This is a genomic window from Maribacter luteus, from assembly GCF_009674825.1.
Lineage (GTDB): Bacteria > Bacteroidota > Bacteroidia > Flavobacteriales > Flavobacteriaceae > Maribacter_A > Maribacter_A luteus.
Map to the genome: position 1 here is coordinate 58,103 of NZ_WKJH01000028.1, position 57,671 is coordinate 115,773.

Below are 57,671 nucleotides of genomic sequence, written 5' to 3' on the forward strand. Positions count from 1 at the left end.
TATAGAATTTGTATGTCATATCACTACCAAAAACAAGAGTATATTCATAATCGTTATCGGAAGCTAATCTTTCGGTTCTAACGTCATCGGTGCCACAATAGTAATCATTTTCTGAAACAAATAACCACTCACCGATAATTGATTCTGTTGCTTCTTGATCATCAGAATCATCATCAGAACAAGAGATAAAGCTAAACGTAAAGACTAAAGCGATTAAATAAAATAAGGATTTGTAGGTTTTCATTTTAAAAGATTTTAATTATATATAATTCAACGAATGGGTCATTAAATTATTACACAAAAAGAAATAGAATTATATACCTAATAAAGTAATTCTTGAAACATTATTGGAAAGATGAATACTAATAAAGTATTAAAGTGAGGAGCACTTATTAAACAAAATTTTTAAGAGCTACACAAATCGCGAAATAGATTAGCTTAGAACAATTTGGCCCTTAGTCCCTTCTTCTTAAATTTAAAACTAAACAGCCAACTTTAAATCAGTGATAAAAAGTGACACAAAAAGTGACACATCTTTGAGAATAAAAAAAGCAACTAACTGATTATCAATTAGTTGCCTTACTATTTAAGTGACCCCGGAGGGATTCAAACCCCCAACCCTCAGAGCCGAAATCTGATGCGCTATTCAGTTGCGCCACGGAGCCAGTAATTATTTAGTACTCGGTTAAGAGCGCGCTAAGATAGTTTATTTTTTACAATAGTAGAAATGGTTTTTCCATCTGCTTGTCCCGCCAATTCCTTTGACACCATTCCCATGACTTTACCCATATCCTTCATACCTTGTGCGCCAATGGAATCAATGGTTTGTACAACCACTTTTTCTATTTCCTCTTCGGTCAATTGCTCAGGTAAAAATTGTTCTATTATCGCAGCTTGCGCCAATTCCGGTTCAGCAAGGTCTTCACGACCTTGTTCCGTAAAGATAGCCGCGCTGTCCTTTCTTTGTTTAACCAATTTTTGAACCAACTTGGTTTCTTCAACTTCAGAAAGTTCACCTCCAGAACCTCCACTGGTCTGTTCTAAAAGTATCGCGGATTTAATAGCCCGTAATGATTCCAAAGCTACCGTATCTTTCGCTTTCATAGCAGCTTTCATCTTTTCCATTACCTGTGTTTGCAAACTCATAATCTAAAGTTTTTTAAGAGTACGAAGATAAAAAATAAACCCGAAAATATGAGCTATTTTCGGGTTTAAAGCAGGTTATTCAATTGGTGGGTTAATCCACATTATCATGTAAAAAAGAGTTATTGGAACGCAATTGTATCTCGTCATTGCTGTCCTCGCTCAAAGTAGTCCTGGATACTTTTTTCTGTACCGGATTTTCATTAAGGTTAACCCCATGTCGCTTATACGCTGGTTCCTTTTCGATTTCATCGATATTGCTCAAATTATTTTGAAACTTATAATTGAAATCTTTCAACTTTCTTCTACGCTCATCAGCACGTTGTTTTAATAATTCTTCTATCGGGCTATCCATCGGATCAACTTCCTCTGTTTGTTGTTCTGCCCTTTTTACCGGCTGCTGCACTGTTTTCTTTTCAAAGACCAATTCATCCTCAACGATCTTAGGCTCAAATTCCTCTGCTTTTGATTTGGCTCCTGTAAGTTGGTTTTCCAACTCCATATAATCGTCTAAACTGTAACGGGTCTCACCTTCCTTATTATATTCCAAGACTGGGATTACTTCTACATGCTCGTTCACATCCATATCCTTAACCTCATCTTCAAGGTTAAAAGTAATGACGTTATCCTTATCCTCTTTTTTATTGTTCAAAGGCATGTCAAAACTAAATGCGAATTGATCTTCATCTGCTTGAGTTGGCGAAACCACTTCTTGGTCTACAACCTCAATATCCTTTATCCTATCCTTGGTCTCGAAAATGACGAAATCATCTTCGGAAACGTTTTCTGCAACGACTTCGTCATAGAAAACATTGAAATTCCTGATATAATTCGTTGTTGGAATCAAATCCAAACCATCAATTTCTTCCAATTTCGATTTTACGACCAACTCGGCAATTTCTTCCTCATCTTCCACTAATTGATGTACAACATTCTGGGGAGTTAAATCCTGAACTGCTTTTTGTTCATCTTCGAGTGTATGGATTATCTTTTTTGATTCCGTATTTACGATATCATCTTGTTGATCAATATTAAAACCCGTGGCAATAACGGTTACGGCAATAGCTTCACCTAAAGATTCATCCTCACCAACTCCCATAATGATGTTGGCACCGTATCCAGCTTCAGTCTGAATATGGTCATTGATCTCACCAATTTCATCAATGGTGATTTCCTGTGATCCAGAAACGATCAACAACAATACATTTTTAGCCCCTGCAATCTTATTATCGTTCAACAATGGCGAATCCAAAGCTTTCATTATAGCTTCATTGGCCCTTGATGAACCAGATGCCATGGCTGACCCCATAATAGCGGTACCACTATTGGAAAGAACGGTTTTAGCGTCACGTAAATCTATATTCTGTGTGTAATGATGGGTAATAACTTCCGCAATTCCACGAGCAGCGGTCGCCAACACTTCATCTGCTTTGGAAAAACCTGCCTTAAAACCTAGATTACCATAAACCTCCCTTAACTTATTATTATTGATGACTATGAGCGAGTCAACATTGGCACGTAGTTTCTCTATACCCTGTTGGGCTTGATCACAACGCATTTTTCCTTCAAATTGAAAAGGCATGGTTACGATACCGACGGTAAGAACATCCATTTCTTTTGCTTGCTTGGCAATAACAGGGGCAGCACCAGTACCTGTTCCCCCGCCCATACCAGCAGTAATGAATATCATTTTCGTGGTGGTATCCAACATAGATTTTATGTCTTCCATACTCTCAATGGCCGCCTGTTCACCAACTTCGGGATTCGCCCCCGCACCCAAACCTTCGGTCAGGGATACACCAAGTTGTATTTTATTGGGAACCGGACTATTGTCCAAAGCTTGCGAATCGGTATTGCAGATAACGAAATCAACTCCATTTATTCCTGCCTGGAACATATGGTTTATTGCGTTGCTTCCCCCTCCTCCAACACCAATGACTTTTATGACATTGCTTTGGTTCTTCGGTAAGTCAAAAGAGATACTTTCCATTTCAGTGTTCTTGCTCATACTGTTTTTATTACTGGTTTTTATAAGTGTTCATATTTTACGCGCCGATTATTCAGCGTTGTCCAAGAAATCTTTCAATTTTTCGGACCATTTATCAAATACTGATTTCCGTTCCCCTTTATGGGTCGGTGTACTGGCTGTTTGATCATGATCGACCATTACCATTTCTTCCTGTTCTTCTACTTGTTTATGGGAAACCAAATCCTTACGATCATTTTTGACGGCATTCATCAACAAACCTACGGCTGTAGCGTATAACGGACTAGCAACCTCATCATCGGAATCACCCGCCAGATGCTCGTTGGGATATCCGATCCTAGTATCCATTCCGGTTATATACTCGACCAATTGTTTCAAATGTTTTAATTGACTTCCGCCACCTGTAAGCACTATACCCGCGATCAATTTTTTCTTTTGCTCGTCATGGCCGTAGTTCTTTATTTCAACATAAACCTGCTCAATGATCTCAACAACCCTGGCATGTATGATCTTTGAAAGGTTCTTCAATGTAATTTCCTTGGGCTCACGGCCTCTTAATCCAGGTATGGAGACGATCTCATTATCTTTATTTTCACCCGGCCACGCAGAACCGAACTTGATCTTCAACAATTCTGCCTGCTTTTCGATAATCGAACAACCCTCTTTTATATCTTCGGTAATTACCCCGCCACCAAACGGAATTACGGCTGTATGCCTGATTATTCCATCTTTGAAAATGGCCAAATCGGTAGTACCACCTCCTATATCTATTAATGCGACTCCCGCCTCTTTTTCTTCCTGACTTAAAACCGCATCTGAGGAAGCCAATGGTTCCAAAGTGATTTTACCCAAATCAAGACCGGCACTTTTTATACATCTTCCGACATTCTTTATAGAAGATACCTGCCCAACGACAACATGAAAGTTCGCTTCGAGCCTTCCACCGTACATACCTATGGGTTCTTTAATTTCCGCTTGTCCGTCTACTTTGTACTCTTGGGGCAGAACATGAATGATCTCCTCTCCGGGAAGCATCACCAATTTATACACCTGATTACAAAGCCTATCCAAATCATCTTCATTGATCACTTCTTCAGAATCGGCCCTAGTGATATAATCACTATGTTGAAGGCTACGTATATGTTGACCCGCGATACCAACCACCACAGATCCGATTTTTAAACCTGAATTGATCTCGGCCTCTTCTACGGCTTGTTGAATGGATTTTATGGTTTGTGTAATATTATTGACCACACCACGGTGTACACCTAAACTTTTTGACCTTCCGATACCCAAAATTTCAATTTTACCATATTCGTTTTCCTTACCGATTATGGCGACAATTTTGGTAGTTCCGATATCTAACCCAACTGAATAATTACCCTGTTCCATTTCCATACTTATATTTTGGTGCACACTACTTGATTGTTAAACTCTAGACTTACAACATTATAATCTTCCAAGGTTTCATCCTTGTTCGCTTTTGTATAAAATGCCTTGAAGTTGTTGAATTTTTCATCTAAACCATCTACACCCCCCAAGTTCACTACAAACTGTTCCATACGAAACTTTAATTGGTATTTCCCTTCATCTGCAATATGGATACCAATTACGTTCTTACGTAAAAAGTCATCATTGTTTATGTATTTTAAAATCTCATAAACATCTTCAAGACTTTTTCCCGTCACCTTTCCTGTAATTATAGGTACCCTAGCAGAATGACTCACGGAAAACGGCATACGTCTCCCATCTTCATCCAGATAAAACTTAGAATCCCCTTCTATTCTTCCGATTGGCCTACGCTGCTCGATTTTTGTCGTAAGCTCCCCATTTACAGTAAGATACACTTGGGCACTTTTCACCATTTCATTGGCCTCAATGACCTTCTCTATAGTATTCAAAACTAATTTTTCTTTAGGCTCATTTGTAAGGGGGCCATATTTTTGTATTAACAATTTATTAACCATGCCCTGAGTGATATACAAATTGTTATCACCAACGAATTCTATATTCAACCCATTGACCGATCTTTGCTTACTTCTTACGTTTGAAAACGCATAAAGTCCTGTTACAATAAACAGTAGAGCTATCAGTTTTATGTAGTCCCAATTAATGCGCATTTTCCAGTTCTTTTTTGATTTTCGACACTTCTAACCCAATATCCCCGGCTCCCATAGTCACCAGTACATCAGGACTTTGTGATTTTATCTCAGTTATAAGCTCTTCTTTACTTACTAATTTTTTCTTCGGATTTGTTATTTTCCCCAACAACCAAGAAGAATTGACACCTGCCAATGGCTCTTCCCTTGCCGGATAGATATCCAACAAAAGGATACTATCGAATTTTGACAAACTTTCGGCAAAAGCGTCTACGAAATCCCTGGTCCTAGAGAATAAGTGGGGTTGAAAAACAGCCAATACTTTTTTATTCGGATGCATCTCGGAAATCGCTTGATAAACAGCATTTATTTCTGTAGGATGATGTGCATAATCATCAATAAAAACAAAGCCTCCTTCTTTTATCTTATAAGAAAACCTTCGCTGCACACCTTTAAAAGTTTCCAATCCCTTTGCCAATATAGTTGGCGAAGAACCTGATTCTATCGCCATAGCAAAAGCCACAAGTCCGTTCAATAGATTATGTTCCCCAGGTTTATTGAACTTAACACCCATCAACGTTGTTTCCGGGGTCTTCAAATCAAAAATATAGGTCCCATGCTCTATTTTAAGGTTCTCGATACAATAATCGGATCCATCCTCAATACCGTATGTCAACCCACCAATCGGCAATCCTTTACGCACGAACAACTTACCATTAGGCTTTGTTTTATCAGCAAATTCTTCGAAAGATCTTACCATTTCATCATTGGTTCCGTAAATATCCAAATGATCGGCATCCATAGAGGTAATGCAAGCTACATCGGGAAACAACCTTAGAAACGAACGGTCATATTCATCAGCTTCAACAACAGAATACTCAGAACCTTTAAATAAAAAGTTACTGTTGAAATCTTCTGAAACCCCTCCTAGAAATGCGGTAAACGGAGTTCCCGACTCATTAAGCAAATGTGCCAAAATACTCGAAGTGGTTGTTTTACCATGCGTACCGGCAACTGCGAAACAAAATGTATCTTTTGTAATAATACCCAATACCTCAGAACGTTTTTTTACGGTAAAACCATTTTGAAAAAAGTACTGATATTCCGAATGACTATCGGGTACAGCCGGCGTATAAACCACCAAGGTCTTACGGGAATCCATAAAGCGCCCATCAATAGCCTTGACGTCATCGCTATAATGAATATGTATACCCAATTGAGAAAGCTCTTCTGTTAACGGGGTCTTAGTTTTATCATAGCCTGCCACATTCTTCTTAATATATACAAAATAACGCGCCAGGGCAGACATACCAATGCCCCCTATCCCTATAAAATAAACGTTATGTATTTGTTTAAGATCCATCTATTCAGCTACCAATTTTTCAATTTCATCAACAATAGAAGCCGTCGCATTTGGCATGGCCAACTTCTTTATATTAAGCCCTAATTTTTCTTGTTTTTCTTTTGAACCGAACATCCCGGAGAAAACGCCCTCGAAACGTTCGTCCAAATCTTTTTCTTTTACCATTATCGCGGCATCCTCATTCACCAAAGCCATGGCATTCTTGGTTTGATGATCCTCAGCGACATTGGGCGAAGGGATAAACAATACCGGTTTACCTACTATACACAGTTCGGATACTGAACTTGCACCAGCCCTGGATATGATAAAATCACTTGCAGTGTATGCATGGTCCATCCTATTCAGAAAATCGAGCACTTTTACATTTTCAGAGTTGAACTTTTTATATTCTTCGAAATAAAGTTTTCCGCATTGCCAGATCAATTGAATTCCCAAATCTTTAAAGTAATCTAGTTTTTGAGCGATCAATTGGTTAACTCTTCTTGCCCCAAGGCTTCCGCCCAATACCAACAATGTGGGTTGGTCTGCTTGCAATCCGAAAAAGTCCAAAGCCTCTTTTTTATCTTTTCCTTTGGTAACCAAATCACCTCTTACGGGATTTCCCGTTTTCACGATTTTATCGGATGGAAAAAATGCCTCCATTCCGTCATAAGCCACACAGATCTTAGCCACCTTATCCTTCAACAATTTATTGGTTATGCCCGCATAAGAATTCTGTTCCTGTAAAACACACGGTATTCCCCTGCCGGAAGCAACCTTTAACAAAGGGCCACTTGCAAATCCGCCCGTACCAACTACGGCATGTGGCTTGAATTTCGATACTATTTTACCTGCTTTGAACAAACTACTTATCAATTTAATCGGAAACATTAAATTTTTAAGGGTCAGTTTCCTTTGCAACCCTGATATCCATAACCCTTCGATCTTGTACCCAGCCTGTGGTACTTTCTCCATCTCCATCCTATCCTTTGCCCCTACGAACAGGAACTCAGCATTCGGATGTCTTTTTTTCAATTCATTGGCGATAGCTATTGCCGGATAAATATGTCCGCCAGTACCTCCACCGGAAAGGATAAACCGAAGAACTTGATCAGGGTTCTTCCCATCTGTCATAGATTGTTCTTTTGAGTTCATATCCTTTTTATAATTGTCCGCTTAATATCTCTAAGGGATTGGTGTCATCCATTTCAATATGATTCTCCTCTATCTCTTCACTCTTTCTACTTGCACTTAGTATTATCCCGATGGCCAAACATGTCATCCAACTGGAAGTACCACCGCTACTTATTAATGGCAAGGTTTGCCCCGTTACCGGGAACAGTTCTACCGCCACTGCCATATTGATCATGGCCTGGAACACGATGGGCAAGCCCACACCTAATACCAACAACTTGCCAAATATGGTACGATTGGCATTGGCGACCACCACGATACGGAACAACAACAACATATAGAAAAACATAAGCACAAAGCCTCCAAGTAATCCGTATTCCTCAACAATTATCGCATAGATGAAATCCGAAGAACTTTGTGGTAAAAAATTCTTTTGAACACTTTTTCCGGCCCCCTTACCAAAAACACCACCTGATGCTACGGCAATTTTGGCCCTTTCAATCTGATAATCGGCTTCCGTATCCTCAGGATTAGCAAAATTCTCAACCCTACTTATCCAAGTATCCACGCGGTTAGGAAACAAGTCAGGAGCCGCTTTCGCCGTTAAAACAAAGAGGGTTAGACATAATATGCCCGTACCGATTATGCCTATTAAATATTTTATGGGATACCCACCTAAGAAACACAACAACAATACCATGGAAAACATGATTGCGGCCGTAGAAAAGTTAGCAGGTAAAATCAATATTATGACAAGAAAAACCGGAAACCATAGTGGAAGGATACTCTCTTGAAAAGTAATTTCACTGTCCTTGATCTTGGTTAAGTAACGAGCGACATATATCATTAAAACCACTGCCGCCAGATTAGAGGTCTGAAAAGTAAAACCCACTAAGGGAATCCGAATCCATCTACTTGCATTGGCACCATCTATCGTAGTACCCTGAGCCATGGTGAATATCAGCAAAACCAAAACGATAGGCATGGCAATCAAAGAAAGACCCTTAAAGAAATGCACCGGTATTTTATGCACCCCGTAAATAATACCGAAACCTAAAAACAACAGAAAGGCATGTTTTACCAAATGCCCTCCAGTAGTACCGTTACCAACTACATAGACCAAATTACTACTGGCACTATAGACCGGCAAAAACGAAAACAAGGCCAACAGTGCCACAACGGCCCAAATGGCTTTATCCCCTTCGATATTTTTTAAAAATTTAAGCACTTCTATAAATTTTTAATGGCTTCTTTAAATTGATTACCCCTGTCTTCATAATTCTTGAACAGGTCAAAACTTGCACAGGCCGGTGACAACAATACGGTATCCCCGCGTTCTGCGATTTTATAGGCAACTTTTACTGCCTCTTCCATAGCATATGTTTCTACCAAAAGATCTACAACATTACCAAAAGCATCCACGATTTTGGAATTATCGCTACCTAGGCAGATAATAGCCTTTACCTTTTCACGGACCAAAGGCATCAACTCTTTATAATTGTTCCCTTTATCAACCCCACCTACGATCCAAACCGTTGGCGCGCTCATGCTGTCCAAGGCAAAATAGGTAGCATTGACATTCGTTGCCTTTGAGTCATTGATATACTGAACGTGTTGTATTTTCAACACCTTCTCCAATCTGTGTTCGGCGCCTTGGAAATTGGCGACACACTCACGAATGGTCTGCTTTCGGATTCCGACAAGTTTGGCCGCCAATGATGAAGCCATTGTATTCTTTACATTGTGTTTTCCTTCCAGTGCCAGTGTGCTCTCTTTCATTTTTATTGTCTCGTTATTAATCTTTAATACTATTTCCCCATTCTTTAAAAATGCCCCTTGCCCCATTTCCTTTTCAATAGAAAATGGCATTAATATGGATTTAACCGGGTGTTTTGCCAACCAATTCACGATTACTTCGTCATCGGCGTCATAAATAAGATAATCGTCCGACTCTTGGTTCTCCGTTATCCTGAACTTAGATGCTACATAGTTTTCGAATTTATAATCGTAGCGATCCAAATGGTCTGGTGTAATATTCGTTATAATGGCCACATGTGGTTTAAAATCCACTATACCGTCCAGCTGAAAACTACTTATCTCCAATACATAATTTCCATACTCCTTTTCAGCCACCATCTTTGCGAAACTATCCCCAATATTGCCCGCCATACCAACGCTCAGCCCACCTTCTTTCAAAATATGGTTGGTAAGCATGGTCGTAGTGGTTTTACCGTTACTCCCCGTAATCCCAATGATTCGTGCATCGGTAAACCGCGCCGCAAATTCAATCTCGGAGATTACAGGAATCCCCTTCTCCTTCAATAAAAGAACCAAAGGAACCGTGTCAGGTATCCCTGGACTTTTCATGACCACATCCGCATTTAAGATCTTTGCTTCGGTATGTGCTTTTTCTTCCCAATCAATCCCATAATGTTCAAGAACTTTTTTATACTTTTCCTTTATTTCCCCTTTATCGGAAACAAAGATCCCATATCCTTTTTTCAACCCTAAAATGGCAGTACCTACTCCACTTTCACCTCCTCCAAGGATAACCAAGCGTGCCATTTATCTTACTTTAAGGGTAACAATCGTTATAATTGCCAGCATAATACCTACAATCCAGAAACGGGTTACTATTTTGCTTTCATGATATCCCCTTTTCTGATAATGATGATGTAATGGTGCCATTAAGAACACCCTTTTGCCTTCCCCTAACTTTTTCTTGGTGTATTTGAAATACCCGACTTGCAACATTACCGAGATCGATTCGGCAAAGAAGATTCCACATAAAACGGGTATCAATAATTCTTTTCGTATAATAATGGCAATTACCGCAATTACACCCCCGATGGTCAAACTTCCCGTATCCCCCATAAAAACGGTTGCCGGGAAAGCGTTATACCATAAAAAGCCTACCAAGGCCCCTACAAATGCCGTTACGAATACCAGCAACTCGCCAACCCCAGTGATATACATGATATCGAGATAATCGGAAAAAATAATATTACCCGAGACCCAAGTGAAAATACCCAAGGTAAAAACGATTATTGCCGAGGTACCTGCCGCCAAACCATCTATGCCATCGGTTAGATTTGCGCCGTTCGATACTGCCGTAACGATCAAAATGATCATAGGAATGAAAATCAACCACACATAATCCTTGGCGCCTTCACCTGCCCAAGCTATGAGGTTACCATAATCGAATTCATTGTTCTTTATAAAAGGAACCGTTGTCCTAGTGGATTTAATATCCGCTCCCTTCACCTGTTCAACCTGATACTCTTTAGTGATAACGGTCTTATCATGGTCGCGCATCGTTACCTGGGGATGAAAGTATAAGGTAGCCCCAACGATGAGCCCCAAAACCACTTGACCTAGGATCTTAAACCTTCCTTTTAAACCTTCTTTATCCTTTTTAAAGGTCTTGATATAGTCATCAATAAAACCGATAACCCCCATCCAGACAGTCGTTACGATCAAAAGAATGATATAAATATTCAATATATCGGCAAATAACAACACCGGAATCAAAGTAGCCATGATGATGATAAGGCCACCCATCGTAGGCGTACCTGCTTTTTGCTCTTGTCCTTGCAAGCCCAAATCCCTAATGCTTTCACCGATTTGCTTTCGCTGTAACAATAAAATCACCTTTTTACCGTAAACAGTGGCAATAATCAAAGAAAACAGAATGGCCATAGCCGCCCGAAAGGTGGTGAAACCAAATAGGCTTGCCCCTGGCAACTGATATTCTTTTTCTAAAAATTCAAACAGATAATATAGCATTCCTATTGGTCGTTATATCTTTTATTTATCCAGTGTTTTTAATACTTCCCTTACTATTTTGAAATCGTCAAAATCCACACGCTCGCCATTAGTTTCCTGATACGTTTCGTGCCCTTTACCGGCAATAAGGATAATATCATTGGGCATGGCCAATTGACAAGCTGTCTTAATCGCCTGTTTACGATTTTCTATAGACAATACTTTTTTCACATTTTGGGGTTCTACCCCAACTTCCATTTCCTCAATGATCACAGCAGGTGACTCCGACCTTGGATTATCCGAAGTGAAAATGACCTTGCTACTCATTTGGGTAGCGATTTTACCCATTACCGGACGCTTAGACTTGTCTCTATCGCCACCACACCCCACAACGGTGATGACGTTTTCATTTCCAGTCCTCAATGTTCCGATTGTCTCGAGTACATTTTGTAAAGCATCCGGCGTATGGGCATAATCTACTATTGCCGTTATTTTTTCTTTTGATATATGGTATTGGAACCTTCCGTCAACGTTATCCAATTCACTGAGCAAACGAAGGGTCTCCAATTTTTCTAGCCCCAAAATATCTGCCGTAGCATAAATGGCCAAAACGTTGTAAGCATTGAAACTACCGATCAATTTGGTCCATAATTGATCGTCATCAATCCTTAATAATTGTCCGTCAAATTGATTCTCAAGAATCTGCCCCCTGTAATCCGCATATGATTTCAAGGCATAGGTAAACTTTCTTGCCTTTGTATTCTGTAACATCACCAAACCATTCTTGTCATCGATATTCGTTAACGCAAAAGCGTTTTTCGGTAAATTATCGAACAGCGTTTTTTTGGTATCCCTGTAATCCGCGAAGGTTTTATGATAATCTAAATGATCATGGGTGAGATTCGTGAAAATCGCCCCTTCGAACAACAGGCCCTCCGTTCTTTTTTGATGAATGCCATGGGAACTCACCTCCATAAAGCAATACTCTACCCCTTCTTCACTCATCAATGCCAAGTGCCTATTAATGGTCAAAGCATCTGGTGTGGTATGTGTTGTTTGGTATTCTTTATCATCGACCATGATTTTTATGGTGGATATCAACCCTACCTTAAAACCGGCTTTTTTGAACAATTGAAACAAAAGACTACTAATAGTGGTCTTACCATTGGTGCCTGTAATACCTACCAACTTCAGGTTTCGTGATGGATTACCGTAATAATTGGAAGCCATGATAGCCAAGGCTTTATTTCCATTATCAACTTCAACATAAGTTACCCCGTCTACCAATTGTCCGGGCATGGTTTCACAAACAATGCAGACCGCCCCCGAATCTATGGCTTTTTCAATATATTTATGACCATCTGTCAATGTTCCCTTTATTGCAACAAAGACATCATCAAAACCCACTTTTCGCGAATCGAAAGTAATGGTATTGACCATAATAGTGGTAGAACCACTAACCGCGGATAGGCTAACCCCGAATAATATGTCTTTTAATAAATTCACGAAAGTTCCAATATTATCTTTTCAACTTTATTTATGTCCGTTCCTTGGGAAATGGATTGTTTTTTAACCTTGCCGTTACCCTTAACCTCTACCTTTATCCCAAGGTTTTCAAGAATGGAAACGGCATCCATTCCGCTCATTCCTTTTACATTGGGCACTTTGTTGTATTTTTTTTGTGCTTCGGCAAAGTACTTTTGATACGATTGCTCCAATCGACCATCATTACCCCCCATCATTTCCACCTCATCGATCAAAGGATTGGTAGCATATACTTTTTGGGCAACTGATTTAAATACAGGTCCAGAAACATCTGCCCCATAATACCCAACACTTTTATCAGGCTCGTGTATGACTACAATACAGGAGTACTTAGGCTGTTCAGCCGGAAAATATCCTGCAAAGGTTGAAATATACCTTAGTTTATCAGGGTCCTTTGAAACGTAATTCTTTTGTGCCGTACCGGTTTTACCTGCCATGGAAAAATTCGGCGAATACAATCGATGTCCTGTCCCATGTTTTTTCTCTACCACATCTTTCAACAACTGCTGCACTTTTTCAACCGTTTCCTTAGAGCATATTGACGGATTGATCACCTCTTTCTCAAATTTCAGAACCGTCCTATCCCATTCTTTTACCTCTTTGATCAACCTAGGCTTCACCATTTCCCCATCATTTGCAATGGCATTGTAAAAGGTTAGCACCTGTAAAGGAGTCATGGATACCTCATAGCCATAAGCCATCTGTGCCAAGGAAAGACCCGACCAACCCTTATCTCCTGGAGAACGCAATACCGGTTTCCCTTCACCTTTGATAGGAAGGCCGATTTCATTGCCAATCCCCATACGTAACAAACGATTTACATATTTCGAAGGCTCATCTTTATAACCATTGTGAATGGTCTTTGCAAATGCTGTATTCGAGGAAACCTCAAAAGCTTTTGCCATTGAAATTTTGCCGTATCCCCCGTGTTTGGAATCCCTGACCCTATGGTTATATATTTTCCAATACCCTTTCTCCGTATCGATTACGGAGCTGGTATCTATTACTTTATCTTCCAATGCAGCAACCAAACTCATTAGTTTAAATGTAGATCCCGGCTCATGGGATTCACCAATAGCGTAGTTCAATCGCTCATAATATTTACCTTCTTTCGTTCTTCCTAAATTGGAAATTGCCTTGACTTCACCCGTTTTTGTTTCCATAACGATTACGGTTCCGTGTTCGGCCTTATAGTGTTCCAATTGTCGCAACAAGGCGTGATGGGCAATGTCCTGGATATTGATATCTATGGTTGAGATCACATCGTAACCATCTTTTGGCTCTACAATGTTATCCATTCCTATAGGTTTCCATTGGCCCTTAGCTATTTTCTGCTTTAATCGCTTACCTTCAACCCCTCTTAAATATTGGCCAAAAGCACCCTCTAACCCAACTCTGGTGTAATAACCGTTTTCATCTTTACGCTCGTAACCAACGCTACGCTCGGCAATTTTACCCAAAGGATGTTCCCGAACCGTTTTTTGTTCTACGATCAAACCTCCTTTATACGGACCTTTACGCAACAGTGGAAAATCCTTCACATCCATATAATCGGAATAATCAAGATTTCTCACCAAAAGGGTGTATCTGTTTTTATTGGCCTTGGCTTTTCGCAAGAGCTGTTGGTAATGGGAAGAAGTTTTCCCCGTAAGTTTCGACAAAGCTTCGGCCAAGGGTTTTACATTTGCCTTAAAATCGGCATCGCTAACGGTCACAGCATCAAAACGAATCGTATACTTTGAAACCGAAGTGGCCAAAAGACTACCGTCATCGGAATACAGATTACCACGGTTTGGAGCAATAGTGAACATTTTTTCTGTTCTTTTATGCGCTAAATCACGATATTTATTACCGTCGACCATCTGTATGCTTACCAGTTTAAAGAGCACGGCACATGCGAACAGGAATAGGAATCCCGCCACAACATATAACCTGTTCAATATTCTCTTTTCGGTAACCGCCATTACTCCTTAATTGATTTTACTTTTATTTTTTTTGGTGGTGTTTCTGAAGGATACAAACCCTTCCCTTCAACAATTTTTGTTATCGTAGATTCCAATTTTAAACGCTGAACATCTGACCTAAGGTCAACGAATTCGCTACGCAATTCCTTTACTTCTTCATTCAAAGCGGCTATCTGATGTACTTTTTTATCGGCACTATGCGAACTCCCTATCATCACCGTTGCCAAAAACGAGACGAATATTATGAACAACCAGTGTTTTGGGGCGTCCCCGCTCACCAAAAACTTACCTTTCAGTACATCTAATATTCCTTTTCTCATCGTATTGTTATATGCGTTCCGCTATTCGCAATTTTGCACTTCGCGCCCTATTATTCGTTGCAATTTCTTCTTTCGACGGCACTATTAACCCCCCTACTTTTTTCAAGGGCACATCTACATTCCCATAAAAATCCTTTTCCGGCTCCCCTTCGAACAACCCCGACCTAATGAAACGTTTCACCAATCGGTCCTCCAAAGAATGATAACTAATAACACTTAGCCTTCCACCTGGATTCAACAACTCAGGCACCTGCATCAAAAACTCCTTTATGACCTCGATCTCTTGGTTCACCTCAATACGGATGGCCTGATAAATTTGCGCCAGGATCTTATGCTCCTTATGCTTTGGCAAAAATCTTCCTAATACCTCCTTTAATTGGGCCGATGTCTTAATCGGAGCCTCTTCCCTACTCATTATAATGGTATTGGCCATGGCATTTGCGTTACGTAAATCACCATATTGAAACAATACCCTTCTTAGATCATCATAGGAGTAGGAATTCACCACATCATAGGCCGAAACAATTCCTTTTTGACTCATCCTCATATCCAAATCAGCATCAAAACGAGTGGAAAACCCTCGCTCAGCCTTATCGAACTGATGTGACGAAACCCCAAAATCAGCTAGGATACCATCTACTTTCCGAATGCCATAGAACTTTAAAAACTGCTTTATATATCTAAAATTCTCGTTGATAAGCGTTAACCTATCATCATCGACCTTATTTTCCAAAGCCTCTTCATCCTGGTCAAAGGCGAACAACCTACCTTTTGGTCCCAATCTTTTCAATATCTCTTTCGAATGGCCCCCACCTCCGTAGGTGACATCTACATAAACGCCATCGGCCTTTATTCCAAGCCCATCAACGGACGCTTTTAGAAGTACGGGATTATGATACATCGGGAATGTTTTCATCAAAGCCACCCATCACATCCTCTGCCAAGACCTCGAATTCCTCATCTGTAATCTCAATAGCCTTTTCATAACTATCCTTATCCCATATTTCAATAATATCAACAGACGGACTCAAAGCGATCTCTTTCACTATACCCGCTATCGACATTAGATTTTTAGGAATCAACAACCTTCCCGCACTATCGATCTCTACCTCTTTGACCCCTGCCATGAAAATGCGTATGAAATCATTGTTCTTTTTAACAAAGCGATTTAACTTTTTGATCTTCAGCATCATATCGTCCCATTGGGACATTGGCCAAAGCTCCAAACAGGCACCACTGACCGAACGCTTTAAAACAAAGCCCTCTTTTAAAACAGGTAACAGCCTATTTTTAAGGGCAGACGGTATCATTACCCTACCTTTGGCATCAGCTTTACAATAATATGCTTCGTTAAAATTTATCACCCTAAACGGTCGGTTTTCCTATATAGAACTCAAATATATAGAATTTATTACCACAATTTACCACTATTTACCACTTTGTTAATAAATTCATTCCATTCAGAGCCATTTACAGTTAGGAGCTTACACAATTCCCCTACAAGTATTCAAAAAAACCTTTAGGCATTCTGCCTTTGGAACAACTAATTACTAGTGCAATCAATAGACAAATCAATAAGGAATTGCCTATATTTGTCAATTCAGACCAGAAGTATTCTCAATGGAAGAAAAGATTATCACAGAAGGCAAATACCGATATATTGAGAAAGGGGAAGGAACCCCAATTATTATTTTACACGGTCTTATGGGAGGGTTGAGCAATTTCAAAGGGGTTTCCGAGCATTTCCCTAAGAAAGGCTACAAGGTATTGATTCCGGAGCTCCCTATATATAGGATGCCCTTACTGAAAACCACCGTAAAAAGTTTTGCCAAATACCTTGAAAATTTTATAGAGTTCAAAGGCCTGAAAGATGTAATCCTCTTAGGAAATTCTTTAGGCGGGCATATAGGGCTGCTACATACCAAAATGTACCCGGAAATGGTCAAGGCCCTAGTAATTACCGGAAGTTCGGGACTTTACGAAAGTGCCATGGGAGACGGCTACCCTAAACGTGGCGATTATGAATTCATAAAGAAAAAGGCCCAAGATGTATTCTATGATCCCGCGGTTGCCACCAAAGAAATCGTAGATGAAGTTTTCGAAACGGTCAATGACCGGGTAAAACTTGTAAAAACATTGGCAATCGCCAAAAGCGCGATTCGTCACAATATGTCAAAAGACCTGCCCAAGATGAACACTCCCACCTGTATCATCTGGGGGGAAAACGATTCGGTGACCCCACCGAATGTAGCTAAGGAATTTCACGAACTACTGCCCGACTCCGATTTATTCTGGATCAAGAAATGTGGACACGCCCCGATGATGGAGCATCCCGACGAGTTCAATGAAGTACTCGATGCCTGGTTAGAAAAACGGAACTTTTAAACCCGATTTAAATGAAAATAAAGTCTGCCGACTTTGTGATGAGCAATTCCGATGTTGCCAAATGCCCAAATGAGCCGTTACCAGAGTACGCGTTCATTGGACGATCCAATGTTGGAAAATCCTCTCTGATCAATATGTTGACCGAACGTAAGAGCTTGGCCAAAACTTCTGGCAGACCCGGAAAAACACAACTTATCAACCATTTTAAAATCAATGAAAATTGGTTTTTGGTAGATTTACCCGGATATGGTTACGCCCGTGTTTCTAAAAAGGATAAAAAGACCTTTCAAAAATATATTACGGATTACTTTTTAAAGCGCAAACAATTAGTAAGTGCCTTTGTTTTGGTCGATGTGCGCCATGCCCCCCAAAAAATAGACATGGAGTTCATGGAATACCTAGGTGAAAACATGATTCCTTTCAGCATCGTTTTTACCAAAGCGGACAAACTAAAACCGAAAGCAATTGAAAAAAATGTTACCGACTATTTAAATGAACTAATGACGGGAGCTTGGGAAGAAGCCCCAAACCATTTTGTCACCTCATCATCTAAAAATATTGGACGGGACGAACTTCTAGCGTATATTGATGAAGTTAACCAACTATATTTCGAAGAGAACAAATCATAATTTAATCCGTTTATTGACCAGTTGGATCAATTCCTCCGGTTTTTCCAAACCTTCAAGTTCTTCTTTGGAAATGAATACCTCAAAATTTTCATTTGAAGCGATCAATATCACTGGATATTCGAACGCATATACGAATTTTGAAGCATAATTTTTTTGAAATTCATCTTTGTGCAAGAACTCCATTTCACAGGATGCTTTTTCCCTGAAATCTTTCCAAATCTTCCTTTCGCCAAATACACCAAACGTTATGCCGCAAAGTTTACAATCATAAGTTCCAGGACTTAAGATTTTATGCGCACTGTCGATAATTGCATTTCGAATACCGGAATCGGCATTGTAAACGAACACAAGTTTTTCTTGATTTGATTCCCCTTTAAATGAAGTCTTCAACACTATGTTTCTTTTCTTTTTTTTTGTCTTTATAAAACCGAAAAGCTTACATAATGAAGTATGGGTAGATCGCAGTACCGACCGATATTTAAATCATATGTAAATACCGGTCCGTAATACTTTATTGAAAATTATCTCATCTCGAAAGGTTGCCCGGTACTCTCCAAGGCAGCGAACCAAAATCCACCCTCCATATTTATTTTCTTACGCGAGGATGTCACTGCAGAAATGGGCAGATACACATATTGGTTGTTTACCCGGCCTACAACGAACTTCGTTTTACCGGCCATAGCCCCATGTAATGCATGGTAAGCCAAACCACTACAGAATACGCTATCTCCAGGATTCGCAGGTGCACTTCTGATAATATAACTAGGGTCAATGTATTTGATGGTCACTTCATAATCCTTTTTCTTAAAGAATTCAGCGATTTCATTCTTCAACAACAAACCTATATCATCATGTTGAACATTTCCTGATGCATCGGTGACCTTTTCCTTACCTTCTTTATTGAATAAATTTTGACCAGCCCCTTCAGCAACCACGATAACCGCATGCTGTTTGGCATCCAATCGTTTTTTAAGGGTTTCCAAAAATCCATTTTCACCTTCAAGTTCAAAATGCATTTCAGGTACCAAAACAAAGTTGACCACCGGCATTGAGATTGCAGCTGAGGCTGCGATAAATCCACTATCGCGACCCATAAGTTTTACAATTGCGATACCGTTATACGCACCCGTAGCTTCATTATGGGCATCCCTGATTATCGGATTAGCAACATGATATGCGGTTTCAAAACCGAATGTTTTATCTATGATACTCACATCATTATCAATGGTCTTAGGAATACCAATTACTGAAATATTCAAACCTCTTTTAGCAATTTCATCACCAATGGCATTGGCACCCTTAAGCGTACCGTCACCACCAATGGCAAACAACATATCTATTCCGTTATTGTATAATGTATCGACCATTTCGCCGACATCTTGACCTCCTCTTGAAGAACCTAAGATCGTTCCTCCAAATTGATGTATATCTTTTACATACTCGGGAGTTAAATCTACAAAACCATGCCCGTATGAAGGAATTAACCCCTCATAACCATATCGTACACCAAGTATCTCTTTGACCTCATAAAAATAATGAAGGCCCATGACCAAACTACGGATCACATTATTGATTCCGGGACACAAGCCCCCACAAGTGACTATCGCCGCTTTTGTTTTTTTAGTATTGAAGTATATCTTTTCCCTAGGGCCCGCTTTCTCAAGTGCTACAGGTTCTTGTTCACCCTTTACACAATTATTATGGTCATTCAAGGAAATGTACCGTAAAACCCTATCTTTATCGGTAACAAAATTAAAAATATCATCACCTTTTCTTTTACTTAAACCTAAAGGTGAATCATATAAAGCCTCACCTAAAACATCGATATCAAATTTCTCTACGTCTTCCATATTTCGATTGTTTATTGTTGTAACTAAAACAAGCCTCAAAAGTACTACAATTACTTAAAATTCACATACTGAATCAAGTCAATCTTATATTAAATTTTGCTATTTTTTAAGGTTTTTGGTAAGATTGGATTTACATTTCGAAAACGCTTTAGGCCTATCGTCTCTTTATGAACCTCGAAATCACCCAAACTTATTATGGGATCATTTATTCAATTCCAGCTTTTCAGCAAAATACGCACAAAAATCTTTCATGGTAGCTGTCATTTTTTCATCTTGGGTGGCTTTCATAAAGGTATCTGACATGGAGACCAAGGTTTGGTGGAAAAACACCTTCATTTCATCAACGGGCATATCTTTTGTCCATAAATCAATCTTCAAGGATTCCTGGTTCTTACTATCCCATACAGAAAGCATCATTGCCTTTGCCTCTTCATTATCAATACCGCCGTCCTCAGCTGACCAGGTTAGTCTTTCAGGTACCCGATTCTCATCCAACCCCACTTTTAAACGTATCTCCGATGTATGTAATTTTGCCATTTATTTATTTGGTTTGTAATTGGATTTCTTAAATATTTCCTCTGCAGAGAGGTTCAAAAGTTGTTGTAAGGACACGTCGTTGCGATCCATAAAGGAACGTACGATCTGCCAACCTAAATAACGCCCTAATCGTCCTGGGGATTCATTATCAAGTTCCAATCCGAATTTAGAAAACGGAGCAGGGTCCAAAAATCGTAATGCCAACTTATTGTCGGTACTGTAAAGTAGTTCCCTTTCTATAAAATATCTCCACATAGGCTCTTCGTTAGCATGCGCCCATGCCAATTGATCTTCTGAGTAACCTATTTTTCGACTATCGGATTGAAAAGGCATTATCTTATCCTTTAGGTACAAGATCTTACCATAGTAAATTACCTGATCCAAAAAAGTTCTTCCCCTAGGCCTTGGCACCACTTTATTGGCAAATGCATTTGCGATGTCACTTACCATAAAATCCCGATTCATGGCCGCAGCAATATATTTTTGCATTCCCGTATAATACTTATGATCGGGTCCTAAATAATTATCTAACCCCACAAGCAATAAACTATCGGCCAAAATAATGCGGTTCTCATAATCCACATCATTGGTAACGGTAATCAAAGTAGGCACCTCACTTTTAGGGAAGTAATATTTTATATACTTGAACAGCATTTCAATATCCGTTAGCTCCGCATCAAAATCACTAAACTCATTCATCACTTCCCCCCTTAGCTCTATCTGTAGGGAATCTTGCAATTTAGCTACCCAAACGCTATCGGGCGCAGGAAATAAATAAGGATACGTTTTTCTTAATTTTGGAATATCGGCGGGTGTTGCTTTCGCAAATTCACTATCGAATCTGGAAACCTTGAGCTGCAATGGTATTTTATTAACAGCTTCCGCTATTTTGTCCTCATTTTTGCAACCCATGAAAGTTAAGGCCAGCATCAACGATAAAAAAAATGGTTTTTTCATATAAAAAATTATCCTTTAAATTTTAATACAAAACAGTAAGGCTCTATTTTTCATCGGCAAAGTTAATTGTTTTAACCAAATAATATCCCCTTGTGAAAATCAAAAAGGTATTTGAGTATGCCCCCGACAAGTAATGAACCCCGCATGACCATATAAGTGGAACCTGATAATTTGTAATAGGCGTACCGAGAGGAATTGACCCAATGACCATAGTCGCATATCAAGACCCTTAGCATTTGACAACGCCCATTTAGCCCAACATTGTAATTGCGCACGCCAACTATGTGCCAAATACCATAGGGAACGAGCAACAAAAGAAAGGTAATCGACAATTATTGTGATGCAAAAGAGGTATTTTCCCAAACAAACAAAAGTAGATTCCGTCCTCCAATTTTATTTGAAATCTTTACCCATTTACCTTAAACCAAGCCTACAAAAACAACCGCTTAACTAATAATCAAGCACATAAGACGAGTAAAATACCATATTTCCTCAAATAAATTCAAATTTGCTTATTGAATTACAGGATTTAGCCCTACATTGTGTGTCATAATTTAAATACACCTAAATGGGCAGAATTTCTCGAAAAAAAGTAACAAGATGATTAAAGTGTTAATTGCTGACAACCATCCAATTATAAGAATGGGAGTTAAACAAGTATTGAACAATGCAAGTGGATTTGAAGTTATCGATGATGTTTCAACTACCTCCGAGCTTTTCAAAAAGCTAGAAACAACTTCCCCTGATGTGGTTATGTTGGAAATGGACATCCCGGAAATAAATGGTATAGCCACTTTAAGGAGAATGAAAAAAGAATATCCTGATGTAAGGGTTTTAATGTACAGTGGACAATCTGAAGATGTCTATGCCTTAAGTACAATTAGGGCCGGTGCATTCGGCTACCTTTCAAAAGCTTCTGACATTGACTACATAATATCTGCAGTCAAGAAGGTAAGTGAAGGCAATATGTTCATTACCAACGAACTAGCTCAACGTTTAGCATTTGACGAAGGCACCCAAAAACCACGTAGATTCTTTAGAAAATTATCTACAAGGGAAGTCGAGGTCCTTAAATTATTGGCCAGCGGAAAACGTAACAAAGATGTTGCCGAAGGTCTTAACCTTAACGAAAAAACCGTTAGCACCTATAAAGCCCGTTTAATGAAAAAGTTAAATGTGGACAATATGGTCGATTTATTGCAACAAGCCAAAGCTCTGGAGTTGTATTAAATTCAAAAAAATCATAAAACTGAAAAAACCTGACCGATCGGTCAGGTTTTTTTTACCCTTACACCCTTATTCTTTTTTTAAGTTTAGGACAGCACCCTGTTCAATTTTTTATTCAACAGTTTATTCAGTTGCAAATAATTCATGATCTCTTCCAACGTCTCACTGTTATCGGTGGTATTTTCCTCCGTGCTATTTTGCAGGGTCTCCATTCTTTTCTTGATCAAGTAACAGCGTAGGGTCAATATGGTTTCGCTTACCAATTGGGATATACCGATATTTTTATCTTTGGGATATATGTCTTTACTTTCCCAATTATGTAAGGTATACTTCTCCTCTTCCATTAAAATAGAAGATATTTCAATCACCATTTCTTGATCAAGTTCAGCAATAAAGGTATTGACCGTAAAATCCTCGGCTTGGTTTAATTCCTCAATCAATTTGTAGTAAATATTCTTGAAATTCGGATTCGTCAATTCTATTTCATCATCTTGAAGATCTAAATAGATTTTCTCAAAAACCCTGGCCTCTACCGACTCGGGCTCTAAAACAAGATCACCCTCCTCATTTTCCTTCAATATCAAATCCTCAAATTTCTCTTGGTTCTTGCCGTATAACAACAACAACTCTATAATCTTCCGCTCCAATTCATATTGTACATCAACTTTTTGGGGTACGGGATCATTCTTGACTACATCGAAAGCCTTTTGTTCCTGTTTTACTTTTTTCGTGGCATCTGCAATATCCTTTTTACTGATCTGCGCCAAGGTATTGAACAGAACAGCTTCTGAAATGTTCATTATCTGGGCACATTCCTGAATATAGATCTCTTTTTGTATACGATCGGGAATCTTGGAAATACTATGTACAATATCCCTAACCGTATCGGCCCTTTTTATGGGATCATTGGCCGCTTCTTTAACCAATAATGATGCTTTGAACTGAATAAAGTCCTTGGAATTATCTTGCAGATACTGACTAAGTTCCTCTAAATCATTGTTCTTGGCAAAACTATCCGGGTCTTCCCCTTCTGGAAAAGTACAGACCTTTACGTTCATCCCCTGCTCAAGAATAAGATCTATACCCCTGAGAGATGCCCTTAGACCTGCCGCATCCCCATCAAAAAGGACCGTTATATTTTTAGTGAGTCGATTAATAAGTCGAATTTGTTCGGGAGTTAAAGCCGTACCACTGGAAGCCACCACATTATGAATGCCCCTTTGATAAAATTGGATCACATCGGTATACCCCTCGACCAAATAACAATTATCTTCTTTGGCAATGGCCTGTTTGGCGTAATAAATGCCATAAAGCACCTTGCTCTTATGGTAAATATCACTTTCAGGGGAATTTAAATATTTGGCCGCTTTTTTATCATTGGTTAAAATTCGACCTCCAAAACCCAACACCCGTCCGCTCATGGAATGTATCGGAAACATTACCCGCCCTTTAAAACGATCGAATTTTCGTGGATTGTTAGGGTTATTGGCATCTTCTTTAACAATGGTAAGTCCCGTTTTCTCCAAATAGTGGAGTTTATACCCTTTATCCAAAGCGGCATTGGTAAAGCCATCCCATTGGTCCAGACAATATCCCAATCCGAATTTCTTGATGGTCCCATCGGTAAATCCCCTTTCTTTAAAGTAGGTCATACCTATAGCTTTCCCAAGCTCGGACTCCCATAGCATTTCCGAAAAATGGGCCTGGGCAAATTCAGAAACCAAATACATACTCTCCCGTTCATTAGCTTCTTGCTTTTGTTCATCGGTACGTTCTGTTTCCTCTATCTCGATATTGTATTTTCTGGCCAAATACTTTATGGCTTCGGGATAGGTAAAATGCTCATGCTCCATTAGAAAGGCAACAACATTACCCCCTTTACCGCTACTGAAATCTTTCCAAATCTGTTTTACGGGCGATACCATGAAACTCGGCGTACGCTCATCGGAGAACGGACTTAGCCCCTTAAAATTGGACCCCGATTTTTTTAACTGCACAAAATCACCGATCACCTCCTCTAAACGGGCACTTTCATATACTTTGTCTATGGTCGATTTTGAAATCATTCGCTGAATAAAATAGCCAATAAAAATAGGCAATTTTTAGCTTATCTTAGACATTCAATCCTACGCATATGATTCTATTCTTCGGTACCCGCCCCGGAAAGGAGCAAATACGAAAACTTACCAATGTAAAATGCAGTTTTTGCGAACAGACCAACACCCTTACCGCTTATATCCGCTCCAATTACTTTCACCTATTTTGGATCAAGCTTTTTAAAATATCCACAAGCGAGGTTATCGAATGTTCCCATTGTAAACGAGTATATTATAAAGAGGAGTTTACAGAGGAAATGAAAGATGCTTTAAACCGAAAAGTCCTTATAGAATAAATATCGCAATTAACGGGCCAGTAAAAAACAAGCCCTTTCCGCAAAAGCTTCTAGGGCCGATTTTAATTAAAGGTCGAAACGAAGGCCAAGGGATATATTGTGCTGATCCACCAAGGCATCCTTGAATAGAGGGTTCAGATCATATTTTGCATATAATAACACCCCTTCCACACCGGCATAGGCACTTAGACCATACACCAGATCATTGGTATTGTACCCTCTTTTTAATTTGTCCTTTACATTATCCCCATTACGATTATATTTCAATTTTTGACGGGTACCCAGATTAAATCCGCCGTAAGCACCGACCCCTAAACGGAACTGGTTCCTTAAAGAATATCGTATGGTTTTATCTGTTTTATGAAGTTTTGATGGGCCGAATTCCAAATGGACCGGAAAAACAAGGTTATCCATTCTCAATTTGGATTTCTTTAAATCATATTCAAACTCCTGCAATTCAACCTGGCCATTTTCCGCAACGAAATATTGGTTATCCTTGGGTTTAAGTCCGTTGAACTGAAAAGAAAACCCATAATTCAACCGCACAAAATTGGTGTTTTTAAAAACCCTTGTGCGCCATGACCAGCCCATTTCAAAAAACCGGCTGCCTCCTATTTTATAAGGGGAGTCGTTTATCGACTGCCCATCGATTAGGGCATTGTTGAGACCAATAGCCAATACAAAATCAGAATAGGTTCGTCTATCATATTTCAATTCTTTCTTCTTACGTCTTAGCTTCTCCCATTTAAAGGAAGATCCATCCCCTCTCGTCAGGTCCAATTTAATGGCCAAACCTGTATTACCCGTGCTATCGATAGTTTCAGCTTCCAGTACATTGCCATCATTTCGCTCCAATAGGAGAATTTCGTTATCCACGATCGCTATGCGGTTTTCTATGTTCAATGCCCTCTTTTTAGCTACGGACTCCTTTAAGATTTTAGCCTCTTCATAGCTTATTTGATTTTTTTCGTACCGTTTGTTGATTTCCTCAACCTCAATTTTCAATGCCTCCTTTTCCTGTTGGCCAATTTGCTCTTTTTTGGCTTTTAGCATTTCAATCTTGTGTTGATAATCCTGATTTTCCTGAGCAGCGACTTTCTGAACTGCAAAAGCGGCAAACCACACTACTAAATAGATAATAATAACCCTCATACTGATTTTGATTTTATGACCTTCCTTTCCCACCCTCTTTAATAGAGGGCAGGCTAAAGAAGATCGTTGATTGATTGATGAATATTAATTGTTGCGATCGGCGACCGCTGTTCTTACTTTAAGGAATCCCGTTTTCAAGGATTCAAAAATCTGTTCCCTGAATGTTTGGTCGAGCTCGTTTTCAACCTCATCTAATAACGCCATAGCATCGACCTTGCCCTTTTCAATGAAAATTTTATCAGCCAGAATTTCCCGTTGGGCCTTCCGGAGCAAGGAATCTACCTCCGCATCAGTCACCTGAATGTCGGCACCCTCCAAAAATTGGACCTGGGTTGCCAATTCCGCGATTTTAGCATCTATAAGTTCTTCGGTTTTTGTTTTTACCATATCTGAACTTTCATTGGTGATTTTATCTTTTTCCAATACGGCAAACTTGGGCTCATCTTTTATCGCTGTTTTCGATAGAACTTCAATGGGGGCCTTAGCTTTTTTGATTTCACTCTTTTTTACCACAACCAACTTATCCTCTTCTTTCATCGGAACCATCACATCCCTATCATTTTCAGGAACATTGATTTCTTGCGGCTTTTCAACAACTTCAATTGGCATTTCGGTAGGTGCCTGATTTCTATTGACATAAAGCGTTGACACGATCAATACCCCAATAAATACGGCCGCCACGCTATACCAAAAGAATTTATTTTTTTTCTTCGTTCCTACCTTTGGCAACTGTTCGGACAATGTATCCCACGCACTTTCTGAAGGAGTGATTTCCCTTTCATTCAGATGCCTTTTTATGTGTTTTTCAAATTTATCGACTTCCATAACCTATAATATTTTGTTGTTGCAATTGCTCTTGCAACATTTTCCGAGCCTTGAACAACTGGGATTTCGAGGTGTTTTCCGAGATTTGAAGAAGCTCTGCGATTTCCTGATGTTTGTATCCTTCAACCACATACAGTACAAAAACCACTTTATACCCTTCGGGCAAGGCATCTATAAGCATTTGGATATGCTCAACATCCATATCAGTTGAAATGGTATTGCCTTCGAGCTCATTTCTTTCATATAATTCGTCATCATATACAACAAACTGTTGCTTTCTTATATACGAAATACTTTCCCGTATCATGATTTTGCGAATCCACCCCTCAAAACTCCCATGAAACCCAAAAGACCCCAAGTTTTTAAAAACCTTTAGAAAACCACTGATCATAACGTCCTCGGCATAGTGTAAATCCTTCACATATTGCCTGCAAACCCCAAGCATTTTAGGAGAAAACTTATCATAAATACGCTTCTGCGCTTCCGGATTACCGGCAGTTGCTTTCTTTATGAGTTGTTTCTCGTTGTTGTATATGGTTATGATCTTCAAAATGATTTAATTGGCTTCTATAAAGATAGACGCATTAAAAGAAGAGATAGTTGCCTGGAAAAAAAATATTTTCTAAAAATTACTTCAATTACCTGATTTACAGTTTATTGAAAATTATTTTTTTCTATCAACCACATAATTGACCATAAGCTCTAGGGAGTCCCGATAATTTGTTTGGGGATAGGTTAGTAGAATATCCAAAGCTAGTCGTTTAAATTCGTGCATTTTGTTTTCGGCATAATCCAATCCCCCTTGCTCTTTTACAAATTGAATTACCTCCCTTACCCTTTTTTTATCACGATTGTGGTTTTTGACCGAATTGATCAACCATTTTTTTTCAGCTTTTGAGCAGGTATTGAGTACATGGATCAAGGGCAAGGTCATTTTTTGCTCTTTTATATCAATACCCGTGGGTTTCCCAATTTGCCGATCACCATAATCAAAAAGGTCGTCTTTTATCTGAAAGGCCATACCGCAATATTCCCCGAACTTTCGAAAAGTCTCAACTTCTTCAGAATCCGGTTTTACAGAGCAGGCACCCATACTACAGCACGCCGCAATAAGCGTTGCGGTTTTTTGTCGAATTATATCATAATAGACGTCTTCAACAATATCCAGTCTACGGGCTTTCTCAATTTGTAGCAATTCACCTTCGCTCATTTCACGAACGGCGACTGAGATAATTCGAAGTAAATCAAAATCGCTGTGATCCAAGGACAATAACAATCCTTTTGAAAATAGATAATCACCGACGAGTACGGCAATTTTATTCTTCCAAAGGGCATTTATAGAGAAAAATCCACGTCGTTTGTTGCTTTCATCAACAACATCATCGTGAACCAGACTTGCCGTATGTATAAGTTCGATAATCGATGCCCCACGATACGTACGCTCGTTAACCTCCCCGTTATTGAGTAATTTGGCCGTCAAAAACACGAACATTGGCCTCATCTGCTTGCCTTTACGGTTTACGATGTAATAGGTGATCCGGTTCAATAAGGCAACTTTCGAAGACATGGAATCCCGGAACTTATTTTCAAAAAGTTCCATTTCCTGATTTACGGGATCCTTTATTTGGGCTACTATTTTCAAGAAATCGGTTTATTGTCTTACCTGGTTCGGTGGATAAATTTAGGCAAAATTTCGGGGTAAACTCAGAATTCGGAATTTTGACATCAAAAATGTTATGACTTATTGGCCAATTGACCACAGGCGGCATCAATATCCTTACCTCTGGATCGGCGAACGGTTACCGTAATACCCTTTCTCTCCAAAGTGGTCACGTACATTTCAATGGCCTTGTCATTTGCCTGTTGAAACTCACCATCATCTATAGGGTTATACTCGATCAAATTTACTTTTGAAGGAGCAAAACGACAAAATTGAACCAAAGCATCGGCATCTTTCTGTGAATCATTGATTCCTTTCCACACCACATATTCATAGGTAATCCTATTTTTGGTCTTCCCATACCAATATTGCAATGCTTCCCTTAGATCGGCCAAATTCATTTTGGCATTAAATGGCATTATCGAAGTACGTATCTCGTCAATGGCGGAATGTAAGGAAACCGCCAAATTGAACTTTACACCCTCATCGGCCATTTTTCTGATCATTTTTGGCACACCTGAAGTAGATACGGTGATTCTTTTAGGAGACATGCCCAAACCGTCGGGTGAAGTTATTTTTTCTATGGCCTGCAAAACATTGTTGTAATTCATCAATGGCTCTCCCATACCCATGAAAACAATGTTACTTAAAGGACGGTCAAAATACAAACGACTTTCATTATCGATCGCAACTACTTGGTCATAGATTTCATCGGGATTCAAATTACGCATACGTTTTAGCCTGGCCGTTGCACAGAACTTACAGTCCAAACTACAACCTACCTGACTGGAAACACAGGCCGTTGTTCTTGTTTTGGTAGGAATCAATACCGACTCGACCACTAAATCATCATGCAGACGAACAGCGTTCTTTATGGTCCCATCCGAGCTTCTTTGCATTAAATCTACCTTGATATGATTGATCACAAAATTGGCAGCCAGCAAATCCCTGGTTTCTTTTGAAATATTGGTCATAACCTCAAAAGTATGGGCAGATTTTTGCCATAGCCATTCATAGACCTGATTACCCCTGAACGCTTTGTCCCCACTTTGTACGAAAAAATCGCGGAGCTGTTCCAGGGTCAATGCCCTAATATCCTTTTTAGTTGTTTTTTCCTCCATTTCATTTAGGCAATAAAAAAATCCCACATTCAATACAAATCGATAAAGTGGGATTTTTCATTTCGGTAATTTCAATATTTCCTTCTAAACGGAAATAATTATATCGCTATAAGATCAACATGGCATCACCATAAGAATAGAACTTATAGTTTTCCAATATGGCTTCTTTATATGCCCTTTTCATCAAATCGTGACCTATAAAAGCAGAGACCATCATCAACAATGTTGATTTTGGCAAATGGAAATTGGTAATCATACAGGTTGCTATACTGAACTCGTAAGGAGGGAAAATGAATTTATTCGTCCACCCATTAAAGGTATTCAGTGTATGTTCGGATGAAACCGCACTCTCTAACCCACGCATGGCCGTAGTACCAACGGCACATACCTTTCTTTTATTGGCTTTTGCCGCATTTACTATTTCAGTCGCTTTTTCATCAATGATCAACTCCTCACTATCCATCTTATGCTTGGAAAGGTCCTCAACCTCAACAGGATTAAAAGTACCAAGCCCAACATGTAAGGTCACCTCGGCAAAATCGACCCCTTTAATCTCCAATCTCTTTAATAAGTGTCTGGAGAAATGCAATCCGGCAGTTGGCGCAGCAACCGCACCTTCATGTTTCGCATAAATGGTTTGGTAACGATCCTCATCTTCGGGTGTAACTTCCCTCTTAATGTATTTAGGCAATGGGGTTTCCCCTAATTCACGAAGTTTTCTCCTAAAATCAGAATAAGACCCGTCATATAAAAAACGTAATGTTCTACCTCTTGAGGTCGTGTTATCAATAACTTCAGCTACCAAACTTTCATCTTCCCCGAAATAAAGTTTGTTCCCAATACGTATTTTACGTGCAGGATCGACCAAAACATCCCATAGACGTTGTTCCTCATTAAGTTCCCTAAGAAGGAAAACCTCGATACGCGCACCGGTTTTTTCTTTGTTACCATATAATCTTGCAGGGAAAACCTTGGTATTGTTCAAGACCATTACATCACCTTCATCAAAATAATCGATAAGATCTTTGAACATTTTATGCTCGATCTTTCCGGTTTCCCGGTGAATGACCATTAATTTGGATTCGTCCCTGTTTTCCGCAGGATACTCGGCCAATAATTCTTTTGGAAGTTCAAAATTGAAGTGTGATAATTTCATATGGTGTACGTATTGTAAGTTTTATTAGCAAAATTTTGCGGCTGCAAATATACGACCTCGAGATAGGGGTTGTCAAGTAAAACGATGATTAAATGACAATTATAACTCTTTGGACCGAAAACCCAACTTTTTAAGGTCTTCCCAAAAATCTGGATAGGATTTTGAAACCACCTCGGCATCATTGACCACAAAAGATGTTTTCAATGCCAAAGGGGCAAAGGCCATAGCCATTCTATGATCATTATAGGTATCTACGGCCACTTCGGATTTTAATCCGTTAGAAGGCTCCAACAACAATGACCTGTCGGTTATTTGAACCTTGGCCCCGAATTTTGATAGTTCGGCATGCATGGCCAATAATCTATCTGTTTCTTTGATTTTTAGCGTATGCAATCCGGTCAACTCACAACCCATTCCCAATCCTAGGCAAGTAACCGCAATGGTCTGGGCAATATCAGGGGCGTTGGCCAAATCGCACTCCAAAATGGTCAGCTTTGGAATCCGTTCTTTTTTTAAAACAACTTTGTTCCTTTGAAAAGATGTTTCAACGCCAAAACTTTTATAAATATCCGCAAGAACACTATCACCTTGCAAACTGTCTTTTTTATAGGACCCCAATTCTATTTTGGACCCGACCTCACATAATGCAACGATACTATAGAAATAAGAAGCTGAACTCCAGTCCGACTCAACAACCAACTCAACTGGGGCAACCTGTTTTTTGGATGAAACCTTTATCGTATTACCTGCAAACGAGGAGGCGACCCCGATTTGACCTAGTAAACTTAAGGTCATTTTTATATATGGGACGGAGGTGATTTTCCCGATCAACTCCATTTCAATACCATTTTCCAAACTGGGGGCAATCAAAAGCAAAGAAGAAATATATTGACTACTTATATTGGCCGGAAGGCTCACTTTGTTCTCAGTAAGTTTCTTACCTTTTATTTTAATCGGAGGATACCCTTCTTCATTTACATATTCAATATCGGCCCCTAAACTACGTAAGGCTTCGACCAAAACCTTCACAGGTCTTTCGGTCATTCGCTTTGAACCGGTCAATATTACATCTTTACCTTCTTGGGAGGCAAAATACCCCGTTAAGAAACGCATTGCGGTACCTGCATGGTGAATATCCACTTCGCCTTTACTGATTTTCAGGCCTTTTTGCATCACCCTCGCATCATCAGAATTAGATAGGTTTTGAATTGAAATGGTAGGATACAAAGCCTGTAACAATAGCGACCTGTTCGATTCACTCTTAGAACCGGTTATCTGTATGTTGGATGTTAATAAATGTTCTGACGGACCAGTTAGGTGTAGCTTCAACTTGATTGTTTTTTTAAAGAAGACCCAAATATACTATTATTTGAGTTTTTCGTTGTTTTGGTGCCTATCGTGGTCCCTCTTTGTTTTTATATCCATTTTCTTATTGAAAGCCGCTTCTAGATCTATCCCTGTTTGGTTTGCCAAACACAGGACCACAAAAAGTACATCGGCGAGCTCCTCCCCAAGATCCTTATCCTTATCCGATTCCTTTTCGCTCTGCTCGCCATATCTACGGGCAATGATACGTGCCACTTCCCCTACCTCTTCGGTAAGTTGGGCCATATTGGTCAGTTCATTAAAATAACGTACCCCATGCTCCTTGATCCAATTATCTACCTCCTGTTGTGCTTTCTGTATTCCCATTATTCCTTATTTTTTGTATCGATTACTATGGTTACAGGACCATCATTCAATAAATCAACTTTCATATCTGCACCGAAAACACCTGTACCCACTTCCTTTCCAAGATCTTTCTGTATGGTTTTAACAAATTCCTCGTACAAAGGGATGGAAATGTCGGGCTTGGCCGCTTTAATATAAGAAGGCCTATTTCCTTTCTTTGTTGAAGCCTGTAGAGTAAACTGGCTTACCACAATGGCATCTCCCCCGTTTTCAAGCAGAGACTTGTTCATAACCCCGTTTTCATCATTGAAAATTCGAAGATTCACGATTTTCCGGGAAAGCCATTCAATATCTTTTTCATCATCCCCATTCCTTATCCCCAATAAAATAAGTAATCCATTCCCAATACTCGAAATGAGTTCCCCCTCTACGGTAACACTGGCCTTAGAGACCCTTTGAACAACAGCTTTCATGACAATTCAGTTCAAAATAATTTATGGCTTCTCAAAAATATCAATTCTATAGGTATCGTCATCACCGGTAACCATTTGAACATAACTTTTGTATCTGCTCCAGGCCACCTCATCATTTTCCAGTGCTTCCTTCACTGCGCATTTAGGCTCATCTAAATGCAGGCAGTTATTGAATTTGCATCCGCCTTTCAACTTGAAGAATTCAGGGAAATAGTCACCTATTTCATCTTTCTCCATATCGAAAATACCAAAGCCACGAATCCCAGGGGTATCGATTATCTGGGCATCGAAACTTAAATCGAACATTTCAGCGAAAGTTGTGGTATGCTGCCCCTGAAGGTGTTGCTCGGAAATTTCAGTGGTCTTAATCTTTAACGAAGGCTCCAAAGCGTTGATCAGGGTTGATTTTCCCACCCCCGAATTTCCTGAGAACATACTGGTCTTCCCTATCATTAATTCCTTTACCTTATCAACGTTTTTGCCTGTCGTTGCAGAAATCCCGATGCAGGTATATCCGATTTTACGATAAAGGGCCGCCAAATACTTAACCTCGAGCAACTCATCTTCATCATAACTGTCTATCTTATTAAAAAGTAAAATGGCCGGAATGTCATAGGCTTCGGCAGTAACCAAAAAACGATCAATGAAAATCGTATAGGTCTTGGGGTTCTTAATGGTGACCAACAGGAAAACCTGATCCAGATTAGATGCGATTATATGTGTCTGCTTCGAAAGTTTAACCGATTTTCGAACAATATAATTCTTACGATCTTCGATTTCGGTAATAATCCCAATGGTCTTTTCGTCAGCATTCTCAACTTCGAATATAACGTGATCCCCTACAGCGACGGGATTTGTGCTTTTTATCCCTTTTATACGAAACTTGCCTTTTATGCGACATTCGTAAAAATCCCCATCTTCCGATTTAACGGTATACCAACTCCCTGTCGACTTATAAACTATGCCTTTCATTAATGAACAAATTTCACTATTTTACAAAGTAACTGTTTTTATTAACATAAAATACTATAAATTTGGCGCAGTTCCTATTAACTCTATAAACAAAAAACAAAGCAAAAATGAATCTAGTAAAGAAAACTATTTATCTCTTATTATTTACCTTTTCGGGCGTATTGGTGGCGCAAGAAACCATTACCAACGAATCTGTTGTACAGATGATGGAACTTGGTTTCGATGATTATATGATCATCGACAAGATCAATACCTCAGACGTGAAATTCGACGCTTCTATATCAGCATTGGGCAATTTAAAAAAAGCCGGTGTTTCTTCCGAGGTCATTTCGTTGATCATGGATAAATCCAAACAAAATACCAAATCAAAGACAGGTATCTATTACTTGGCCGAAAATGGAGAGGATAAGTTAATACATCCAAGTGTTTTTTCCGGTTCAAACTCAAATGCAGTTGCCCAAAAATTGGTCTCTGGATTGATCAATTCAAAGAAAAAAGCACAATTACCAGGTGTTCACTCGAACAATGTGCTTAAAACCAATTCACCTGAATTCACATTTATATTCGACCCAAGTGTAACGGAAGTTGACAATATGCAGAACAACCAAGGTGGCGATACAGGCATTTTCAATTGGTGGTTCAGAATGGCCAGCAACCCTAATGAATTCGTTCTGGTTAAACTAACGGTTAAGGAGCGTAAAAATTTAAGGGAAGTAATTACAGGAAAGGATAGTTGGATTACAAGTAGTAGTGGTATCGACCCTAAATATGCCCTTAACTTTTCAATGGAAGAAATAGAAGGAAATAAATTCAAAGTAACTCCAGATGCCTTAGAGCCAGGGGAGTATTGCTTTATTTACCAAGGGCAAGTACCGCAAGGAAGAGAAAATCAATCTGTTTTTGATTTCTCTATTCAATAACACGGATACTTAAATGATTTTTAACTTAGACCCAGCTAAACAGTTGGGTCTTTTTGTTTTGAACAACCCGGACACCCAATTAAAAAAATATTAATCCAAAACCTTAAAAACACGTATTATGAAAAAACCAGTAGTATTAGTCTGTCTTCTTTTAAGTCTAATCTCTTTAGACCTAAGTGCGCAAGAGTACACCGTAATCACAAGCGTTGAATCAATTGTTCCCAGTGGCATCGGAAGGTCTCGTTTGATCAGCACCTTGGAAGAAAAAGATTATAAGGAATTCACAAGTGTACAATCTGAAGAGGACAAGACACGAAATAAATCTAAAAGGGATGAAATCAGGGTGAAGAATTTTGAAGAGACCAAATTATTGAACTTTTTCAATATTGGTGGAATCCGTTTTCAGAACATCGCTGCAAATGATGCTGTAATCACTTCGAAGTTGAATGCCATGGTTGCCGAGGGATGGGAACTGGCTTTCGTGACCAGTGCCGTGGAAAGCGACGGCGGCAAAGGTGATGGGCAGGGCATATTCATTACCCGATACATTTTTAAGCGATAAAAAAAGCCGGTCTTGGACCGGCTTTTTTTATTTTCAATCTATTATATGAACCCTGCCACCGGCCAGGGTTTTTTTATTGACATCCCGTGGATTACCATAGACATAAACATCGCCACCGGCCCTCACTTTGACATCTACTTTTTCAGAGGCAAAGACCTCGGCCTCACCTGCTGCGGTAATTTTTACATCCGTATACGATGTTTGCAATTCCTTTCCTTCAAAAATACCACCAGTATTCAATACGATCCATTGGTTTTTTGCCAAACCTGAAGCTTCCACGATTCCACCGGTCACTGCCCTAACCTCCAAATCAACGACATTCAATCCTGCCTTTATCTGGGCCCCTTCTTGGGAACGGATTTCAAGATGGTCCTGCTCGATCAATTCATTACAAACGATCTTGGCACCTTCGTTACCATCAATAACGTCTAAATGTTTGTAAAACACTTCAATAAAGGTATCTTCCCCGGTGAATTTTTTCTCCAATTGCATTCGTAATTTCAAAGTACCATCCGTATTTACAAATTTGATATCATAAACATTCTCACCTTTAATGATAATCCTATTTTCGTCGGATTTTATAAGATTCACCTCTATAAGATCAAAAACCTTTATTTTATTGAAGTCCCCGACTTCCTTGTCTATCATTCTTTGGGCCGATGCCGTTATGGAACCCATTACCACTAAAAGGAAAAGTATTTTCTTCATCATTACTCGTTTAGATTTATCTAAAGATGGTAAACAAATAAAAGTGTTACAGTTTTCAAAAAAAAAATCCCGATTTAAATCGGGATTTTAATTCTAGCCTTGCATTATCTTTTCTTGATGGTTGATTGATTCTTGGTGAATCGCTTTGAACATCCGAAGTATAAACTCCTCGCTCAACCCTTTTGATTCCCCTTCTAGGATCATACTTCCTAAAATCGAATTCCATCGATTACTTTGAAGTATAGCCACGTTCTTTTGTTTCTTAAGACTGCCAATACCATCAGAAATCTTCATTCTCTTACCTAACATATCGATCAATTGATTATCTATGATATCGATTTGTGTCCTTAGGTTACTCAATTTACTATTGAATTCCGCTTCTTCATCGGTTTCCTTACGTATACGTAGATCTTTCATGATCTGCACCAGGGTCTTTGGTGTTACCTGCTGGGCAGCATCACTCCAGGCATTATCTGGATCAAAATGGGTCTCAACAATGAGTCCGTCAAAATTAAGATCCAATGCGGTTTGGGAAACATCAAAGATCATGTCCCTATTGCCTGTAATATGCGATGGATCGTTGATCAATGGTAAATCAGGGAATTTGGTCTGTAATTCAATGGCCAATTGCCATTCCGGAATATTTCTATATTTAGATTTTTCATAGGTTGAAAATCCCCTATGGATAACACCCAACTTCTTGATATTCTTGCTATGCAGTCTTTCTACAGCCCCTAACCATAAAGATAAATCCGGATTTACCGGGTTCTTCACCAATACGATTTTATCGGTACCTTCCAAAGCATCTGCGATTTCCTGTACTATGAACGGACTAACCGTTGAACGGGCACCAATCCACAATAGATCGATGTCATGTTCCAAAGCCAATTCCACATGGGCCTTATTGGCCACTTCGGTCGCGGTCTTCAATCCTGTTTCTTCCTTTACCCTCTGTAACCATTTAAGGCCCAAAGCACCAACACCTTCAAAATTACCTGGGCGTGTTCTTGGTTTCCAGATACCTGCCCTAAAGTAATTAACATCTGTGTCTTTTAGCTCATGGGCTATTTTCATGACCTGCTCTTCTGTCTCTGCACTACATGGCCCTGCAATTACCAAAGGATGATCTAGTCCCAAATCATCTAACCACGTTCTCATTTCTTTTGAATTCTCCATTTTACTTTCCTCTTATTTGTTCAAAGGTATTCCTTTTAATATTTCCTTGATTTTATTCGTATTGTTCATTTCATCATAAATGCCCTCATAATCGTTCTTGACCAACAATTCTTTAAATGCCTGAAGGTTTTCGATATACTCATCCAAACTGTCAACGACATTTTCCTTGTTCTGTTCAAAAATAGGGGCCCACATGGCCGGTGAACTTTTTGCCAAACGTACGGTGCTTTCAAATCCACTTCCCGCCATGTCAAATATATCCCGTTCATTTCTTTCTTTATCAATTACCGTCTTACCTAACATAAAAGAACTTATGTGTGATAAATGGGATACGTAGGCGATATGCTTATCATGCGCTTCAGGATTCATGTACCGTATTCGCATGCCCAATTGTTGAAATAGCGCTAATGCCCTTTCCTGAAGTTTAAAAGCGGTCTTTTCAACCTCACAGATAATATTGGTCTTTCCTTGGTACAAATTTTCTATTGCCGCTGAAGGGCCTGAAAATTCAGTACCCGCAATAGGGTGGCATGCTAAAAAGTTTCTTCGTTTCTCATGGTCGTCCAGACTTTTACACAAAGCCGCTTTGGTAGAACCTGCATCGAGCACAACGCAATCATCATTAATTTGATCCAATATTTTCGGAATCTCGGTAAGCATAGCGTTTACCGGAATACTTACTATGACAACATCTGCCAAACCCAAATCTTCATAACCCGCCTTGGTATCAATCAAATCTAGGGCCATTGCCTCTTCTAAATGGATAACATTGGTGTCTACACCATAAATCTTGGCTTCAGGATGCAACCGTTTAATATCCTTGGCCATACTGCCCCCAATCAAACCTACACCGACTACAAATACATTCATCTTAAAATCTATCTAATGCTTCTTTAATTTTTTCCTCTTTTACGCAAAGTGAGAATCGAATATAGCCCTCCCCATTACTACCGAATATAGTTCCTGGAGCTATGAATATATCCTTATCATACAACACCTTATCAATAAAATCCTCGGAAGCCAGTGAATTTTCGGGCAATTTTGCCCAAACGAACATTCCCACTGCATTTTTATCATACGTACAATTCAATGCGTCGGCCAATTCAAAAATCAATTCCCTCCTTCTTTGGTAAACTTCATCCAAAGACCTGAACCAATCTTCCCCGCTTTTCAATGCTGCGATCGCACCTTTTTGAATACCGTAGAACATTCCGGAGTCCATATTGCTCTTCACTTTTAAAATAGCGTCGATATGGGCGGCATTGCCCAATACCATACCAACACGCCAACCTGCCATATTAAAGGTCTTGCTCAACGAATTCAGTTCCAACGCGACCTCTTTTGCCCCTTCGATAGCCAAAATACTCGATGGATCATTGTTCAATACAAAACTATAGGGGTTATCGTTTATCAGTAGTATATCGTTTTCTTTGGCAAAACTTATCAATCTTTTCAATTGATCCTTACTTGCGGTAGCACCTGTAGGCATATGTGGATAACTGACCCACATTAATTTTACTTTGGACAGATCTTGTTGTCTCAATGTATCTAAATCAGGAAACCACTCCCCTTCAGCATTTAGGTCATAAAGCTTAGGAACCCCACCGACCAATTTAGTTACCGATGTATATGTTGGATAACCAGGATTTGGTATTAAAACCTCATCACCGGCATTCAAAAAGGCCATGCTTATATGCATGATTCCTTCCTTGGAACCCATTAAGGGCAAAACCTCAGTATTGGAGTCAAGTATTACATCGAATTTTGTTTTGTAAAAATCCGCAAAACTTTCCCTAAGTTCCGGCAGTCCCTGATAACTTTGATATTGATGTGCCCCGTCATCCGCCAAGGATTCGGTAATGGCATCTAGGACACTTTTCGAAGGAGCCAGGTCCGGACTTCCTATTCCCATATTTATTATGGGCTTTCCTGCTGCGATAAGTCCACGCACTTCCCTTAATTTTTTAGAGAAGTAGTATTCTTCAACCGTTTTTAATCTATCCGCAGTAACAATCATATTCTTGCATTTTTATATTCCCCCAAAACCTTAAAATCATGGGTCATGATTCTCAAAAGTGATTTTGCCTTGGCAAAATTATCATATTCATCAAATGTAACATCAACAAAAAAGGCATATTTCCAAGGAGATTCAATAATGGGCAAAGACTGTATTTTGGTTAAGTTCAAATTACAATCGCTCATTACATTCAAAACCGTAGCTAGACTACCTCTTTTATGATCGGTAACGAAACGTATAGAAGCCTTATTGATTTCACTTTTCGGCAATTCTTTATTGGTGGTCTTTACGATAATAAATCGGGTGGAGTTATCTTTAATGGTCTGTATATCAGGTGAAATAATGTTCAGATCATATAAATCTGCCGCAACCTTAGGTGCGATCGCCGCAATTCCTTTTAATTGCTTGTCATGAATCTGTTTAGCGGTCTCTGCGGTATCTACATCTTCAACCATTTTAATATGGGGGTAGGTCTTTAAAAACTCCCTACACTGTAAAAGTGCCATAGGATGCGACCGCACTTCCGATATATCTTGGATCGTTTGCCCTCTTAGCCCCATTAAATTATGGTGTATATTTAAATAATACTCTCCTATAATGTGCAGGTTTTTATCATTTACAAGGGCATAATTAGGTATTATCGATCCTGCAATAGAATTCTCAATAGCCATTATACCTTTATCTGCCGTGGCATCCAATAAATGATCTACCAAGCTATGGAAAGACATACACTCTACCAGATCAACCTCATTTTCAAAATAATCCAAGGCCACTTGATGATGGTTAGACCCCTTGATTCCCTGTATGGCTATTTTTAAACCCATTTTTACTTTGGTTATATTAAACCGATATTTTTTCAACAAAAAAAGTCCCGTTTTTCACGGGACTCAATGTTATATTTTAGTACTAGCAATACACTACAACAGTCCCGTTCCTCCTTTATAAAAGAAGAAAAAATAAAAACTGTTAAAGAAATACTGCTTACTCATTATCTTTGTAAATCTGGGACTAAGGTAATTATTAAATTTAAAAAACAAATCCAAAGTCGGTCTTTTTTTGAATTTTTCTAAAAAAACCAATTCCGTTGTTTATTTTTCTCTAAAAACATACTTTTTATTGGGAATCAACAAGGAAAATATTTACCGCCGCATCCAAAACATCTTGAATACGTGGGTTGGTGCAATTGGTCAAAATAGAAAAAACCATTTCCTCTTTAGGGTAAATGAAGAGATTGGAATACCCTCCAATACCATTACCTACATGACCAAAATAAGATCTTCCGCTTGCATCAAGGCTAACTTGCCACCCTAGACCATAATAGGTAGATTTTCCTCCAATCTTCTCCGCAGTTAAAAATTCGGAAATCACCTTATCTTTTAAAATATCGGCTTTCAAATATGCCTGACCGAAATTCGCAATATCTTCAGAAGTTGACAAATAGCCACCCCCTGCTAATTTGTAATGGTTATTTACAGGCATTGCCTTTCTAAAACCTGATTTTCTCCTAGAATAAAAAGTAGCCATATGACCGGCAACCTCCTCATCGATTTCGATTTTATCAGTTTCAATGGGTTCCCCAAAGGTATTCAAGAGCCCCATCGGCAACAATACTTTTTCGCGAACATAATTTTCAAAGGAAACACCGCTGGCTTCTTGCATTGCCAAGGAAATCAATACCCAATCAAAACTATTGTAATGATAATCCGTACCAGGTTTAAAAAGCAGGTCATCATCTTTGAATATCCGTAGGCTTTCCTTTATGGAAAATGGTTGGTTCAATCCATATTCCATTCCTTTGTATCCCCGTATGCCTGCAGTATGGTTCGCCAATTGCCGAATAGTAAAATCATATTCCTTCTTCGGAAAATAAGGAACGTAGTCATATAAAGAGGCATCCAAATCTATCCCGTTTTCCTTTACCATTTGAGCCAGTGCAGTGGCCGCTATGTTTTTTGATACACTTGCTATCCTGAAAACCGTACGCTTTGGATCTACTTTTATATTTGCTTCAATATCGGCATAGCCATAGCCTTTTTGAAATACCACCTCTCCATGTTTACGTACGGTAATCGCCAATCCTGGCAACTTTTTTTCTGTAATAAGCGTATTCAGTAAATCATCAACCTTTGCTTTACCTTTTAAACCTGGTTGTTGATGTAATTCACTTTCAGAAGTAAATATGCTTTTCAGATATGTAAGGAAGGAATTCAACTATACCACACTTTTATAGGTATTAAAATGATAGTTTTAAGTATTGATCATTCATTGGAAATCGGAAAACACCTTTTCCTTGGAATCAATCCTTAAAAATAAGCTTTCCTGTATACAATTCCCCAACATCGACCGTATCAGGTCGGTTATAACTGATCACATCACCAGTACCACGGATAGTTCCGGAAATAGATTCTTGTGGATTAACTTGAATATCATTGGTGCCACGATGGTTCAATTGTACCGAATTGGCCACAAGGTTTTCCGCTTCAATCCTAGAATCCCCTGCGGCAACGAGTATATTAAGACTATTTGTGGCTCCTTTTAATTTGAAGTATGCAATGCCATTTGTAGTTATAGCCAGACCATTGGTGTCCACATCCAAATCAAACTCCCCATCAGTGGTTTCTGCTTCTGGGTCTGAAAAACTTTCAGAAAACAGCGTAAGGTTTGAATAACCTAATACACCATCACTTTTAATGGCCAAACCCGTATTACTTTTAATTTCTGTGATTTTCGGGGCCGTTACATAAACCGTTGTAAGCGCATAGTCCCTAAAAAGGTTACAACCAATATCGTTGCCCAACACCAATCTACCATCAACGACTTCCGCAGTAACCTCATCCAGCAGAAACTCCCCTGTTTCAATTTCAACCTTCTGTGTATCACCTTGTTTCAAAACCAGACCAACCTTTTCATTGACCGTTATCTTGGTAAAAGCAGGCAAACTGAATTCGGAACGAACAATATCTCCCGCATCTTGAAGGCAATCCGGGGCATTTTCACTATCACACGAAAGAAAGAAAAACAAAAAAACAATCATGCAACCCTTGAACATATTCAAGGGTATCTTGTTTTGATAATTAAGTGTTCTTTTTATTTTCAATTTAACATCTTTTATAACCTTATGCCTATTCCAAACTCTACGGCCTCTGCCTTGGCTCCGTGCGATTTTAAAGTGACAGCACCGAACATCTTTTTACCAAAATAACGCTTAAGGCCAATTCTATTGTACATACGCCCTTCAAAATCAAAAGGATAGTATACATAATAACCCAATTGTGTAATTACGGACATTCTATTGATAAAAAGCTCATGCCCTAAAAATACCCCGACCCGTTTATAATCGTCATCAGCCGAAACCCCGTTTTCAGGAAAAGCGATGGACTGGAAACGAATCAGCTCCTTCAAAAAGCGGGAAAAATAAACATCGGCCCCTATTTGGATGGCACTCTTTCTTCCGATGCGTTTATCGGCATATGCCGAAACTATATAAAATGGATATTGTCCCATATCAATTACATCACTTTCATTCAACCCGGCCCTAAAAACCAAATTGTATTTAACAGGTTCTGTAATTTTCACCTTTTCACGTGTCGGCAAAAAAGCTATTTCCTGACCTCCGTCCAAATCATACGTTAAACCGGCATTAAAAGCAAAAGTATTGGTCGATGTATTGGGAGCCTTGAAATTGGCATTTGAATAATGGATCAATGTAATACCAGCCTTAAAACCCAGTCCTTTAAATATATTTTCCTTATGATAATTCAACATTAAATAGGTAGAACTCAGTAATCGGGAGCCATAGGCATTGTTCCTGAAGTTCTCATATTTATCATATGGATTGGTATTATAGGCAATTCCTTGCCCTATTCTAAACTGCATTAATCGCTGAAAGAAATAAAAATTATAATGGGCATATAATCCATAATTTTCACCCAAAGTACTATTGTTCATGTTTTGATAGATGAACGAACCACCGATATCTGGATAATTGAAATCTTCTTGCCAAGCCTCATCCCCGTAGGTCTTGCGGTTATAACTAAGAATCAATCCGGCAGGGTGGTTAGAAATCAGGTGGGATATATCGGTGTTATGAAGCAACACCGAACCGTAAAACTGGTTGACATCAATGGTATGTTTTTTAACCTCCACATTTTCGGTTTGGGAAAAACCAATACTGAGTACCAAAAGAAAAACGGGGAGCAACCTAAAATTCATGAAGTGCCTAAAAATTATACAATGCTAACGCAGGGCGCGAAGTTAATACTTTTGAACGCACTATACACAACCTTCCCCTATTGAATTAATTTCAAAAAGATCAAAACACCTCTTTTGCAATGGCATGTATATTATCAGATTTACCCATGGAATAGTAGTGCAAAACCGGGACACCGGCCGCTTTCAACTCCTTTGATTGTTGAATGGCCCACTCAACACCAACCTGACGAACTGCTTTATTGTCGGCACACCCATCAACGGCATCTATCAAATCCTGGGGTAGGTCTATACGGAAAACCTGAGGTAATAATTGTAAATGCCTTTTAACCGCAATGGGTTTAATACCAGGAATAATAGGCACGGTAATGCCCATGTTCCTTGCTGCTTCCACAAATTGAAAATACTTTTGATTATCGAAGAACATTTGGGTCACAACATAATCGGCCCCGGCATCAACTTTTTGCTTCAATCGTTTAAGATCTGACTGCAGGGAAGGTGCTTCCAAGTGCTTTTCAGGATAGCCGGCCACTCCGATACAAAAGTCCGCATTATCATCATTCTCTATCATTTCGTGCAAATATTTACCTTTATTCAGGTCATTTATCTGCTCCACCAAATTCAATGCATAGGCATGCCCCCCTTTAGTGGGCTCAAAATATTTCTGTTCCCTACGGGCATCTCCACGTAAGGCCATCACATTCTCAATTCCCAAATAATGGCAATCGATCAACACATATTCGGTTTCCTCTTTGGTAAATCCACCACATAAGATATGCGGAACGGTATCTACCTGATATTTATGCTTTATCGAAGCACAAATACCGACCGTACCTGGCCGCATACGTGTCAATTTTTTATCCAGCAGACCGTCTCGATCAATATAGATATACTCCTCCCGGGAAGTGGTTACATCAATGAATGGAGGTTTAAACTCTATCAACGGATCGATATTATTATACAACTCCTGTATATTTCTTCCTTTTACCGGCGGAATCAACTCAAAAGAGAACAACGTCTCGCCTTTGGCATTTTTTATATGGTCTGTTACTTTCATATATGCTGAACTTGTTTCAGTATGTATTCTTATTTCATTTTTTGGCGTTCCCCAAAATGGGTCGGGCTATTCGCTATATTTTTTTCGTAAAACAATTTTACCAAACACAATTGAACGGTCCCGAAAAAAGATGCCGCTGCTATCCCTAACGCAAATCCTTCTTTAATCCTCACTAATATTCGGTGCCAACCACTTTTTGGCATCCGCAATCGGCATTCCTTTGCGCGCTGCATAATCCTGTACCTGATCTTCTTTTATTTTCCCTAATCCAAAATACCGGGCCTCAGGGTGTGCAAAATAATAACCACTTACACTGGCTGCAGGCCACATGGCCAAGCTCTCGGTCAGTTCTACCCCGATTTTTTCCTTTACACCCAATACTTCCCATAAGGTTAATTTTTCCAAATGGTCCGGGCATGCAGGGTATCCTGGTGCCGGTCTAATACCTTTATACCCCTCATTGATCAGATCCTCATTGCTCAATTGCTCTTCCTTGGCATATCCCCAATAATCAACACGAACCTCCTTGTGTAAATATTCCGCAAATGCTTCGGCCAATCGATCGGCCAATGCCTTGATCAAAATAGCATTGTAATCATCATGGTTCTTTTCATATTCCGCGGCCAATTCCGCAGTACCAAAACCAGCACTTACACAAAAACATCCTATATAATCCTGTAAACCTTGGTTCTTGGGAGCAATGAAATCGGACAGCGCAAAATTAGGCACTCCATCCCGTTTTTTCAATTGTTGGCGTAGGGTTCGGAATATATAATTTTTTCCATCGGCCTCTATTTCTATATCATCTTCATTAATAGTGTTGGCTTTGAACAAACCGAAAACTGCTTTTGCCTTCAATAATTTCTTTTCTACCACCTCTTTCAACATTTCCTGTGCATCTGCAAAAAGCTCTGTGGCTTGTTCCCCAACAACATTGTCCGTAAGGATATCGGGGAATCTACCATGCAATTCCCAGCTTCTGAAAAACGGGGTCCAATCAATGAACGGCAGTAATTTATTCAGGTCCAGATCATCGATAACCTGAATACCCATTGAATTTGGATTAACAAGATCGGTACCTTTCCAATCTATTTGAAACTTGTTCGCCCTAGCATCTTCGATAGATCTATATTCTTTATGTTTTGCCCGGTTCTTAAACTTATCACGGAACGTTTCATAATCGAGTTTTATCGATTGCTTGTAGGTTTCGGAGGTTTCTTTTTGCAAAAGATCACCAACCACCGTTACGGCCCTAGAAGCATCATTTACATGCACTACCGCATTCTGGTATTCAATATCTATCTTCACGGCAGTATGGGCCTTGCTGGTCGTGGCTCCCCCTATGAGCAAAGGCACGTTGAAATTCTGACGTTGCATTTCCTTAGCCAAAAACACCATTTCATCCAATGAAGGGGTAATCAAACCACTTAAACCGATTACATCTACATTTTCTTTTTTGGCAGCCTCGATGATTTTTTCCGGAGGCACCATTACCCCTAGGTCAATAATATCATAATTGTTACAGGCCAAAACAACACTTACTATATTTTTCCCTATATCGTGTACATCGCCCTTAACAGTTGCCATTAAAATTTTTCCAGCCGAACCACCAGAGACCGCATCGGGATTGTTTTTCTTTTCTTCTTCAATATACGGCAATAGATACGCTACCGCCTTCTTCATGACACGGGCAGACTTTACAACTTGAGGCAAAAACATTTTACCACTTCCGAACAGATCACCCACAACGTTCATACCCGTCATTAAATGACCTTCGATGACCTCAATAGTATTATCTACACTTTTACGGGCGGTTTCTACATCTTCAACGATATACTGGTCGATACCTTTGACCAAAGCCCTAGTAATCCTATTCTGCAGAGGTTCCTCTCTCCATGAAAGATCGATTTTATTCTCTTTGGCCTTACCAACCACGGATTCTGCAAAATCGAGCAATCTCTCAGTTGCATCGTCCCGGCGATCAAGAATCACATCTTCAACATGTTCCAACAAATCTTTCGGAATATCATCATAAACCTCTAACATCGTAGGGTTTACGATTCCCATATTCATACCTGCTTTTATGGCATAATACAGAAAAACCGAATGCATGGCTTCCCTCACTGGATTATTACCGCGAAAACTAAAGGAAACATTACTAACACCACCACTTACACTACAGTAAGGGAGGTTTTCGCGCACCCATTTGGTGGCCTCGATAAAGTCAAGGGCATTTCGCCTATGTTCATCCATTCCCGTAGCAACGGGGAACACATTCAAATCGAAAATAATATCCTCGGGGGCAAAATTCACTTCATTGACCAAAATGTCATATGAGCGTTTTGCTATCTCAACCCTTCGTTCAAAATTATCAGCTTGGCCTACCTCATCAAAAGCCATTACGATAACGGCAGCCCCATAACGCCTTATTAATTTGGCATGTTGAACGAATTGTTCCTCACCCTCTTTTAGACTTATGGAATTCACAACGGATTTACCTTGTACCACTTGAAGACCTGCCTCGATAATCTCCCATTTAGAACTATCTATCATAATGGGCACCCGGGCTATATCGGGTTCTGCCATTAAAAGGTTCAGGTACTTTACCATGGACTCTTTCCCGTCTATGAGTCCGTCATCCATATTAATATCAATGACCTGTGCACCACCTTCTACTTGATGACGGGCAACATCAAGGGCTTCTTCGAATTTCTCCTCTTTGATAAGACGAAGGAATTTCCTTGATCCGGCCACATTGGTACGTTCCCCAACATTAATGAAATTACTTTCAGGAGTAACTATCAATGGCTCTAGACCGCTTAATTTCAAATATTTGGATTCCTGACTATGATTAACGGTGGTTCTTATGTTGGATGCATCACTCATTACTGAAAGTTGTTTTTAAAATTGACAAATCCATCATGCAATTCTTTGCGTTTTTTCCCTGTCCCTGAAAATCCACAGAACTATTTCTATTTAAAGAATCCTGACCCATAGCTAGGAATAACGGTGTATTCAATTCAATATATGCCATATACTTCTACTCTAAACTATTTGCCAAAGATTTTCTTGGCTTAAAGCCCTTGACCAAACTTGCCATTGCCGAAATATGTTCCGGGGTAGTTCCACAGCATCCGCCAACGATATTCACCAATCCTTTTTCTAAATATTCTTTTATCTGTTCCGCCATTTGTTCGGGGGTTTCATCATATTCCCCAAAAGCATTAGGCAAACCGGCATTAGGGTGTGCCGAAACCGCGAAATCGGTTTTTGAAGACAAGACTTCTAAATGGGGCACCAACTGACTTGCCCCCAGTGCACAATTGAAACCTACGGATAGTATTGGAATATGTGATACGGAAATCAAAAATGCCTCCGCCGTTTGACCCGACAACGTTCGTCCTGAAGCATCTGTAATGGTACCGCTTACCATAACCGGCACATCAACCTTACGTTCTTCCTTTACTTCTTCAATTGCAAACAGGGCCGCCTTGGCATTTAATGTGTCAAAAATAGTTTCGACAAGAAGAAGATCCACGCCCCCATCCACTAAAGCCTCAACCTGCTGTTTATAAGCAATTCGTAGTTCGTCAAATGATACAGCCCTAAACCCTGGGTCATTAACATCCGGGGACATACTTGCCGTTTTATTGGTAGGGCCTATGCTGCCAGCAACAAAACGTGGTTTATCGGGTTCTTTTGCCGTGAATTCATCTGCTACCTTACGTGCAATCCGGGCACTTTCATAATTAAGTTCATATACCAAATCTTCCATATGGTAATCAGCCATGGCTATGGTAGTACCTGAAAAGGTGTTGGTTTCAATAATATCGGCACCCGCCTCAAGATACTTGGCGTGAACCGTTGCTATGGCCTCTGGTTGGGTAAGTGAAAGAAGGTCATTATTACCTTGTAAGGGACTCGGCCAGTCCTTGAATCTATCCCCACGAAAATCCTCTTCAGTAAATTTATAGCGCTGTAACATGGTACCCATTGCACCGTCTAAAACCAAAACCCTCTCTTTTAATATACTCCTTATGTCTTTCATGTTTTCGGATTGCCAAATAAATATTTAATCTTTCCTATATTTTACTGTAGTTTCTTAAAAAACACAGTAATAGCCCGACCAAATTCATTTTTTTTGAATGGTAACGCTCTACTATTTTTATTTATCAAGGAAAGGGCTAAGACATATGTCCTTATGATGGGGTTATCTTTCACGCCCATGGCCTGATAGAATTTAGCACCTTCTTATTCCCGTAACGGACTGGAAAAAAGGGTTGCCAAGGTTTCATAGGGTCTAGTCCCTCCGCCTTTCTTGATAACTTCTTCAATGTATTAAAGAACTCGTTGCAAATTAACGGCACTGTTTGCTCAAAAACAAGGAATAACCTTAGTTTTAGGCTATTGCTTTAAATTTCACCAATTGTAGTCAAAAACTTCCTGACCCTTCCCTCATCTTTACAACTTTTGCTCAAAGTTCCCCTAAAGGGTATCCTTAAAAGCATTTAGACCGTATATCACATGATTATTTACTAGTGAAGGAATTCTGGATAAACCACCTCGAGCTTTTTGCTTTTGTCTAATTCATTGGATTTGTCGGAATAGCCATTCAAACATTACCTTTTCATAGCCATGACAACCATTCTACATTCATAATACGAAAGACAATCGACCATGGCACCGCTGATAACAAGTACCCAATACAGGTGATAAAAGAAATTTAGGGTTTCGGAATGCCTTACTATCATTCCCAAACAAAGTTTTTAAGAATAAAGCAATCAATGACCTTGAATACCTATTTTATGAAATTGATTCCGTTAGGCAAATCTGTTTGCACATCACTTTCTGAATAATTATTTTGAAGCTCCGAAATACGTTCTCGATGTTTAACCACATCCCCGATAATAATAATCGCGGGATTTTTCAATTCCTTCTTTTCAACCGTCTTAACAATGGTACTTATGGTTCCTACACCGACTTTCTCATTTTTTCGAGTGCCGTTTTGAATAATGGCAATGGGCATATTTGACTTTCCTTCTTGTTTGAAAAGATCAACTATCGCACCTAATTTACTCATCCCCATAAGAATAACCACGGTAGCATTGGATTTTGCCGCCAAACGAACATCTTCAGATAATTTATGTTCCTTTGTTGTCCCTGTTATTACCCAAAAACTTTCCGATGAACCCCTTTTGGTTACAGGAATCTGTTGGGAAGCCGGTACGGACACCGAGGAGGATATACCCGGAACCATAGCTACTTCTATTCCTTGAGCAGCTGCATATTCCATTTCCTCAGCACCTCTCCCAAAAACAAATGGATCACCCCCTTTTAATCGTACCACATGACCATGGCTCAACGCCCTACTTACAATAAGTTCATTTATTTGGTCCTGTTCATAGGAATAACACCCTCTTCGCTTACCCACAAAAATATGTTCGGCCTTTGGCGCATAACCCAGCAAGACATCGTCTACCAAAGCATCGTACAAAATAACATCGGCACTTGCCAAGACCTTGACCCCTTTTACGGTAATCAAATCCACATCGCCAGGCCCTGCCCCGACCACTGTTAATTTGGGTTGCTTAAACATTGGATAAATCTAATTTTCTGTATGCATCAATACTCTCAAGAAAATCTTGAGCCTCCTTCAAGTAATTCTTGGCAAACGTTTCAGTAGGCTCATTTGACTTTATTTGAAGTACCATATCGGTAAAGCCACCTTCGACCTTTAATCGATTGGATTGTACAAAGATTTCATCAAAATCCTCTATTATACTAATATGGGTATTCGTTTTCGTATTTTCCGAAGTCAATAGCGCCTTTGCCGCATTTACCATTGCAGTATACGAATGATAGATACTGGCCGCCCATTTTTGCTCATGAATGGCTGAAATCGCATTAACGATTTTCTCCTCACTTTCGTAGAGTAAAGTCGCTACTAAATCTATGACCACTCCCGCACACTCGCCTACCCCGATCGCTTTTTGATATTTTTCCTCTGAACCCCAATCGATATAATCACTAGGGGTGATCGTATCTAAATTGCTTAAATGTTTTAATAGGTCATAAAAATAGGATTTTCCTTTTTCTGCATAGTATGTGACATAAGAAGCCCCATTACCATTGGCCTCAAAATCGTTCAGAATAATGCGGAGGGCTTCCGGTCCTCTTTTACTTGGCACTTTTAAAACTTTATCCGCAAAGGCCGCATTACCATCGCCTAAATTTCCTCCGCCCAATAAAATCTGTAATGCAGGGGCAACCAATTTATCCTTGGTTTTTATAGACATCCCTTGAAAACCAATGTTTGCCATGCTATGCTGCCCGCATGCATTCATACAACCACTAATTTTGATAAGTACATCGGGGTTATTAATATATTTTGGATATTCTGCTTTGATTACCCTTTCCAATTCCGTGGCGATTCCCGTACTACTTGCAATTCCCAAATTACAGGTATCGGTTCCTGGACAAGAAGTAATATCAACTGCCTTATTATAACCAGCATCCGCAAATCCCATTTTCAAGAGTTCTGAATAAAAGAAAGGTACCAATTCTTCTTTCACATAAGGAATCAAAATATTCTGACGTAGGGATAAACGTAATTCCCCAGCCGCATATTTTTCGACCAATGTTGCCAATAAACGAGCTTTATCGGTATAGAAATCACCTAAAAGTACCTTAATACCGATTGCCACATACCCTTCTTGTTTTTGAGGGACAAGATTCGTTGATTTCCACGTTTCAAAAGCAGCTTTATCAGCTATTTCAACTTGGGGCACATCGGTTATTGTTGAAATACTAGGTTTTGGATACGTTTCGGCAACTATAGCATATGACTTTAAAGGTACTGCTTTCTTCTCATCTTCGACCAATTGTTTAAAACCTTCCAAACCAACATCTTTCAACAAAAATTTTAATCTTGCCCTAGACCTACTCTTTCGTTCCCCATAGCGATCAAAAACTCGCACAACACCTTCCATTAAAGGAATAATCTTATTTGTAGGTAAAAACGGGAACAACTCATCGGCATGTCGGGGTTGTGATCCCAGACCACCGCCCAACATGACCTTAAATCCGCGTACCCCATTTTCCACTTTGGCAATGAAGCCTAAATCGTGCATATAGGACAATCCCGTATCTGCATCACTAGCCGAGAAAGAAACCTTGAATTTTCGTCCCATTTCCTGACTAATGGGATTTCGAAGAAAATAATCGAAAAGGGCATGTGCATACGGTGAAACGTCAAAAGGTTCATCAACATCTATCCCGGCCGTTTCGCTCGCCGTTACGTTTCTTACGGTGTTACCACAAGCTTCCCTTAATGTTATATCATCCTTTTCCAATTGGGCCCAAAGCTCGGGCGTCCTATCCAAATCCACATAGTGTATCTGAATATCCTGTCTTGTAGTAATATGCAATCTACCGGTTGAATATTCATCGGAAACCTCACAAATTCTTCTAAGTTGGGTCGATGTTACCTTACCATAGGGCAGTTTAATGCGAATCATCTGAACACCGAACTGTCGCTGTCCGTATACACCGCGGGCCAAACGAAGGCTTCGGAATTTCTCTTCATCAAGCTTTCCATCTTTAAACTGACGGATTTTCGCCTCTAACTCGATGATATCCTTTTCTACCACCGGATTTTCTATTTCTGTTCTAAAACTTCGCATATTCTATTATTGATAAATTTTAAGCAAAATACCCTGCCATATTCTTCTATTTTGCCCATAGTTTTAATAGGTAATTAAAACCACAAGCGATTGAATTTTGGTCAATTCGCTATGTGTTCAAAAAACTAATTTATAAAACCGGCACCCACCGTGTTATTGGATTGTGTATCTATTAAGATAAATGACCCATTTGTTCTATGATCTTTAAAAGCATCAAAGAAAATTGGTTTGTTCAATTTAAAAGATACCTTGGCAATATCATTGATTTTTAGGGAATCTACTTCTTCGATACCCGAATAATCAGGATTGATCTTGTGGTGAATACTATCAACTTTGGCCAAGACCTTGTTTACCCCATGCTGAATGATATATTTACCACCAGCATTCATGTTTTTGGCATCCATCCAAGATATGGTAGCGGTAAATTGTTTGTCTATTTTCGGCATATCACCGACTTTAACCAACATATCCCCACGACTTACATTGATTTCATCTTCTAGGGTTATGGTCACAGAAGAACGTCTAGAAGCCGTCTCGAACTTCTTATCGTAAAAATAAATGTCCTTGATTTTTGATTTTGTCTGGGAAGGTAAGGCCACGACCTCATCCCCTACACTCAATTCACCTCCATAGACTTTACCAGCAAATCCCCTGAAATCATGGAATTCATCTGTTTTTGGTCGAATAACATATTGAACCGGAAATCTTGGTGTACCCACGTTGAACACATCCTTTTTATCCAATTGTTCTAAATGCTCCAATAAGGTCTTACCATCATACCAAGAAAAATTCTCACCTTTATGAACTACATTATCCCCTTTAAGGGCACTAACCGGAATGAAGGTGATATTCTGGTCTTGATAATCCCTTTTCTCCATCAAAGTCTCAAAATCGGCCTTAATCGCATTATAGGTTTCTTCGGAATAGTCAACCAAATCCATTTTGTTGATGGCAACGATAACATTCTTTATCCGCAAAAGGTTATTGATGAAAAAGTGGCGATTCGTCTGTTCAATCACTCCTTTTCTAGCATCGATCAAAATAATCGCTGCCTGTGATGTTGATGCCCCTGTTACCATATTCCTAGTATATTCCACATGACCAGGAGTATCCGCTATGATATAACTTTTCTTGGGTGTTGAAAAATAGATATGGGCAACATCAATGGTAATTCCCTGTTCCCTTTCGGCTACCAATCCGTCAGTAGCCAAGGAAAAATCCAAATAATCATATCCTTTCTGCTTACTGGTTTTTTCAATGGCCTCCAATTTATCAGTAGTCAACGATTTCGTATCATATAAAAGCCTACCGATCAAGGTACTTTTACCATCATCAACACTACCGGCTGTCGCAATTTTTAATACTTCCATTCTATTTTGCTATTCGCCATTAGCTATTCGCTACTGGCTAAATTTTAATGATTTGATTAAGCTGATGACCAAACGTCAAAAGCAAATTTTAAATTTTGAAAAAATTTAAAAATATCCTTGTTGTTTTCTTTTCTCCATGGCCGCTTCGGACCTTTTATCATCTATTCTCGCCCCTCTTTCCGAAATTGTGGACTCCCTGATTTCCTGAACCACACTGGAAATATCCGCAGCTTCCGAAAAAACGGCTGCCGTACAACTCATATCTCCTACCGTTCTAAAACGAACCAGCTCTTCCAACACCTCTTCATGATCTTCTTGATACACATAATCAGAGTGCGACCAAATCATCCCGTCCCTTAAGAAAACTTTTCTTTTATGTGCGAAATAGATTGATGGTATTTCAATATTCTCCTTTTCAATATAGGACCATACATCCAACTCGGTCCAGTTACTTATTGGAAAAACACGAACGTTTTGACCCAAATCAATTTGCCCGTTCAACATATCGAACAATTCCGGTCTCTGATTTTTTTCGTCCCATTGGCCAAAATCATCCCTTACAGAGAAAATACGTTCTTTGGCCCTTGCTTTTTCCTCATCACGTCTTGCCCCACCTATACAAGCATCGAACTTGAATTCTTCGATGGCATCCAATAAGGTAGTGGTCTGCAACGCGTTTCTACTGGAATAACGACCTGTCTCCTCTTTAACCTTTCCTTGGTCTATAGAGTCCTGGACATTCCTTACGATAAGCTCCAAACCTAATTCTTTTACCAATCTATCGCGAAACTCAATGGTTTCGGGAAAATTATGACCGGTATCTATGTGCATCAGTGGAAAAGGTATCTTGGCAGGGTAAAACGCTTTCTGCGCCAAACGTACCAAGGTTATCGAATCCTTTCCACCGGAAAACAAAAGAACAGGTTTTTCAAACTGCGCCGCCACTTCCCGAATAATGTAAATGGCCTCATTTTCCAATGGGTTTATGTGTGATGTATCTTTCATTAATTCCATACTAAAAATCTAATTTAGATGTGTAATCCACACTCACGGTTCTCAAGAACCTTCGTAGGATCAAAATATCTATGTTCATTCGGAAGTTTTCTTTCCTCCAAATATTTATCCAACTGCTCATCTGTCCAGCTATAAAACGGACTAACTTTTAAAATACCGTCTTTACTTAAGCTGAAAATATCCAATGTATCCCTAAGTGCGGTCTGCCCTTTTCTTAAATTGGTAAACCAAACATCGGGTTTTATCTCTGCCATGGCCCTTTTAAAAGGTTCTAATTTAACCTGATCGGTGAACACGGCATGTCTTGGATCGTCTATTCCAGGTATACCCATAACAACATCCCGATGTGCCGCGGTCTGTCTGGGTACATATAATTTCACATTCAATTTTAATGTACCGATCAGCTCCTCTGCATGGGCATAAGTCTGGGGCGTATTATATCCCGTATCGCACCATACAACAGGAATATCCTGTTCTACTTTGGTAACCGCATTGAGAATAACAACCTCGTAAGGTCTGAAATTCGTTGTCACCACAGCATTTTTTGAATGCTCAATGGCCCAAGAAATAATTTCCTCGGGCTTTGCATCCTTAAATTCTATATTTAATTCTTTGATTTGATCTTCAGTAAAAGCCATAGTCCAATTTTTATCGATTTACTTTTTTCCCCAATTCACAAGGTTCCATGCCCTTTCATGAAAAAAGTACAAAATCATCTTTGTGATAAAATCTATTGAAGCTATAGACGCAGCTATGGTGATTTCCCCCGTCAAAAGATACGATATAACCAACGTATCCAAGGTTCCTACAACTCTCCAGCTCAATGCTTTTGCTATACTGCGTACTGGACTTTCTGATTTTTTATCCGTGCCAAAATCACTCTTGGTCGTTTTTTTATTTAAAATCAATTGGTCTGCAATCATTATGTTTCAGTTTAATACCCTATCGATTTGATAGACTATGCAAATTTAGAATTATATATGAAATTGACACGTTAATTTTTTATAAATATTAGATTTACCCTATTGATTTAGTAGATTTTTAAATTTTAAGCTATTTATCAAAAGAATTATCGATCAATAATTGGTATCATTGACGAATCTTTTAAATAATAGGGAAATCGTTAAACCTTAAGTACAATCGAGATTTACTTAATTAAATCCGCCAAGGTATTATGCCTATAAACGGTCAAAGCGCTATCCCTGACCTGCAGCATTAATTTATGTACCGAGCAAGTTGCCTCATCTGGGCAGTCTTCACATTTTTCATAAAAATTAAGGCTTACGCATGGTACTAGGGCAATTGGCCCTTCAAGAATACGCATGACGTCGGTCATTAAAATATCTTTGGGATCTTTAATGAGGTAATACCCACCACCTTTACCTTTTTTAGAGCCCAGCAATCCTGATTTACGGAGCGTAAGTAGAATACTCTCCAGAAATTTCTGGGAAATGTTTTCATGCTTCGCAATTTCAGCGATCTGTACAGGCTGTCTATCTTCTAATGAAGCGAGGTAACTCAAAGCCTTTAAACCGTATTTCGTTTTCTTGGAAAGCATTTTGCGAAGATATGCAAAATCTTAGATTCATTTTATCTATTATGGTAAAACTAACCAAGGGCTTGTTCAATATCTTGAATAATATCGTTAATGTTCTCAAGGCCTACCGAGATCCGAACCGAACCATCACTTATACCCACCGATGCCCTTTCTTCGGCCGACAACTTACTGTGGGTCGTTGATGCAGGATGGGTAACGATACTTCTTGAATCCCCTAAATTGGCCGATAAAGACAGTAATTGTATCGCATCGAAAAATTTACGTCCTTCTTCCAATCCCCCTTTTACCTCAAAGGCCACTACACAACCACCAGCTTTCATTTGCTTTTTGGCTATTTCAAATTTTGGATGGGATTTTAAAAAAGGATATTTAACCCAATTCACTTTTTGGTGCTGCTCTAAGTATTGGGCCAATTTCAAAGCATTTTCACAATGCCGATCAACCCTTAACGCCAACGTTTCAAGACTTTTCGACAACACCCATGCATTAAAAGGAGATAATGCAGGCCCCGTAATCCTAGAAAAACGATAAACTTTGTCTACCAATTCCGAACTACCTACGGTAATACCTGCCAGTACCCTACCCTGGCCATCCATTAATTTGGTACCTGAGTGAATGACCAAATCGGCACCAAATTTTATAGGTTGTTGTAAATAAGGAGATGCAAAACAATTATCAATGATCAAGATCAAATTATGTTTCTTGGCTATTTTGCCGAGCTCTTCGAGGTCCAAAACATCCACACCGGGATTGGTCGGGGTTTCCGCATAAAGTATTTTAGTTCGTGGAGTTACCATTTCCTCAATGGTATGCAACTCATCTATCTTAAAAAAACTATGTGAAATGTTCCACTTGGGGAAAAAATTCGTAAACAAACTATGAGTTGAACCAAAGACACTCCGGGCAGAAATGATATGATCACCACTGTTTAACAAGGCAGCCAAGGTCGAGAATACAGCCGCCATACCTGAAGCAAAGGCAAAACCGTCCTCTGCACCTTCCATCTTGCAGACCTTTTCAATGAACTCTGATGAATTGGGATTGGAATATCGGGAATAGATATTCCTTTCTTTTTCTTCCGCGAACGAAGCG

Annotated in this window: 55 protein-coding genes, 1 tRNA gene and 1 riboswitch (2 of these 57 running past the window's edge); of the genes, 6 read left to right on the plus strand and 50 right to left on the minus strand. The window is 39.4% G+C overall.

What is annotated here, in order from left to right:
- The 16 genes from GJ691_RS16570 to GJ691_RS16645 all read right to left on the minus strand — a co-directional run.
- Positions 1-244 carry the 5' portion of a hypothetical protein gene (locus tag GJ691_RS16570; protein WP_154368930.1) on the minus strand. 218 nt of this gene lie to the left of the window's left edge, so 244 of the gene's 462 nt are visible here — the first part of the coding sequence; it begins with the start codon at positions 242-244; the stop codon falls past the left edge of the window.
- Between the two features lie 347 nt (positions 245-591).
- Positions 592-665 (minus strand) — tRNA-Arg (locus tag GJ691_RS16575).
- Positions 666-696: 31 nt separating this feature from the next.
- On the minus strand, positions 697-1,146 hold the full coding sequence (locus GJ691_RS16580; RefSeq protein WP_154368931.1) for a GatB/YqeY domain-containing protein: 450 nt from the start codon (positions 1,144-1,146) through the stop codon (positions 697-699).
- Positions 1,147-1,237: 91 nt separating this feature from the next.
- Positions 1,238-3,151 (minus strand): cell division protein FtsZ, encoded by a 1,914-nt coding sequence (gene ftsZ / locus GJ691_RS16585; protein ID WP_154368933.1) that lies wholly within the window; start codon positions 3,149-3,151, stop codon positions 1,238-1,240.
- A 48-nt stretch (positions 3,152-3,199) separates the two neighbouring features.
- Positions 3,200-4,522: a cell division protein FtsA gene (gene ftsA, locus GJ691_RS16590; protein WP_154369124.1), complete on the minus strand. Its 1,323-nt coding sequence runs from the start codon at positions 4,520-4,522 to the stop codon at positions 3,200-3,202.
- An 8-nt stretch (positions 4,523-4,530) separates the two neighbouring features.
- Positions 4,531-5,250: a cell division protein FtsQ/DivIB gene (locus tag GJ691_RS16595; protein ID WP_154368935.1), complete on the minus strand. Its 720-nt coding sequence runs from the start codon at positions 5,248-5,250 to the stop codon at positions 4,531-4,533.
- A complete protein-coding gene (murC, locus tag GJ691_RS16600; protein WP_154368937.1) occupies positions 5,240-6,592 on the minus strand; it encodes a UDP-N-acetylmuramate--L-alanine ligase in 1,353 nt (450 codons plus the stop codon). The genes GJ691_RS16595 and murC overlap by 11 nt, the downstream gene beginning before the upstream one ends.
- Positions 6,593-7,726 carry an undecaprenyldiphospho-muramoylpentapeptide beta-N-acetylglucosaminyltransferase gene (gene murG / locus GJ691_RS16605; RefSeq protein WP_246200212.1) on the minus strand — a complete coding sequence of 378 codons (1,134 nt, stop codon included), beginning with the start codon at positions 7,724-7,726 and terminating at the stop codon, positions 6,593-6,595. It abuts the gene before it with no gap.
- Between the two features lie 7 nt (positions 7,727-7,733).
- Positions 7,734-8,933, minus strand: a complete 1,200-nt coding sequence (locus tag GJ691_RS16610; RefSeq protein WP_179955159.1) for an FtsW/RodA/SpoVE family cell cycle protein — start codon at positions 8,931-8,933, stop codon at positions 7,734-7,736.
- Between the two features lie 2 nt (positions 8,934-8,935).
- A complete protein-coding gene (murD, locus tag GJ691_RS16615; RefSeq protein WP_154368939.1) occupies positions 8,936-10,270 on the minus strand; it encodes a UDP-N-acetylmuramoyl-L-alanine--D-glutamate ligase in 1,335 nt (444 codons plus the stop codon).
- Positions 10,271-11,491, minus strand: coding sequence for a phospho-N-acetylmuramoyl-pentapeptide-transferase (gene mraY, locus GJ691_RS16620; RefSeq protein WP_154368941.1), 1,221 nt, complete (start codon positions 11,489-11,491; stop codon positions 10,271-10,273).
- 21 nt (positions 11,492-11,512) lie between these two features.
- Positions 11,513-12,976: a UDP-N-acetylmuramoyl-L-alanyl-D-glutamate--2,6-diaminopimelate ligase gene (locus tag GJ691_RS16625; RefSeq protein WP_179955160.1), complete on the minus strand. Its 1,464-nt coding sequence runs from the start codon at positions 12,974-12,976 to the stop codon at positions 11,513-11,515.
- A complete protein-coding gene (locus GJ691_RS16630) occupies positions 12,973-14,979 on the minus strand; it encodes a penicillin-binding protein (RefSeq protein ID WP_154368942.1) in 2,007 nt (668 codons plus the stop codon). Before GJ691_RS16630 ends, GJ691_RS16625 begins: the two co-directional genes overlap by 4 nt.
- Positions 14,979-15,299, minus strand: coding sequence for an FtsL-like putative cell division protein (locus GJ691_RS16635; RefSeq protein ID WP_154368944.1), 321 nt, complete (start codon positions 15,297-15,299; stop codon positions 14,979-14,981). Before GJ691_RS16635 ends, GJ691_RS16630 begins: the two co-directional genes overlap by 1 nt.
- Before the next feature lie 7 nt (positions 15,300-15,306).
- Complete coding sequence (rsmH, locus tag GJ691_RS16640; protein ID WP_154368946.1) at positions 15,307-16,200, minus strand: 16S rRNA (cytosine(1402)-N(4))-methyltransferase RsmH; 894 nt, start codon at positions 16,198-16,200, stop codon at positions 15,307-15,309.
- Positions 16,190-16,663, minus strand: a complete 474-nt coding sequence (locus GJ691_RS16645) for a division/cell wall cluster transcriptional repressor MraZ (RefSeq protein WP_179955161.1) — start codon at positions 16,661-16,663, stop codon at positions 16,190-16,192. The genes rsmH and GJ691_RS16645 overlap by 11 nt, the downstream gene beginning before the upstream one ends.
- A gap of 256 nt (positions 16,664-16,919) precedes the next feature.
- Here GJ691_RS16645 and GJ691_RS16650 point away from each other — a divergent pair, with 256 nt between their 5' ends.
- On the plus strand, positions 16,920-17,684 hold the full coding sequence (locus tag GJ691_RS16650; RefSeq protein ID WP_154368948.1) for an alpha/beta fold hydrolase: 765 nt from the start codon (positions 16,920-16,922) through the stop codon (positions 17,682-17,684).
- A gap of 11 nt (positions 17,685-17,695) precedes the next feature.
- Entirely contained in the window at positions 17,696-18,313 is a 618-nt protein-coding gene (yihA, locus tag GJ691_RS16655; RefSeq protein ID WP_154368950.1) for a ribosome biogenesis GTP-binding protein YihA/YsxC, read from the plus strand.
- Here yihA and GJ691_RS16660 read toward each other — a convergent pair.
- From GJ691_RS16660 to gldB, 4 genes are all read right to left on the minus strand, one after another.
- A complete protein-coding gene (locus GJ691_RS16660; RefSeq protein WP_154368952.1) occupies positions 18,308-18,703 on the minus strand; it encodes a GTPase in 396 nt (131 codons plus the stop codon). The genes yihA and GJ691_RS16660 overlap by 6 nt on opposite strands.
- Before the next feature lie 131 nt (positions 18,704-18,834).
- Positions 18,835-20,163, minus strand: a complete 1,329-nt coding sequence (locus tag GJ691_RS16665) for an ATP-dependent 6-phosphofructokinase (protein ID WP_154368954.1) — start codon at positions 20,161-20,163, stop codon at positions 18,835-18,837.
- A gap of 201 nt (positions 20,164-20,364) precedes the next feature.
- The gene (gldC, locus tag GJ691_RS16670) at positions 20,365-20,700 is read right to left on the minus strand and encodes a gliding motility protein GldC (RefSeq protein WP_154368956.1); all 336 of its coding nucleotides are present in this window, start codon (positions 20,698-20,700) and stop codon (positions 20,365-20,367) included.
- Positions 20,701-21,657, minus strand: coding sequence for a gliding motility lipoprotein GldB (gene gldB / locus GJ691_RS16675; protein ID WP_154368958.1), 957 nt, complete (start codon positions 21,655-21,657; stop codon positions 20,701-20,703).
- 600 nt (positions 21,658-22,257) lie between these two features.
- On the opposite strand from gldB, the gene GJ691_RS16680 reads away from it, so the two are divergent.
- Entirely contained in the window at positions 22,258-22,887 is a 630-nt protein-coding gene (locus tag GJ691_RS16680) for a response regulator (protein ID WP_154368960.1), read from the plus strand.
- A gap of 83 nt (positions 22,888-22,970) precedes the next feature.
- Here the strand turns inward: GJ691_RS16680 and dnaG are convergent, their stop codons facing one another.
- Positions 22,971-24,950 (minus strand): DNA primase, encoded by a 1,980-nt coding sequence (dnaG, locus tag GJ691_RS16685; protein WP_154368962.1) that lies wholly within the window; start codon positions 24,948-24,950, stop codon positions 22,971-22,973.
- A 68-nt stretch (positions 24,951-25,018) separates the two neighbouring features.
- Between dnaG and GJ691_RS16690 the strand changes: the two genes are divergently transcribed.
- Positions 25,019-25,276: a zinc-ribbon domain-containing protein gene (locus GJ691_RS16690; RefSeq protein ID WP_154368964.1), complete on the plus strand. Its 258-nt coding sequence runs from the start codon at positions 25,019-25,021 to the stop codon at positions 25,274-25,276.
- A gap of 66 nt (positions 25,277-25,342) precedes the next feature.
- On the opposite strand, the gene GJ691_RS16695 is transcribed toward GJ691_RS16690, so the two are convergent.
- From GJ691_RS16695 to rsgA, 10 genes are all read right to left on the minus strand, one after another.
- Positions 25,343-26,428, minus strand: a complete 1,086-nt coding sequence (locus GJ691_RS16695) for a porin family protein (RefSeq protein ID WP_154368966.1) — start codon at positions 26,426-26,428, stop codon at positions 25,343-25,345.
- An 84-nt stretch (positions 26,429-26,512) separates the two neighbouring features.
- Positions 26,513-27,253, minus strand: coding sequence for a hypothetical protein (locus GJ691_RS16700; protein WP_154368968.1), 741 nt, complete (start codon positions 27,251-27,253; stop codon positions 26,513-26,515).
- Positions 27,240-27,803, minus strand: coding sequence for an RNA polymerase sigma factor (locus tag GJ691_RS16705; RefSeq protein ID WP_154368970.1), 564 nt, complete (start codon positions 27,801-27,803; stop codon positions 27,240-27,242). The genes GJ691_RS16700 and GJ691_RS16705 overlap by 14 nt, the downstream gene beginning before the upstream one ends.
- Before the next feature lie 114 nt (positions 27,804-27,917).
- Positions 27,918-28,895 (minus strand): polyprenyl synthetase family protein, encoded by a 978-nt coding sequence (locus tag GJ691_RS16710; RefSeq protein ID WP_154368972.1) that lies wholly within the window; start codon positions 28,893-28,895, stop codon positions 27,918-27,920.
- A gap of 92 nt (positions 28,896-28,987) precedes the next feature.
- Positions 28,988-30,034 (minus strand): dual-specificity RNA methyltransferase RlmN, encoded by a 1,047-nt coding sequence (gene rlmN, locus GJ691_RS16715; RefSeq protein ID WP_154368974.1) that lies wholly within the window; start codon positions 30,032-30,034, stop codon positions 28,988-28,990.
- 106 nt (positions 30,035-30,140) lie between these two features.
- On the minus strand, positions 30,141-31,190 hold the full coding sequence (gene queA / locus GJ691_RS16720; protein ID WP_154368976.1) for a tRNA preQ1(34) S-adenosylmethionine ribosyltransferase-isomerase QueA: 1,050 nt from the start codon (positions 31,188-31,190) through the stop codon (positions 30,141-30,143).
- A 99-nt stretch (positions 31,191-31,289) separates the two neighbouring features.
- The gene (locus GJ691_RS16725) at positions 31,290-32,519 is read right to left on the minus strand and encodes a 3-phosphoshikimate 1-carboxyvinyltransferase (RefSeq protein ID WP_154368978.1); all 1,230 of its coding nucleotides are present in this window, start codon (positions 32,517-32,519) and stop codon (positions 31,290-31,292) included.
- 36 nt (positions 32,520-32,555) lie between these two features.
- Positions 32,556-32,882 carry a nucleotide pyrophosphohydrolase gene (locus tag GJ691_RS16730; RefSeq protein ID WP_154368980.1) on the minus strand — a complete coding sequence of 109 codons (327 nt, stop codon included), beginning with the start codon at positions 32,880-32,882 and terminating at the stop codon, positions 32,556-32,558.
- The gene (gene dtd, locus GJ691_RS16735) at positions 32,882-33,334 is read right to left on the minus strand and encodes a D-aminoacyl-tRNA deacylase (RefSeq protein WP_154368982.1); all 453 of its coding nucleotides are present in this window, start codon (positions 33,332-33,334) and stop codon (positions 32,882-32,884) included. Before dtd ends, GJ691_RS16730 begins: the two co-directional genes overlap by 1 nt.
- A gap of 21 nt (positions 33,335-33,355) precedes the next feature.
- Entirely contained in the window at positions 33,356-34,306 is a 951-nt protein-coding gene (rsgA, locus tag GJ691_RS16740) for a ribosome small subunit-dependent GTPase A (RefSeq protein ID WP_154368984.1), read from the minus strand.
- A gap of 107 nt (positions 34,307-34,413) precedes the next feature.
- Here rsgA and GJ691_RS16745 point away from each other — a divergent pair, with 107 nt between their 5' ends.
- Both GJ691_RS16745 and GJ691_RS16750 read left to right on the plus strand, forming a co-directional pair.
- Positions 34,414-35,226, plus strand: coding sequence for a hypothetical protein (locus GJ691_RS16745; RefSeq protein ID WP_154368986.1), 813 nt, complete (start codon positions 34,414-34,416; stop codon positions 35,224-35,226).
- A gap of 118 nt (positions 35,227-35,344) precedes the next feature.
- Complete coding sequence (locus GJ691_RS16750) at positions 35,345-35,788, plus strand: hypothetical protein (RefSeq protein ID WP_154368988.1); 444 nt, start codon at positions 35,345-35,347, stop codon at positions 35,786-35,788.
- A gap of 33 nt (positions 35,789-35,821) precedes the next feature.
- Here GJ691_RS16750 and GJ691_RS16755 read toward each other — a convergent pair whose 3' ends face one another.
- From GJ691_RS16755 to GJ691_RS16845, 19 genes are all read right to left on the minus strand, one after another.
- Positions 35,822-36,496, minus strand: coding sequence for a head GIN domain-containing protein (locus GJ691_RS16755; protein ID WP_154369134.1), 675 nt, complete (start codon positions 36,494-36,496; stop codon positions 35,822-35,824).
- Positions 36,497-36,589: 93 nt separating this feature from the next.
- Positions 36,590-37,672, minus strand: a complete 1,083-nt coding sequence (locus GJ691_RS16760) for a bifunctional 3-deoxy-7-phosphoheptulonate synthase/chorismate mutase type II (protein WP_154368990.1) — start codon at positions 37,670-37,672, stop codon at positions 36,590-36,592.
- 12 nt (positions 37,673-37,684) lie between these two features.
- Positions 37,685-38,542, minus strand: a complete 858-nt coding sequence (locus tag GJ691_RS16765; RefSeq protein WP_154368992.1) for a prephenate dehydrogenase — start codon at positions 38,540-38,542, stop codon at positions 37,685-37,687.
- Position 38,543: 1 nt separating this feature from the next.
- Entirely contained in the window at positions 38,544-39,689 is a 1,146-nt protein-coding gene (locus GJ691_RS16770) for a pyridoxal phosphate-dependent aminotransferase (protein WP_154368994.1), read from the minus strand.
- Positions 39,686-40,513: a prephenate dehydratase gene (locus GJ691_RS16775; RefSeq protein WP_154368996.1), complete on the minus strand. Its 828-nt coding sequence runs from the start codon at positions 40,511-40,513 to the stop codon at positions 39,686-39,688. Before GJ691_RS16775 ends, GJ691_RS16770 begins: the two co-directional genes overlap by 4 nt.
- Before the next feature lie 289 nt (positions 40,514-40,802).
- On the minus strand, positions 40,803-41,900 hold the full coding sequence (locus GJ691_RS16780; RefSeq protein ID WP_154368998.1) for a serine hydrolase domain-containing protein: 1,098 nt from the start codon (positions 41,898-41,900) through the stop codon (positions 40,803-40,805).
- Between the two features lie 85 nt (positions 41,901-41,985).
- On the minus strand, positions 41,986-42,786 hold the full coding sequence (locus GJ691_RS16785) for a head GIN domain-containing protein (RefSeq protein WP_246200213.1): 801 nt from the start codon (positions 42,784-42,786) through the stop codon (positions 41,986-41,988).
- An 11-nt stretch (positions 42,787-42,797) separates the two neighbouring features.
- On the minus strand, positions 42,798-43,901 hold the full coding sequence (locus GJ691_RS16790; protein WP_154368999.1) for an acyloxyacyl hydrolase: 1,104 nt from the start codon (positions 43,899-43,901) through the stop codon (positions 42,798-42,800).
- A 100-nt stretch (positions 43,902-44,001) separates the two neighbouring features.
- Positions 44,002-44,955, minus strand: coding sequence for a methylenetetrahydrofolate reductase [NAD(P)H] (gene metF / locus GJ691_RS16795; protein WP_154369001.1), 954 nt, complete (start codon positions 44,953-44,955; stop codon positions 44,002-44,004).
- Positions 44,956-45,117: 162 nt separating this feature from the next.
- A complete protein-coding gene (gene metH, locus GJ691_RS16800; protein ID WP_154369002.1) occupies positions 45,118-47,841 on the minus strand; it encodes a methionine synthase in 2,724 nt (907 codons plus the stop codon).
- A gap of 154 nt (positions 47,842-47,995) precedes the next feature.
- Positions 47,996-49,003 (minus strand): homocysteine S-methyltransferase family protein, encoded by a 1,008-nt coding sequence (locus GJ691_RS16805; RefSeq protein WP_154369005.1) that lies wholly within the window; start codon positions 49,001-49,003, stop codon positions 47,996-47,998.
- A gap of 159 nt (positions 49,004-49,162) precedes the next feature.
- Positions 49,163-49,283, minus strand: a riboswitch (SAM riboswitch).
- 470 nt (positions 49,284-49,753) lie between these two features.
- Positions 49,754-50,551, minus strand: coding sequence for a uroporphyrinogen-III C-methyltransferase (cobA, locus tag GJ691_RS16810; protein WP_154369007.1), 798 nt, complete (start codon positions 50,549-50,551; stop codon positions 49,754-49,756).
- On the minus strand, positions 50,544-52,637 hold the full coding sequence (locus tag GJ691_RS16815; protein ID WP_154369009.1) for a nitrite/sulfite reductase: 2,094 nt from the start codon (positions 52,635-52,637) through the stop codon (positions 50,544-50,546). Before GJ691_RS16815 ends, cobA begins: the two co-directional genes overlap by 8 nt.
- Before the next feature lie 125 nt (positions 52,638-52,762).
- Positions 52,763-54,007, minus strand: a complete 1,245-nt coding sequence (locus tag GJ691_RS16820; protein WP_154369011.1) for a sulfate adenylyltransferase subunit 1 — start codon at positions 54,005-54,007, stop codon at positions 52,763-52,765.
- Positions 54,008-54,112: 105 nt separating this feature from the next.
- Complete coding sequence (gene cysD / locus GJ691_RS16825; RefSeq protein ID WP_154369012.1) at positions 54,113-55,012, minus strand: sulfate adenylyltransferase subunit CysD; 900 nt, start codon at positions 55,010-55,012, stop codon at positions 54,113-54,115.
- A gap of 23 nt (positions 55,013-55,035) precedes the next feature.
- Complete coding sequence (locus GJ691_RS16830) at positions 55,036-55,659, minus strand: phosphoadenosine phosphosulfate reductase domain-containing protein (RefSeq protein ID WP_154369014.1); 624 nt, start codon at positions 55,657-55,659, stop codon at positions 55,036-55,038.
- A gap of 18 nt (positions 55,660-55,677) precedes the next feature.
- Entirely contained in the window at positions 55,678-55,944 is a 267-nt protein-coding gene (locus GJ691_RS16835) for a DUF2061 domain-containing protein (protein ID WP_154369016.1), read from the minus strand.
- A 224-nt stretch (positions 55,945-56,168) separates the two neighbouring features.
- The gene (locus GJ691_RS16840) at positions 56,169-56,579 is read right to left on the minus strand and encodes an RrF2 family transcriptional regulator (protein WP_154369018.1); all 411 of its coding nucleotides are present in this window, start codon (positions 56,577-56,579) and stop codon (positions 56,169-56,171) included.
- A 50-nt stretch (positions 56,580-56,629) separates the two neighbouring features.
- Positions 56,630-57,671, minus strand: the 3' portion of a protein-coding gene (locus GJ691_RS16845) for a trans-sulfuration enzyme family protein (RefSeq protein WP_154369020.1). The gene runs 128 nt beyond the window's last position; 1,042 of the gene's 1,170 nt are visible here — the last part of the coding sequence; its start codon lies beyond the right edge, outside the window; the stop codon is at positions 56,630-56,632.

What these genes read in the sequence shown, in the direction of transcription:
- GJ691_RS16580 (WP_154368931.1), bottom strand. Translation starts at nt 1,146, where the DNA reads ATGAGTTTGCAAACACAGGTAATGGAAAAGATGAAAGCTGCTATGAAA.
- ftsZ (WP_154368933.1), bottom strand. Translation starts at nt 3,151, where the DNA reads ATGAGCAAGAACACTGAAATGGAAAGTATCTCTTTTGACTTACCGAAG.
- ftsA (WP_154369124.1), bottom strand. Translation starts at nt 4,522, where the DNA reads ATGGAACAGGGTAATTATTCAGTTGGGTTAGATATCGGAACTACCAAA.
- GJ691_RS16595 (WP_154368935.1), bottom strand. Translation starts at nt 5,250, where the DNA reads ATGCGCATTAATTGGGACTACATAAAACTGATAGCTCTACTGTTTATT.
- murC (WP_154368937.1), bottom strand. Translation starts at nt 6,592, where the DNA reads ATGGATCTTAAACAAATACATAACGTTTATTTTATAGGGATAGGGGGC.
- murG (WP_246200212.1), bottom strand. Translation starts at nt 7,726, where the DNA reads ATGAACTCAAAAGAACAATCTATGACAGATGGGAAGAACCCTGATCAA.
- murD (WP_154368939.1), bottom strand. Translation starts at nt 10,270, where the DNA reads ATGGCACGCTTGGTTATCCTTGGAGGAGGTGAAAGTGGAGTAGGTACT.
- mraY (WP_154368941.1), bottom strand. Translation starts at nt 11,491, where the DNA reads ATGCTATATTATCTGTTTGAATTTTTAGAAAAAGAATATCAGTTGCCA.
- GJ691_RS16630 (WP_154368942.1), bottom strand. Translation starts at nt 14,979, where the DNA reads ATGGCGGTTACCGAAAAGAGAATATTGAACAGGTTATATGTTGTGGCG.
- GJ691_RS16635 (WP_154368944.1), bottom strand. Translation starts at nt 15,299, where the DNA reads ATGAGAAAAGGAATATTAGATGTACTGAAAGGTAAGTTTTTGGTGAGC.
- rsmH (WP_154368946.1), bottom strand. Translation starts at nt 16,200, where the DNA reads ATGTATCATAATCCCGTACTTCTAAAAGCGTCCGTTGATGGGCTTGGA.
- GJ691_RS16650 (WP_154368948.1), top strand. Translation starts at nt 16,920, where the DNA reads ATGGAAGAAAAGATTATCACAGAAGGCAAATACCGATATATTGAGAAA.
- yihA (WP_154368950.1), top strand. Translation starts at nt 17,696, where the DNA reads ATGAAAATAAAGTCTGCCGACTTTGTGATGAGCAATTCCGATGTTGCC.
- GJ691_RS16665 (WP_154368954.1), bottom strand. Translation starts at nt 20,163, where the DNA reads ATGGAAGACGTAGAGAAATTTGATATCGATGTTTTAGGTGAGGCTTTA.
- gldC (WP_154368956.1), bottom strand. Translation starts at nt 20,700, where the DNA reads ATGGCAAAATTACATACATCGGAGATACGTTTAAAAGTGGGGTTGGAT.
- gldB (WP_154368958.1), bottom strand. Translation starts at nt 21,657, where the DNA reads ATGAAAAAACCATTTTTTTTATCGTTGATGCTGGCCTTAACTTTCATG.
- GJ691_RS16680 (WP_154368960.1), top strand. Translation starts at nt 22,258, where the DNA reads ATGATTAAAGTGTTAATTGCTGACAACCATCCAATTATAAGAATGGGA.
- dnaG (WP_154368962.1), bottom strand. Translation starts at nt 24,950, where the DNA reads ATGATTTCAAAATCGACCATAGACAAAGTATATGAAAGTGCCCGTTTA.
- GJ691_RS16690 (WP_154368964.1), top strand. Translation starts at nt 25,019, where the DNA reads ATGATTCTATTCTTCGGTACCCGCCCCGGAAAGGAGCAAATACGAAAA.
- GJ691_RS16695 (WP_154368966.1), bottom strand. Translation starts at nt 26,428, where the DNA reads ATGAGGGTTATTATTATCTATTTAGTAGTGTGGTTTGCCGCTTTTGCA.
- GJ691_RS16700 (WP_154368968.1), bottom strand. Translation starts at nt 27,253, where the DNA reads ATGGAAGTCGATAAATTTGAAAAACACATAAAAAGGCATCTGAATGAA.
- rlmN (WP_154368974.1), bottom strand. Translation starts at nt 30,034, where the DNA reads ATGGAGGAAAAAACAACTAAAAAGGATATTAGGGCATTGACCCTGGAA.
- queA (WP_154368976.1), bottom strand. Translation starts at nt 31,190, where the DNA reads ATGAAATTATCACACTTCAATTTTGAACTTCCAAAAGAATTATTGGCC.
- GJ691_RS16730 (WP_154368980.1), bottom strand. Translation starts at nt 32,882, where the DNA reads ATGGGAATACAGAAAGCACAACAGGAGGTAGATAATTGGATCAAGGAG.
- dtd (WP_154368982.1), bottom strand. Translation starts at nt 33,334, where the DNA reads ATGAAAGCTGTTGTTCAAAGGGTCTCTAAGGCCAGTGTTACCGTAGAG.
- rsgA (WP_154368984.1), bottom strand. Translation starts at nt 34,306, where the DNA reads ATGAAAGGCATAGTTTATAAGTCGACAGGGAGTTGGTATACCGTTAAA.
- GJ691_RS16745 (WP_154368986.1), top strand. Translation starts at nt 34,414, where the DNA reads ATGAATCTAGTAAAGAAAACTATTTATCTCTTATTATTTACCTTTTCG.
- GJ691_RS16750 (WP_154368988.1), top strand. Translation starts at nt 35,345, where the DNA reads ATGAAAAAACCAGTAGTATTAGTCTGTCTTCTTTTAAGTCTAATCTCT.
- GJ691_RS16755 (WP_154369134.1), bottom strand. Translation starts at nt 36,496, where the DNA reads ATGAAGAAAATACTTTTCCTTTTAGTGGTAATGGGTTCCATAACGGCA.
- GJ691_RS16760 (WP_154368990.1), bottom strand. Translation starts at nt 37,672, where the DNA reads ATGGAGAATTCAAAAGAAATGAGAACGTGGTTAGATGATTTGGGACTA.
- GJ691_RS16765 (WP_154368992.1), bottom strand. Translation starts at nt 38,542, where the DNA reads ATGAATGTATTTGTAGTCGGTGTAGGTTTGATTGGGGGCAGTATGGCC.
- GJ691_RS16770 (WP_154368994.1), bottom strand. Translation starts at nt 39,689, where the DNA reads ATGATTGTTACTGCGGATAGATTAAAAACGGTTGAAGAATACTACTTC.
- GJ691_RS16775 (WP_154368996.1), bottom strand. Translation starts at nt 40,513, where the DNA reads ATGGGTTTAAAAATAGCCATACAGGGAATCAAGGGGTCTAACCATCAT.
- GJ691_RS16790 (WP_154368999.1), bottom strand. Translation starts at nt 43,901, where the DNA reads ATGAATTTTAGGTTGCTCCCCGTTTTTCTTTTGGTACTCAGTATTGGT.
- metF (WP_154369001.1), bottom strand. Translation starts at nt 44,955, where the DNA reads ATGAAAGTAACAGACCATATAAAAAATGCCAAAGGCGAGACGTTGTTC.
- metH (WP_154369002.1), bottom strand. Translation starts at nt 47,841, where the DNA reads ATGAGTGATGCATCCAACATAAGAACCACCGTTAATCATAGTCAGGAA.
- GJ691_RS16805 (WP_154369005.1), bottom strand. Translation starts at nt 49,003, where the DNA reads ATGAAAGACATAAGGAGTATATTAAAAGAGAGGGTTTTGGTTTTAGAC.
- cobA (WP_154369007.1), bottom strand. Translation starts at nt 50,551, where the DNA reads ATGTTTAAGCAACCCAAATTAACAGTGGTCGGGGCAGGGCCTGGCGAT.
- GJ691_RS16815 (WP_154369009.1), bottom strand. Translation starts at nt 52,637, where the DNA reads ATGCGAAGTTTTAGAACAGAAATAGAAAATCCGGTGGTAGAAAAGGAT.
- GJ691_RS16820 (WP_154369011.1), bottom strand. Translation starts at nt 54,007, where the DNA reads ATGGAAGTATTAAAAATTGCGACAGCCGGTAGTGTTGATGATGGTAAA.
- cysD (WP_154369012.1), bottom strand. Translation starts at nt 55,012, where the DNA reads ATGAAAGATACATCACACATAAACCCATTGGAAAATGAGGCCATTTAC.
- GJ691_RS16830 (WP_154369014.1), bottom strand. Translation starts at nt 55,659, where the DNA reads ATGGCTTTTACTGAAGATCAAATCAAAGAATTAAATATAGAATTTAAG.
- GJ691_RS16835 (WP_154369016.1), bottom strand. Translation starts at nt 55,944, where the DNA reads ATGATTGCAGACCAATTGATTTTAAATAAAAAAACGACCAAGAGTGAT.
- GJ691_RS16840 (WP_154369018.1), bottom strand. Translation starts at nt 56,579, where the DNA reads ATGCTTTCCAAGAAAACGAAATACGGTTTAAAGGCTTTGAGTTACCTC.